The following is a 57,112-nucleotide window of genomic DNA, read 5'->3' on the forward strand; positions in this document are numbered from 1 at the left end:
TGAAGGGCATCGCGGAGGGCTGTGTGCTCGCCGGATGCGCCCTGGTGGGCGGCGAGACGGCCGAGCACCCCGGCCTGCTGGGCGAGGACGACTTCGACGTCGCCGGCGCCGGTACGGGCGTCGTGGAGGCCGACCGGCTGCTCGGCGCGGATCGTATCCGCACGGGTGACGCGGTGATCGCCATGGCGTCCTCCGGGCTTCACTCCAACGGGTACTCCCTGGTCCGGCACGTCCTGCTGGAGCGCGCCGGCCTCGCCCTGGACACGGAGATCGCCGAGCTGGGCCGCACCCTCGGCGAGGAGCTGCTGGAGCCCACCAAGATCTACTCGCTGGACTGCCTGGCGCTCACCCGCACGGCGGACGTGCACGCGTACAGCCACATCACGGGCGGAGGTCTCGCGGCGAACCTGGCCCGGGTCGTCCCCGACGACCTGCACGCGGTCGTCGACCGCTCCACGTGGACCCCGGGCGCGATCTTCGATCTGGTCGGCAGGACCGGGAACGTCGAGCGCCTGGAACTGGAGAAGACCCTCAACATGGGCGTCGGCATGATGGCGATCGTCCCCGCGGAGTCCACCGAGGTGGCCCTCGCGACCCTGGCGGACCGGGGAGTCGAGGCCTGGGTGGCCGGCGAGATCACCGAGCGCGGCGACAAGGAGACCGGCGCCGAGCTGGTCGGCGACTACGCCGGCTGAACCTGCGGGTAGCACAGAACCCGGTCGGTGGCAGTGCCACCGACCGGGCAGGTGCTGAGTACTAGGTCAAGCGCCGCGACGGTGCTGTGAGGGACCCTCGTCCTCGTCCTCGTCGTCGTCCTCATAGAGGTCGGCGTACCGAGAATAGAGATCGTCGTCGTTCTCATCGTCCTCGAACGGCTCGCCGTTCGGCGGCTGGCTCGACGTCGATGCGCCCAGTTCACTGGCCAGACGTGACAGATCAGTCCCACCGCTGTTGTACTTCAGCTGGCGGGCGACCTTTGTCTGCTTGGCCTTGGCCCGGCCGCGCCCCATGGCTCGACCCCCTCGGTGACGGGGCTCGACGGCCCCAGAGTCTGACACGCGTTCATGATCGGAACGGACCCTCCGTGGAGAGGCCGGTCCGTAGGGCTTCCACGGTACCTGAGCCCGCGCCCATACGGTACGTCGCCCGCAGCACGCGCCTGTGCCCAGGACCTTCGAGGCGCCCCGTCCTCGCTGGTCAGTGGCGATTTTAACCACTTATCGGGGAACGACCCGCCGGTGGAAGTGAGAGTTCTCTCTAAGATCCCACCGGCGGGTACCGGTCAAACGTGCGATCGGCGCCCGGTGCCGGTCACCGGGCCGTGCGGTCGGCGCGGGCGTCGGCCATCCGCTGCTCGGCGATCCGGTCGGCCGCGGCGGCCGGCGGAATCCCGTCTTCCTTCGCACGTGCGAATATGGCCAGCGTGGTGTCGAAGATCTTCGCCGCCTTCACCTTGCACCGGTCGAAGTCGAACCCGTGCAGCTCGTCGGCCACCTGGATGACCCCGCCCGCGTTCACCACGTAGTCCGGCGCGTAGAGGATCCCGCGGTCGGCGAGGTCCTTCTCGACGCCCGGGTGGGCGAGCTGGTTGTTGGCGGCCCCGCAGACCACCTTGGCGGTGAGCACCGGCACGCTGTCGTCGTTCAGCGCACCGCCGAGCGCGCAGGGGGCGTAGATGTCCAGCCCCTCGACCCGGATCAGCTCCTCGGTGTCGGCGACCGCCGTGACCACCTCGGGGTGCTGGTCGAGGATCCGCTGGACGGCGTCCGGGCGGACGTCCGTGATGACGACCTCGGCGCCCTCGTCCCGCAGGTGCCGCACCAGGTGGTGGCCGACCTTGCCGACGCCGGCGATACCGATCTTGCGGCCGCGCAGCACGGGGTCACCCCACAGGTGCTGGGCGGAGGCGCGCATGCCCTGGTAGACACCGAAGGCGGTGAGGACGGAGGAGTCGCCGGCGCCGCCGTTCTCCGGGGAGCGGCCGGTGGTCCAGCGGCACTCGCGGGCCACGACGTCCATGTCGGCGACGTACGTGCCGACGTCGCACGCGGTCACGTAGCGACCACCGAGCGAGGCGACCATGCGACCGTAGGCGAGCAGCAGCTCCTCGGTCTTGTCGCGCTCCGGGTCGCCGATGATCACGGCCTTGCCGCCGCCGTGGTCGAGTCCGGCCATGGCGTTCTTGTACGACATCCCGCGCGCGAGGTTGAGGGCGTCCGCGACGGCCTCGGCCTCGGTGGCGTAGGGGTAGAAGCGGGTGCCGCCGAGAGCGGGGCCCAGGGCGGTGGAGTGGATGGCGATCACGGCCTTCAGGCCGGTCGAGCGGTCCTGACAGAGCACGACCTGCTCATGGCCCCCCTGGTCCGAGTGGAACAGGGTGTGCAGAACATCAGCAGGTGCGCCAATTACCTCGGTCACTGTGGTGACTCCTGTGTAAAGAGCGGCGAGTGGGGCGGAACCCCGTGCGGGTGGCGGGGCGCCGTGGCATGAGCGTAGAGCCTCGGCGCGAACACCATCCGCGCAGTGTTCAGGATCACTCTCCCGAGCCTTCTGTGCACGCATGACCGTGGCACGATTTGCAGTGTTTCGAGCCGGGCCCGATGGGGAGGGAGCAGGCGTGCCGAAGGTGTCCTCCGTGGTCGTCCCCTATGCCGTGTACCTGCGCGTGTACGAGCCGCTGGGTGCCTTCCCGGAGCCGGAGCGCGGCCACTGGGCGCGCTACGCCCGCCGCCCCGACCGCCCCTCCTACCAGGACGAACTGCGCCGCTCCCTGGCCGACTTGCTGCCCACCCCGCCGGTCGCGGTGCCGGTGCACGAGAGCAGTGACGCCTTCGTGCTGGAGGTCGACGGGGTGGTCTGCGTCTGTCCCTGGCGGACCCGGCTGCGCGGCTGGCAGGCGCTCGGCGAGCTGGCCGAGGAGCTGCCGCCGCCGGTACTGGACGCGGTGCTGCCGCCGCTGGTGCGTGACCAGGCCGCCCAGGACTACGAGCGCTGGCTCGCCCGCAACCCCGACGCCCGCCCCTGGATCCGCACGGCGACCTGGCAGGTGCCGCTGAACTGGTTCGTACTCGTCTCCGACGAGGAGCGGCGCTACGAGAAGGGCACCGCCGAGGTCCCCCCGCTGCTGCGCTACCGCACCCCCATGGTCCAGGCCCGGCGCCGGGTGGCGCGGGCGCTGCGCACCCTGAAGGACGCCGTCGAGGACGGTCCCCTGATCGACGGGCTGGTGGATGTCGGCCGCTGGCTGGAGGAGTTCCACCCCCGCTCGCTGGTCGAGCTGGACTACGGCGGCCTGGTGCACGTGCTGCCGGCCGGCGAACTGGAGGGCGACCACTCGGCGGCGGACGTGGCCGCGGGCATCGAGGCGCTGCGCCGCGGTGACGGGGCGGCGGCCGGCGAGGCCTACGGGCGGCTCGTGGAGCGGTGGCGGGCGGTACGGGACCGGCGCTCCGCGAACTGAGTGACGCACGTCACGGTCCAAAAGCCGCTGAAGGACGTACGGTCTACGGCACTTGACCACCTGACGGGACGTTGGTCCCGATCCGGGCTTTTGCCTCAAGGGTGATGGACGGCACTAACACGGCCCTTGCGCCTCTTGCCGCCCCTCGTGCCAAAATAGGACAAGGAGCCCGGGGAGGGTTCCCTCTGCCCAACTGTGCCCCAGCTTGGGTGGAATCTCAGCATTGCACGCTTTGGGGGGTCTGGTGCCTCCTGATCGCCACTGTGACTGATCGTCACAGGGGCGTGACTGTCCGCTATGGCATGGTCCATCGGCTTCCGTCGCTGATGAACACCTGGGAGGGCAATTCCATCGGTTTGGCCGACGTGGCTGGACAGATGGTGTAGTTGTAGTGCCGAGGACAAGCCGTTCGTCCTATAACCGACTCGGCCCGCGTCCGCCATTTCGGGCAACGTGGGTCAAGGTGCAGAATTTAGAGGAAAGAACCGAGAAGGTTCGGTTCTCCCGAGGAGGCCGCTCATGACCGCTCGCACCCCTGATGCCGAGCCGCTGCTGACCCCGGCTGAGGTCGCCACGATGTTCCGCGTGGACCCGAAGACGGTCACGCGGTGGGCGAAGGCCGGCAAGCTCACGTCGATCCGTACGCTCGGCGGGCACCGCCGCTACCGCGAAGCCGAGGTCCGCGCACTGCTTGCGGGCATCCCGCAGCAGCGCAGCGAGGCCTGAACAACTGAATAACCGGGCAAAACGGTCGGTCCCCCAACTGGCCCAAGTGTCCGAACCCCTAGCTCCAAGCGACGCGGGACCTGCCCCAACAGGACCCACGCCCAAGCCGAAGAGAACGTTGTAGGCAGCGACACAGGGTGCGTCGTAGATCGCGCTGGACTCCGCCGGGTCCAGCGCGATCTTTTTGTGCGCTGGTCGGAGGGGACGGGTGCCCCTGTGAGTGGCCTTGTCGGAGTCTGGGGAGGGCTGTCGGAACCGCTGTGCGCACCCCCTGGGGGGGAGTGCAATTGCACATATTAAATTGACCCGTTGTAGGGCGGGGGTAAGTACCGCGGTTTCAAAAACTCATGCGGTGACTCCCGTCACACGCCGGGACGCTTGTCGCCCGTGGCCCCGGTGTATTAGTGGAAGGTCAGGTTCCAGCGTCCCACGCCCGCAAGGGCGTTGGGGCCGACAGGAGTCACGCGCTCCGGGGGCTCTCGTCCTCGACCGCCGCTTCCTCGGTCTCCTGGGGTCGGGGGCCGGCGTCCATGGCGAGGCGCAGCAGGTGGTGGCAGACCGGACAGTGGCGGGTGAGGTGCCGGTACGACGAAGCGGCCGCGAGGTGCGCCCTGAGCAGCGCCCGCGTCTCATGCCTGGCCGATGCCGCCATACGCCACCTCCGCGGGCCGCACAGGGGAACGGGCCCTGCTCCCTGGGTACCGACGGAATGTGACGCCGTCAAGGCCGCGGACGAGGGCGCAGAGCGCCCCAGGGGCCCTTGCGGACGCGGCCCTGTGGCCGACGCCGAGACCGCCTTGATCGCGACGCGGCGCCCCATGCGGGGGTGTGGTGGGGGCGCATCCTTGCGGGGGCGGCCCCTCGCCGGCTGGGTGTGCTGTCTGTGATCGCGGCTGGTGGCCGGGGTATGAGTGAGGCCCGCATCCGGTGCGGATGCGGGCCTCTTCTGCGGTCCTGACGGGATTTGAACCCGCGGCCTCCACCTTGACAGGGTGGCGAGCACTCCAAACTGCTCCACAGGACCAGGTTTCGCGGCGCTCGGCTTGCTGCGTTGCGCTGCGAAAAGAGACTGTACAGGAGGTGGGCCCGCCTGGTCGAACTCACCCTCCGTACATGATCGGTTACGGTGCCGCCGCGTCGATCGCCTTCACGATCCGCTTGTCGGAGACGGGGTACGCCGTCCCCAGCGCGTGGGCGAAGTAGCTGACCCGCAGCTCCTCCAGCATCCAGCGGATGTCCAGGACCGCAGGCGGGACCGGGCGGCCCTGAGGCAGCTGCTCCAGGAGCCAGGCGTACTCGTCCTGCATCTCGTGGACCTTCTCCATGCGGGTGGTGTCCCGCTGGACGCCCGTCGGCATCTGCTGCAGCCGCCGGTCGGCGGCCACCAGGTAGCGCATCAGGTCGGGGAGGCGCCGTATGCCCGCCCAGGTGACGAATCCCGGCTTCACGAGGGCGTCCAGCTGCTTGCGGACGTCCGTCAGGTTTGCCAGCAGGACGGGGCTGCGCACGGCCTTCAGGCGGCGTTCACAGGCCTGCCAGGCGGCCAGCACCTGCTGCACCTGGGCGACCGTGTGCACCGTCGTGTCCACGATCTCCGCGCGCACCTTGTCGTACAGCTTCCGGTACGACTCCTCGTCCCACGCCGGCCCCCCGAAGTCCCCGATCAGCTTGTCCGCCGCCGCCATCGCACAGTCGTCGAACAGGGCCTGGATGGAGCCGTGCGGGTTGGCCGAGAGGCCGAGCTTCTGCTGGTTCGTCAGCTTCTCGGACGCGAACTTCGCCGGGTTCACCGGGATGTTCCGCAGGATCAGCCGCCGGGTGCCCTTCCACATCGCCTCGGCCTGCTCGGCCTCGGTGTCGAAGAGGCGCACCGAGACCGTGTCGCCGTCGTCGACCAGCGCGGGGTAGGCCTTCACCGGCTGGCCGGCCCGGCGGGTCTCGAAGACCCGGGTCAGCGTGCCGATCGACCAGTCGGTCAGGCCCTTGCGTTCCAGGGACTCGCCGCCCTCGCGGGAGGCGGTCGCCGCTGCCGCCTGGGACAGGGCCTTGCGTGCCTTCGGCTTCAGCTGGAGCTTCAGCGCCTCCAGGTCCTTGTCCTCGGCCAGCTTCCGGCGCCGTTCGTCGACGATCCGGAACGTGATCTTCAGATGGTCGGGGATCTTCGCCCAGTCGAAGTCGTCCGCCTCGAAAGGCACACCGACCATCCGCTTCAGCTCACGCGCCATCGTGACCGTCAGCGGCTCCTGCAGGGGCGCCGCCTTCTCCAGGAACGCCTTCGCGTAGTTCGGCGCGGGCACGTAGTGGCGGCGGATCGGCTTCGGCAGCGAGCGGATCAGCTCCGTCACCAACTCCTCGCGCAGACCCGGGATCTGCCAGTCGAAGCCCTCCTCCGTGACCTGGTTGAGGACCTGCAGCGGGATGTGGACGGTCACACCGTCGGCGTCCGCGCCCGGCTCGAACTGGTACGTCACCCGGAACGTGAGCGGCCCCTGCCGCCAGGAGTCGGGATAGTCGGCCTTCGTGACCGCCTCCGCCGACTCCCGGATCAGCATCTCCCGCTCGAAGTCCAGGAAGTCCGGCTGCTCGTGCCGCTTCCGCTTCCACCAGGAGTCGAAGTGGGCCCCCGACACGACGTGTTCGGGCACCCGCTGGTCGTAGAAGTCGAACAGCGTCTCGTCGTCGACCACGATGTTCCGGCGCCGCGCCCGGTGCTCCAGCTCCTCGACCTCGCTGAGGAGCTTGCGGTTGTCGGCGAAGAACTTGTGGTGCGTACGCCAGTCGCCCTCCACGAGCGCGTTGCGGATGAACAGCTCGCGGCTGACCTCGGGGTCGATGCGGCCGTAGTTCACCTTCCGCTGGGCGACGATCGGGACGCCGTACAGGGTGACCTTCTCGTACGCCATCACGGCCGCCTGGTCCTTCTCCCAGTGCGGCTCGCTGTACGTCCGCTTGAGCAGGTGACCGGCGAGCGGTTCGACCCACTCCGGCTCGATCTTGGCGTTGACCCGCGCCCACAGCCGGCTCGTCTCCACCAGCTCGGCCGACATCACGAACTTCGGCTGCTTCTTGAACAGCGCGGAACCCGGGAAGATCGCGAACTTGGCGTTGCGGGCACCCAGGTACTCGTTCTTGGTGCCGTCCTTCACGTCCTTCATCCCGACGTGCGAGAGCAGGCCGGCGAGGAGGGAGACGTGGATGCGGTCGGAAGGGGCGTCCTCCTCGGCGAGGTGGATGCCCATCTGCTTGGCCACCGTACGCAGCTGGGTGTAGATGTCCTGCCACTCCCGGATGCGCAGGAAGTTCAGGTACTCCTGCTTGCACATCCGCCGGAAGGACGACGACCCCCGCTCCTTCTGCTGCTCGCGGACGTACCGCCACAGGTTCAGATAGGCGAGGAAGTCGCTGGTCTCGTCCTTGAAGCGGGCGTGCTGCTGGTCGGCCTGGGTCTGCTTCTCCGCCGGGCGCTCGCGCGGGTCCTGGATGGAGAGGGCCGCCGCGATGACCATGACCTCGCGGACGCAGCCGTTCTTGTCGGCCTCCAGGACCATGCGGGCCAGGCGCGGGTCGACGGGCAGCTGGGCCAGCTTGCGGCCGGTGTCGGTGAGCTGCTTGCGGACGTCCTTCTGCGCCGGGTCCAGCGCGCCCAGTTCCTGGAGCAGCTGGACGCCGTCGCGGATGTTGCGGTGGTCCGGCGGGTCGATGAAGGGGAACTTCTCGATGTCGCCGAGACCGGCCGCGGTCATCTGCAGGATGACGGACGCCAGGTTGGTCCGCAGGATCTCCGCGTCCGTGAACTCCGGGCGGGCGAGGAAGTCGTCCTCGGAGTACAGGCGGATGCAGATGCCGTCGGACGTACGACCACAACGGCCCTTGCGCTGGTTGGCGCTGGCCTGCGAGATCGGCTCGATGGGCAGCCGCTGGACCTTGGTGCGGTGGCTGTAACGGCTGATCCGGGCGAAGCCGGGGTCGATCACGTACTTGATGCCGGGGACGGTCAGGGAGGTCTCGGCGACGTTCGTGGCCAGAACGATCCTGCGCCCGGTGTGCGGCTGGAAGACCCGGTGCTGCTCGGCGTGCGAGAGCCGGGCGTACAGGGGAAGCACCTCGGTGAATCTGTACTTCTTCTTCTCCAGCGCGTCGGCCGTGTCCCGGATCTCCCGCTCACCGGAGAGGAAGACGAGGATGTCGCCCTTGCCCTCCCCCATCAGCTCCTCGACGGCGTCGGTGATGGCGGTGATCTGGTCCCGGTCGGCGTCGTCCGAGTCCTCCTCCAGGAGGGGCCGGTAGCGCACCTCCACCGGGTACGTACGGCCGCTGACCTCGATGATCGGGGCGTCGCCGAAGTGCCGGGAGAAGCGCTCGGGGTCGATGGTCGCCGAGGTGATGACGACCTTCAGGTCCGGACGCTTGGGCAGCAGCTGGGCGAGGTAGCCCAGCAGGAAGTCGATGTTGAGTGACCGCTCGTGGGCCTCGTCGATGATGATCGTGTCGTAGGCGCGCAGCTCGCGGTCGGTCTGGATCTCGGCGAGCAGGATGCCGTCCGTCATCAGCTTGACGAAGGTGGCGTCCGGGTTGACCTGGTCGGTGAACCGCACCTTCCAGCCGACGGCCTCGCCGAGGGGTGTCCTCAGCTCGTCGGCGACCCGCTCGGCGACGGTACGGGCGGCGATACGGCGGGGCTGGGTGTGCCCGATCATGCCCCGGACACCGCGACCGAGCTCCATGCAGATCTTGGGGATCTGGGTCGTCTTGCCGGAGCCGGTCTCACCGGCGACGATGACGACCTGGTGATCGCGGATGGCTGCCGCGATCTCGTCCTTCTTCTGGCTGACGGGCAGCTGCTCGGGATACGTGACCGCGGGCACGCGGACGCGCCGCTCGGCCATGCGGGCCTCGGCCTTGCCGACCTCGGCCTCGATCTCGGCGAGGACGGCGGCGCGGGCCTCCGGCTTACGGATCTTGCGCGCGCCCTCGAGCCGCCTGCCGAGCCGGTGCGCGTCGCGCAGCGACAGCTCGGTCAGACGGGGGGCGAGGGTGCCGAGGGCGGGGGCGGGATGCGTAGACATACGCGGTCCAGGATCTCACCCCGCCCGAAAAACACGCGAACGATTTGACCGCCGACGCATCCGGCACCCGGCGATCAACGGGCACCCCCCACATCGAGGTGCCAAAGTGATCGTTATGTCCGAATCGAGCTGGGCGACGTTCAAGGCCTCCCCCTTTCTCCCCGCCTCGGTCCTGATGCTGCTCATCGCCGCGGCAGCGGGCCTCTTCGCCGGTTCGTACACCTACGCCATGGCCAACCCGACCCCGCACACCATTCCCACGGCCGTGACCGCGTCCAACGACGTGCCGGCGGCTCGGCGGTTCATCGACGGCATGGAGCAGGCCCTGAACGCCTCCCTGGTGCTGCACCCGTACGACAGCCGGGCCGCCGCCGTGCGCGCGGTGGACGAGCAGAAGGTGTTCGCGGTGGTGGAGGCGCCCGCCGGCGGCCGGACGATCACGCTGGACGTGTCCTCCGCGTCCGGGGCCACGGTCGCCCAGGTGCTCGGCGAGGCGGCCGTGAAGGTGGGCGAGGCCTCCGGCACCACCGTGGTGCTCCGCGACCTGAAGCCGCTGCAGAAGGGCGACCCCAGAGGACTCGCGATCTTCTACATCTCACTCGCCGCCGTGATCATCGGGTTCGTCGGCGCCATCCAGCTCAGCGTGCACGCGCGGGCCCTGAACCCCATGGAGCGCATCGCCTTCACCGTCGCGTACGCCCTGCTCGGCGGGCTCACCATCGCCGCGGTGGTCGACTGGTGGCTGGGGGCGGTGAAGCTGCCGTTCGTGGAGTCCTGGATGATCCTCGCCCTGACCATGTTCACCTCGGGCATGGTCTTCACGATGTTCAACACCCTGGTCGGACGCTGGGCCATGCTGCCGACCTGGGGCCTGATGGTGCTGCTCGGCAACCCCTCGTCCGGCGGTGCCGTCTCCTGGCCCCTGCTGCCGTCCCCGCTCGGCACGGTCGGCCGCTGGCTGCCGCCCGGTGCCTCGGTGAACGCCCAGCACACGGCGGTGTACTTCCGTGGGTACCAGCACGCCTTTCCGTTCCTGGTACTGGCGGGCTGGCTGGTCCTGTCCTGCGCGGTCTTCGTGATCTGGCGGCACCGGCACCCGGGCGGCCGGGAGGCCGACCCGTCCGGCAGGGACTAGGGAGTGCGCTGGGCGGGTGGCGGGGTCGCCGCGGTGCCCTGTTGCGGGGGCCGGCCGCCGTCCCGCAGCGCGAACGACTTCGCGGTGTTGGAGACGGCCTTGATGCCCAGGTAGGCGGTGGTCATGCTGCTCACGGCCGTGAACGCGGCGGTGAGGATCCCGACGATCACGCTCTTGTCCCCGTCGAACCGCCACACCCCGAAGACCGCGACCCCGGCGATCGCGAGATTGCTGACGATCACCGCGAGCAAGCCGTACCGCGCCCGGTACTTCTCCACGTCGGTATCCACTGCTGCCCCCCAGCCCGAGACGACGACGGCCCCGTTCGCTGAACGGGGCCTTCTTCTCTGGCTGGGGCCGGGGTCTAACCGGCGACCTTCCGCCTTTCAGGCCGCGTCCTGGAGGGGCGTCGCCTGATCATAGGGGGCGGGGGTGTCGGACGACAGGTGTTGCTGTGTGCGGCTGCCGGCGTACGGGTTGGCGTACGGCATGAGGCATCTGACCTGACACGTAGTCACCTTGCTCTTCCCGCGACTGTGCTGACCTGTCTCACGCTGCCCCTTGCTGCCGGCTGAGCGGGCCCGGCGCTGGTCAGGTCCCGGCTCGCGTGGATTTCGACCCCTCGGCCACTGGCAGCGGCTGGTGCGACAATGCCGCGATACGGGCGCTGGTCGTGGGGTTGGGAAAGGAACGGCATTGATCTTTCGGGGCGTGCTCGCGCTGCTCGTGGGCAGTGCTTTCCTGACGGTGGCATGCGGATACCGCGGTGTCGACGTGTGGGTGTGGGACTGGGCGCCCGTGGTGACGAGCCAACGGAGCCGGTACGGAACGCCCTGGCGGAGCCTTACCAGCATGCGGATCCAGTTCGGGATCTTGGGGCTCGTCTTTCTGGGGTACGGGCTGCACGCCGTGGTGCGCTGACAGCCGGTTGGCGCAGGCGACACGAAAGAGCCCCTCTCCATTGACGCTGGAGAGGGGCTCATGCCCTGGTGAGGGCTGCGGTGGCTGGGGCCGGGGTCGAACCGGCGACCTTCCGCTTTTCAGGCGGACGCTCGTACCAACTGAGCTACCCAGCCATGGTGTTTCACGTGAAACACCAGCGGTCCTGACGGGATTTGAACCCGCGGCCTCCACCTTGACAGGGTGGCGAGCACTCCAAACTGCTCCACAGGACCAAGCGTGTGTGCAACAGTGTCGCACACGATCTTGCGTGCCCCCAACGGGATTCGAACCCGTGCTACCGCCTTGAAAGGGCGGCGTCCTAGGCCGCTAGACGATGAGGGCTATCGGCCCGCCTGGGCGCTTCTCAGCGCGTCGGGGACGTGAGAAGCATATGGGATGCCGGGGAGTATCGCCAAAACGGTTTACGGCGAGGCCGCGGACGAGGTGCCGGGGGAGGGGGACGAGGTGCTCGGGGCCGGTGTGGCACCGGGCCGGTTCTCGTCCGCCAGATGGCGGCTGACCTCGGCTGTCGTCTGGCCCAGGCCTCCCAGCTTGATCGCGTCCCAGGCCTGCAGGCGGTGGCTGTCGCGGTCGAAGTAGAGGACCGAGGCCTCGATGGGGGCGGGGTACTTGTGCTCCACCGCCCGCAGCCCGCTCCCGCCCGTGGAGCCCTCCATGCGCAGCCGGGTGCCGTACGGCAGCATCTCGTCCCCCTCGTGGTGCAGATGGCCGCAGAGCACCAGCGGCACTTCGCCGTCGGTCTCGCGGGCCGCGGACGGCTCGTGGGCGATCGCCACGTCCACGGGGGTGCCGGCCGCCCGCTGGTCGCGCAGGGCGCTGGCCAGCCGGTCCCCCGCCAGCCGCTCGGAGGCGTCGCCACCGGGCACCACCGAGCGGTCGGGCGTGTACTGCGGGTCGCCGGTCCCGGCGAAACGCAGGCCGGCGACCGTCTGTGCGTGTCCGTCGTCCAGGACGCGCACGTTCTTCATGCGTCCCAGGTAGCGCTGCGTGATCCGGGAGTCGTGGTTGCCGCGCACCCAGACGTACGGCACGCCCAGATCCTTCACCGGGTCCAGGAAGCCGTTCTCCGCGGCCGTGCCGTGGTCCATCGTGTCGCCGGAGTCGACGATCACGTCGACCTTGTACTGCTCCACGAGCGAGGCGATGATCTTCCAGCTCGCCGGGTTGAGGTGGATGTCCGACACGTGCAGGACCCGGATGGTGGAGGGGTCCGGCTGGTAGGCCGGGAGCGTGGACGCGACGTCGTAGAGCTTGGTCACGTTCGTCACCAGACGGGCCAGCTCCTGCTGGTAGACGTCGAACTCGGTGACGATGCTGCGCGCGTTGCCGACGACGGACGGAGCGGAGGTCAGCAGCCCGGAGAACTTCGGCTCCAGGATCGACTTCGGGTTCCAGGTGGCGTACGCCGACGCGCCCGAGGCGGCCAGCAGGGTCAGGGCGAGTCCGCCGGCCGCGAAGGCCCGGCCCGGGCGCCGGTAGACCGCGAGACCGAGGGCGGTGGCGCCGGCGACCACGGCCACGCAGGAGCGCACGGCGAGGTCCAGCGTTCCGTGCTCGACGTCGTGGGCGACCTCGTCCTGCAGTCCGGAGATCCGCTCCGGATGGTCGACCAGGGCCTGGGCGCGGAGCGGGTCGAGCTGGTCGACGTTCACGTCCAGGCGGACCGGGGCCACATGGCTGTCCAGGGTGAGCGCGCCCAGGGGAGAGATGTTGATCTTCGTGCCGCCGGTGAGGGAGGGCCGGAGCGCCATCGTCGTGTTCATCGGCCCGACCGGCGCCCGTACGTTGCCGACGATCAGCAGGCCCAGCCAGGCACCGACGAGCACGACGGCCATGAGGCCGAGGGCCTGGAGCCAGGGTCGCGGCCGGTCGCCGAGTTCGAGGTCGGGCAGCCGGTGGGTGCCTTCGCCGGCGCGGCGGAGACGGGCGACACCGGGGATGCGGAGGGCGCCGGGGATGCGGCGGACGCCGCCGATACGGGGTACGCGGTGCGAGGTCCGGTTCAGCATGCTGCTCAGCGCGGCGACGGGGACGCGGGCCATTGGTCCCGTATGCCCATGTCCCGCCGCGGATATGCGACGGTTCGGCACTCTCGTACGGGCCCGTCGTGCCCGACAATGACCGTGTGCTGGAGATGACGCGCGAGGAGTTCGAGGAACTGGTCGCCGAGGCGCTCGACCGGATCCCGCCGGAGCTGACGCGGCTCATGGACAACGTGGCGGTGTTCGTGGAGGACGAACCGCCCGCCGACGACCCCGAGCTGCTCGGACTGTACGAGGGCACCCCGCTCACCGACCGGGGCGAGTGGTACGCCGGTGTCCTGCCGGACCGGATCACCGTCTACCGGGGGCCGACGCTCAGGATCTGCGAGAGCCGGGAGGACGTCGTCGCGGAGACCGAGGTGACCGTGGTCCACGAGATCGCCCATCACTTCGGTATCGACGACACCCGGCTGCACACCCTCGGCTACGGCTGAGCGCCGATGCGGGCGGGCCGCGTGTCCTCTTGCGGGCGGCGGGAGTTGGGCAGGTTGACTTCTTTCCTTGCCTCGGAGGTGGCCGCCGTGCGCCCCTTGAACGTACCCGTCCGTCTCGCCGTCACGGTGCTGGCCGTCACCGCCGCCGCCGGCTGTGTGAACGTGGGTGACGACGCGGGCCGGGCCACCAGGCCCTCGCACTCGGCGGGGCAGCGCGGGGGTGAGGCACCCGACGGCGGCCCGGTGCAAGGTGCGGGGGGCCTCGGGCGCGAGGGTGCGGGCGGCGACGGCAGGCACCGTGGCGGCAAGGCCAGGCCGGGGGAGTCGGCCTCGGCGTCGGCCAGCCCGTCCGGCCGGCGGGGCAGCGCGTCGGCGGCCCCCGGGAAGCCGGGGAAGCCCGGGGCGACCGTCGAGCCCGGAGACCCGGCGCCGACCCAGGACCAGCCGACGCCCCCGCCCACCTCCGCCCCGTCCGAGCCCCCGGACACCACACCGCCTCCGCCACCGTCCGATCCCCCGTCGGCGGAACCGTCCTCCTCGGCCCATGAGGGCACCTCGCCCCAGTTGGTGCAGCGCGAGCCGGCTCCCGAGGCGGGGGTTCCGGTGTGAGAGGCATGGCCGAGCCGCATGGCGGCGGTGACGGTCGGCCGGTGCCCGGCACCCCCGTTCACCTGCGGCGGAGAGATCAGTTTGCCTTGAGGGGTGGTAGGTGCGTATGGTGGTAGATCGTTTGATCCCATTTGCCCGGCGCCATCACCAGAGCGCGCCGTGTGGCGCGTACTCTCCTTTGCCGTGGCGGACCGCATCGAGGCGGTCGTGAGCGAATCACGGAGTTGACGGGCGCGTGCCGAAGAGACTCCGGAAGGTTTCGCATTCGCATGTCCGTGTCCAGTACTGATCTGATCGTCGTGTCCGAAAACGAGCTCGACAGCGAACTCGTCGACGTGACGACCGAGGTCACCGAGGCCCCCGAGGCCACCGACACCACCCCCCAGACCACCTTCGCCGACCTCGGACTCCCCGAGGGCATCGTGCGCAAGCTCGCACAGAACGGCGTGACCACCCCCTTCCCGATCCAGGCCGCGACCATCCCGGACGCCCTGACCGGCAAGGACATCCTCGGCCGTGGCCGCACCGGCTCCGGCAAGACCCTCTCCTTCGGTCTGCCGACCCTGGCCACGCTGGCCGGCGGGCACACCGAGAAGAAGAAGCCCCGCGCGGTCATCCTCACCCCCACCCGCGAGCTGGCGATGCAGGTCGCCGACGCCCTCCAGCCGTACGGCGACGTCCTCGGCCTGAAGATGAAGGTCGTCTGCGGCGGCACCTCCATGGGCAACCAGATCTACGCCCTGGAGCGCGGCGTCGACATCCTCGTCGCCACCCCCGGACGCCTGCGCGACATCATCAACCGTGGCGCCTGCTCCCTGGAGGACGTGCAGATCACCGTCCTCGACGAGGCCGACCAGATGTCCGACCTGGGCTTCCTGCCCGAGGTCACCGAGCTGCTCGACCAGGTCCCGGCCGGCGGTCAGCGCATGCTCTTCTCCGCCACGATGGAGAACGAGATCCAGACCCTCGTCGACCGCTACCTCGACAGCCCCGTCTCCCACGAGGTGGACGCGGCCCAGGGCGCGGTGACGACCATGTCGCACCACATCCTCATCGTGAAGCCCAAGGACAAGGCGCCGGTCACCGCCGCGATCGCCTCCCGCAAGGGCCGCACGATCATCTTCGTCCGCACCCAGCTGGGCGCGGACCGCGTCGCCGAGCAGCTGCGCGAGGCCGGCGTGAAGGCCGACGCGCTGCACGGCGGCATGACCCAGGGCGCCCGCACCCGCACCCTGGCCGACTTCAAGGACGGGTACGTCAACGTCCTGGTCGCCACCGACGTCGCCGCCCGCGGCATCCACGTCGACGGCATCGACCTGGTCCTGAACGTGGACCCGGCCGGCGACCACAAGGACTACCTGCACCGCGCGGGCCGCACCGCGCGTGCGGGCCGTACCGGCACCGTGGTCTCCCTCTCCCTGCCGCACCAGCGGCGTCAGATCTTCCGCCTGATGGAGGACGCCGGCGTCGACGCGGCCCGCCACATCATCCAGGGCGGCGCCGCCTTCGACCCGGAGGTCGCCGAGATCACCGGCGCCCGCTCCATGACCGAGGTCCAGGCCGAGTCCGCGGGCAACGCCGCGCAGCAGGCCGAGCGTGAGGTCGCCCAGCTCACCAAGCAGCTGGAGCGCGCCCAGCGCCGTGCCGCCGAACTGCGCGAGGAGGCCGACCGGCTGGTCGCCCGGGTCGCCCGCGAGCGCGGCGAGGACCCGGAGGCGGCGGTGGCCGAGGCCCAGGCGACGGCTGCCGAGGAGCTGGCCGTGGCCGAGCAGTCGGTGGAGCGCGAGGCCGAGCGCGAGGAGCGCCCGGCGGCTTCCGCGCCGTACGAGCGCAGGGAGCGGCGGAGCTTCGACCGGGACCGTGGCGAGCGTCGCCCGTTCGACCGTGACCGGGACCGTGGCGAGCGGGGCTTCGAGCGCCGTGACGACCGTGGTGGCCGTTCCTTCGAGCGTCGTGACGACCGCCGTGACGACCGTGGCGGCCGCAGCTTCGAGCGTCGTGACGAGCGTCGCCCGTTCGACCGTGACCGGGACCGTGGCGAGCGGGGCTTCGAGCGCCGTGACGACCGTGGTGGCCGTTCCTTCGAGCGTCGTGACGACCGCCGTGACGACCGTGGTGGCCGCAGCTTCGACCGGGACCGTGGCGAGCGCCGTCCGTTCGACCGTGACCGGGACCGTGGCGAGCGGGGCTTCGAGCGCCGTGACGACCGTGGTGGCCGTTCCTTCGAGCGTCGTGACGACCGTCCCGGCTTCCGCCGGGACGAGCGCGGTGGGCACCGGGGCAGCGACCGCCCGTTCAACCGGGACCGCCGTGACGACCGTCCGGGCTTCCGCTCCGGCGGCCACGAGCGCCCCTACGGCCGTCGTGACGACCACCGCGGCACCGGCTTCGGCCGTCGCGAGGACAAGCCGCGCTGGAAGCGCAACGGCTGACCTGACGCGCCGGCGCGCGTGATCTGAGAAGGGCCCGTACGACTTCGGTCGTGCGGGCCCTTTTTCGGCCAACGCGTGACGCATGTCACGCGCTTGCCGAGGGAATTGCTGGGGGCATGACAGATGACGTCAGAGCGAGTGGGCCGTCGGACGAGGAACGGCTGGCCCAGCTCGGATACACCCAGGTCCTCGCCCGTCGCATGTCGGCGTTCTCGAACTACGCCGTCTCCTTCACGATCATCTCGGTCCTGTCCGGCTGTCTGACCCTCTACCTCTTCGGCATGATCACCGGCGGTCCCGCGGTGATCACCTGGGGCTGGGTGGCGGTGGGGCTGATGACGCTGTTCGTGGGCCTGTCGATGGCCGAGATCTGCTCCGCCTACCCGACGTCCGCGGGCCTGTACTTCTGGGCGCACCGCCTCGCGCCCCCGCGGTCGGCGGCCGCCTGGGCCTGGTTCACGGGCTGGTTCAACGTGCTGGGCCAGGTGGCGGTGACCGCGGGCATCGACTTCGGCGCGGCCTCCTTCCTCGGCGCCTGGCTGAACCTGCAGTTCGGCTTCGAGGTGACTCCCGGCCGCACGGTGCTGCTCTTCGCGGCGATCCTGCTGCTCCACGGCCTGCTGAACACCTTCGGGGTGCGCATCGTCGCCTTCCTGAACAGCGTGAGCGTGTGGTGGCACGTGCTCGGCGTCGCGGTCATCGTCGCCGCGCTCGCCTTCGTCCCCGACCACCACCGGTCGACGTCCTTCGTGTTCACGCACTTCGTCAACGAGACCGGCTGGGGCAGCGGCCCGTACGTCGTCCTGCTCGGCCTGCTGATGGCGCAGTACACCTTCACCGGCTACGACGCCTCCGCCCACATGACGGAGGAGACCCACGACGCGGCCACGGCCGGCCCGAAGGGCATCGTCCGCTCGATCTGGACGTCCTGGATCGCCGGCTTCGTCCTGCTCCTCGGCTTCACCTACGCGATCCAGTCGTACGACAAGGAACTGGCCTCGCCCACCGGCGCGCCCCCCGCCCAGATCCTCCTGGACGCCCTGGGCGCCACCACCGGCAAGCTCCTCCTCCTGGTCGTGATCGGTGCCCAGCTGTTCTGCGGGATGGCGTCCGTGACGGCCAACAGCCGGATGATCTACGCCTTTTCCCGGGACGGCGCGCTGCCGTTCTCCCGCGTCTGGCACACGGTCAGCCCGCGCACCCGCACTCCCGTGGCGGCGGTCTGGCTGGCCGCGCTCGCCGCACTCGCCCTGGGCCTGCCGTACCTGATCAACTCGACGGCCTACGCGGCGGTGACGTCGATCGCGGTGATCGGCCTCTACATCGCGTACGTCGTGCCGACCTTCCTCCGGCTCCGCAAGGGCGCCGGCTTCGAGCGCGGCCCCTGGCACCTGGGCCGCTGGTCGGGGCCGATCGGCGTCGTCTCGGTGCTGTGGGTGGGCGCGATCACGATCCTCTTCATGCTGCCGCAGGTCTCCCCGGTCACCTGGAAGACCTTCAACTACGCGCCCGTCGCCGTCCTGGTCGTCGTCGGCTTCGCGGCCACCTGGTGGGTCGCCTCGGCCCGCCACTGGTTCCTCAGACCGGCCTCCGCGACGGCCCCCGACCTGGTTCAAAAGTGACCATCTCACCGCTCTCTGCCCGCCCGACGCGGCCGGGTCGCCGATACCCCGTCGGAGACACGGCCTCGTCCGGCTATGCTCGGACAGGCAACATCGCCTGGGCCCTTAGCTCAATTGGCAGAGCAGTGGACTTTTAATCCATTGGTTGTGGGTTCGAGTCCCACAGGGCCTACGGTCCGGCAGGAGGGCAGCGCGCCCTCTGACCTGCTGCGCGGCGCCCGAGCCGGCTTCGGCCGACGCGGGCGCCGCGATGTTTTCCACGGTGCGCCGCCGACCGCCCACGGGGACGCGGCGGACCGGTCAGGAGCCGGCGGCCGCGGAGACCGCGACCGCCGCCGCGACGGACGCGCTGATCGCCGCGGTGGCCTTGGCGACCTCCCGGGAGACCGCCCGCGACGCCCAGTCCCCCTCCGCGAGCGCCCGCAGAGTCTTGCGCGCGTCCGCGCCGTCACGGCCGCCGTAGAGCCGGCGGGCGAGTCCCGCCGCGTGGACCAGTGAGCCCAGCGCCGCCGTACGGGCGTCGGGCTCGGTCTGCCGGGTGGCGACCGCGTCGAGCCTCGCCCGGACGCCGGCCTTCACCGAGGTGTCGGCCGCGGGATACCGGTGCGTGGTGAGGACCCCGAAGGCCCTGCTCCGCTGATGGGTCACCAGCCCGGTTTCGGTCAGGCGCGTTCCGTACGCCGCCACCATGCCCTTGCGCCGGGACGACAGCCAGGCGGAGGGCTTGACCGGCTTGCGGGCCAGCTCGGTGAGCACCGCGTCGAGCAGCGGGTCGCCGGTGCGGCCGTCGGCCTGCGCGTGCAGCCTGCCGTCGCGCAGCACCAGGTGGCCGCCGAGAGCGAGTTCGGCGAGCTCGGCGCCCGCGAGGCCGAGGTCGAGCGGGCCGGAGGGGGCGGTGCCGGACTCGTCGTCGAGCGCCAGCAGCAGAAGGTCTTCCGGGAGTGAGGTCAAGGCGTTCGCCTCCGTCGTGATCGTGGTGTGGGGGAAGAGGAGTTCTGTGGGAGGGGACGGCGAGCCGGTCCCGGTCATCCCAGCCGGCATGCTTCGAGGAGCTGGCACGCGTAGGCGGCGAGGCCGGCCTGGAGGCGCGTCTCCACCCCCGTCTTCTCCAGGATCTTTCCGATGTGGGCCTTCGCCGTGCGCACGGTGACCCCCATCTCCTTCGCTATCTGTTCATTGGACCGGCCCTCGCCCAGCAGGTAGAACGCCTGCCGTTCGCGGGGGGTGAGGGTGGACGCGATGTCCCGTGGCTCCCACCGTTCGATCAGCCCCTGGATCCTGGTGATCCGCAGAGTGTCCGGTGCCGACACGCCCATGAATCTCTCCCAGCTCGAAAGAAAACCATCCGCTGCCGTGACAGGACGTCAGCGAGCCTCGCCCTGGTCCCAGCGGAACGCCCACAGGGCGACACCCAGCAGGACCGCGGCCGAGCCGCCGATGACGGCCAGGTCCGACCAGACGGGGTGCAGGGCCTTCGCCCCGGTGGCCAGACTCTTCGCCAGATCCCCGAACCTGCTGGTCGGCAGGGACTCCAGCACCGTCCGGGCACCCGCCGGGACGGCGTCCAGCGGCATCGTCAGACCGCTGAGGAACAGCAGCACGACGAGGGCCAGCGAGAGGATCTGGCCGGCCACCTCGGACGAGGGCAGCAGCCCGCCGGCCAGCAGTCCGAGCGCACCGAGCAGCACGAACCCCGCGAGGCAGGAGACGACCAGCATCGGTACGGAGTTCCCGTCCACGCGGTGCGTGGCGACGCCGAAGGCCAGCACCACCGCGATCTGCACGGCCGCCATCGCCAGCCGGGCGGGGACCAGCGACAGCAGGACCGTCCAGCGCGGCACGGGGGTGGTGCCCAGCAGCCGCAGGGTTCCCCGTTCCCGCATGGTCACGAGGGGGACTCCGGTGCCGAAGAAGGCGACGCTCCCGAGCGCCATGAACAGCGCGACGGGTATCACCGCGTTGCGTTCGGTGGCGTTGTCCGCACCGGCCGAGGACAGTGATCCCACGGCGAGGTAGATCCCGGCGACGAAGAACGGGGTGACGAAGGACAGGAAGAAGGTCTTCTTGTTCCGGCTCAGTTCACGGATGTTGGCCAGCGAGAGCTCGCGCAGGGCCGCTGTGTTCATGAGGGGACAGCCTTTGCAGTAGAGGGGTCGGGCGCGGCGTGCCGAGCGCGTCAGGCGGCGCTCTCGTACTGGCGGCCGGTCAGCTTGCGGAAGACGCCGTCGAGGCCGGGTGAGCGGGTGGCCAGGTCGCGGGCGTTCGGTACCCGGTCCAGCACCCCGCGCAGCGTGGCGTCGGGATCACCCGTCTGCAGCCGGATGCGCACGCGGTCCTCGTCCGCCTCGGTCTCCACGCCGTTGACGGCGGGCAGGGCGCGCAGGTCGGGGACGGTCTGGGAGGCGGCCACGGTGAAGGTGACGTCGTGGGCGGCGCAGTGCCGGCGCACCAGGCTCTCCGGGGTTCCACAGGCGATGACCCGTCCGTGGTCGACGATGGCCACGCGGTCGCAGAGCGATTCCGCTTCCTCCATCGAGTGCGTCGACATCAGGACCGTGCGGTCGGCGGCGCGGTGGTCCCGGATCGCCTGCCAGAGTTCCTGCCGGGCATTGGGGTCGAGTCCGGTCGCGGGTTCGTCCAGGACGAGCAGCCGGGGCCGGGAGATGAGGCTCGCCGCCACCAGGACGCGCTGGCGCTGGCCGCCGGAGAGCCGGCCGACGCGGACGGTCCGGCATTCCTGGAGGCCCAGTCGGGCGATGACCTCCTCGGTGTCAGCACCCTCCCGGTGGAAGGAACGCCACAACCGGAGGGTCTCGACGACGGTCAAGTGGTCGAAGACCGCGGCTTGCTGGGGCTGGATGCCGACGTGGCGGCGCAGTTCGGCCCGGTCGACGACCGGGTCGAGGCCCAGCACCTCGACCTTGCCGGCGGTGGCGACACGCAGGCCGACGATGGTTTCGATGGTCGTCGTCTTGCCCGCTCCGTTGGGCCCGAGCAGGCCGAAGACCTCGCCCTGGGCGACCTGGAGGCTGAGGCCGTCGACGGCCGTCTTGTCGCCGTAGCGCTTCACCAGGCCGGTCACCTGGACGGCGTGGGGGGACGGATGGTTCACGGGAACCCTTTCGGTAACAGCTTGTTCATGGCAGCGCCTCTCCCGACATGCCCGCGGCGATGGCGCGCAGGGCGGCGCAGTGCTCCGTGAAGGCGGCTCGCCCCTCCTCGCTGATCGACAGCCAGGTTCTGGGCCGCTTGCCCACGTAGCCCTTGGTGACCTCCACGTAGCCGGCGGCCTCGAGCTGGCTGACCTGCTTCGACAGCGTGGAGTCGCTGACTTCGACGGTTTCGCGGACGAAGGCGAACTCCGCCTTGTCGCACGACGCCAGGGTGGCCATGATCGAGAACCGCACCGGCGCGTGGATGACGTCGTTCAGCTGATGACGGGGGTGGCTCATGCACGGCTCTCCACGACGGCCCCGACCGCGGCCGGGGCGGCGGTCGCGACGGCGCCGAGCAGCCACCACAGCAGGCTTGCGTGGTGCTGCTCGCTGCCCAGGCAGATGACGACCGCGTAGACGGCTCCCCAGGCGGTGATCACCACCCGCTGGCGGCGGCCGTAACCCTCCCGGTGCACCTTCTGGCGAGCGGCCCACAGCGAGATGCCGACCGTGAAGGCCGCCCAGAGCACGGAGGCCACGGCGATGGCCGGACCGCGCAGCATGCCGACGACGAAGGTGAACACGAAGCTGGCCACCGCGTAGAGCGCCAGATAGCGAACGCCCCAGCGCGACTCGCGCCGCACGGCGGCGTCCAGCTTCCGGACGCGGGCGAGGGCTTCCTCCGCCTGCATGGATCGGTCCTCGGTCATCGGCTCCTCCTGCACGAGCGCACCACGCCACATGGACGATTGCCACTATGGCATCCACTTTCCATGGTGGCAAGTGCTTGTCGCGGTGTCAGGTGTACCTGATCGGGGCCGAGTTGAGCCATTGGTCCAAGGTCCAATACCGTGATCACCTCGCATGTGCGAACATGCGTCACGCGGCCTTCACGGCCGCAACAACATGCAGTTCCGGCAGCGCTTGACCAGCACAGAGCCGGATCTGCTCACGGGGGAAGTGGTAGTGTTGTTGAGCAGACTTCAGCCTGCGCGCGACACGAATGTTGCGAATCTCGACTCTTCGTTGCATTCCGTGTTCCGTTGCATAGAGAAGCATTTCCGTCGCGAGGAACCTCGCGCCCATGCGCTGGCGTATCTCCAGCGACTTCTGAAGCATTCAGGCCGTCGGCCCCGGTACGCCGGCACGCCGGACGGATTCCAGCGGCTGCTGTCGACGGCCCGCTGGGACGAGGACGACGTACGCGACAGCGTCCGCGCGTTCGTCACCGGCAACCTCGGCCGCCGGCCGGGCGTACTGGCCCTCGCCGATCTCGGCTTCCCCAAGAAGGGGCGTTGTTCGGCGGGCGTGGAGCGGCAGTTGTGTCCCCCTCTCGACCGCGTGACCAACTGCCAGGTCGGTGTCTTCCTGTTGTACAGCGACGCCTCGGGGACCGCCGCCCCGATAGACCGCGAGTTGTACCTGCCTCCCACCTGGCAGGACGAACAGCGGCGGCGAGCGGCCGACATACCGCCTGACCTGGTACCACGCGAACGGGACGACATCGCGCGCGCTCTGGTCGAGCGGAGCCTGGACCCCGCCGTGCCGACCCGGGGGGTCGTCGCCCCCGCCCCGTACGGCGATGGGCCGCACCTGCGCCGGACGCTGGAGGAACGACGGGTTCCGTACCTTCTCGGACTGACCCCCGGCTCTCTTCCGCTGCTCGGCCCCGCGGTACCGGGTTTCGAGCGCCGTGTCGTGGTGAGCGGGGTGCCGAACTCACCGGGCGGCAGGGACATGTACGTGTGCTTCGCACCGGCCGGGTCCCTCCGGGCGACCGTCGACGAATTCGTCCGGCACCGGAACAGCGTCACCGCGGCACTTGGCTTCGCGTGCGCCCAGGCGGGCCTCGACCAATATGAAGTACGTAAATGGCGTGCCTGGTACCGCCATATGACACTGGCCATGGCCGCCCACGCCTGCCTGGTGGTCCATCAGCGCGCGCCACTGCCGGTCGCGGCCTAGCGCCAGGTCCCTTCCGTTCGTCGACTTCCGCATTTCTTTTGTTGTGTGATCCGGGGAATCCCTACCTTCGAGTTCGGGGCACGGCTCCGTGTTCCGACTCTTTCCTCGCTCCATGCAAATGAAAGGAATTGCCGTGACGAACGTGAACATCGCCGAAATCGCCGAGGACGACCAGGAGTTCTCCATCGAGGAGCTCAACGAGGTCAGCGGAGCCGGCACCGCCGGAACCCTCGGCACGGCGACCTGCCCGTCGACCGCCGGCACCTTCGGCAGCAACTGATGAGCCGGGGCGTCGGCTCCTCCGTCCCCCGGGAGCAGCCGACGCCCCACCCCACGCCCCACTCGCCACGAACCTCACGGGAAGCAACGCATGACCGGTCTGAAGCAAGCCGCATGGACGTACCTGAGCGACCCCCGGGCGCGGGCCGTCGACAACAGTGCGCTGTTCGGCAGGCTGGCGGCGGACGCACCGGTACTGCACTTCGGCCCGGTGTGGCTGGTCGCCGGATACGACGAGGTGACCCGGCTCGCCGGGGACCCGCGCTGCACCCTCGCGCTCCCGCCGACCTGGGACGAGCAGTGCGCACGGGTCAACCCCGCTTTCGGCGAGGTGTTCAAGAGCTTCATGACCGTCCAGCCCGACGAGTCCCACCGCCGGCTGCGCCGCCTGGTGGCCAGGGGATTCAGCGCGCGGACCATTCAGGCGCTGCGCCCCCGGGTCGAGCAGGTCGTGGACCGGCTCTTCGAGGAGCCGATCCGCCGAGGACACTGCGAATTCGTCGCGGAGATCGGCATCCCGCTGCCCGTCATGACCACCGCCGCCCTGCTCGGACTGCCGGAGGGGGACTGGCGTCACGTGCTGCGGTGGGCCCACTCCCTCACGGCCGACCTCAGCGAGATGACCGCCGCCTTCCAGGCGGCCGGGGACCAGGAGCTCGTCCCCTCGCGCGAGGAGCGCGAGCGGACCCTGCGTGAGGTCATGGACTACATCGAGGAACTCGTCCGGCGGCGCTCGGCGCAGCCCGGCGAGGACCTGGTGTCCCACCTGGCCCGGCAGAGCGGCGAGGACGGCCGGCTCAGCCACGACGAACTCGTCTCCATGGTGTTGCTGATCTTCATGACCGGCCTGGAGACGATGACCGCGGCACTGGCCAACACCCTGCTGTGCCTGGCGCGGAACCCGGACGCCTGGCAGCGGGTGGTCGCCGACCCGTCCCTCGCCGCGACCGCCTTCGCGGAAGGGATCCGCACCGTCACCCCGGTGCCCATGGGAAGCCGCGTGGCGCAGGCCGAGGTGGAACTGGGCCCGCACCTCATCCAGCCGGGCCAGACCGTGCTGCTGATGTGGGGCGCGGCCAACCAGGACCCCCGGCAGTTCTCCGAGCCGAGCCGCTACGACCTCGACCGCCCGGGCATCGGACAGCTCGCCTTCGGCCACGGACCGTACTTCTGCCTCGGGGCCGCGCTCTCCCAGCTTCAGGGCGAGAGCGTCGTACGCAAGCTCACCACGTGCAGTCCGCGCATCGCGCTCGCCGCCGACGAACTTCAGTGGCGGGACGACCTCGCCTTCCACAGCGTGCGGGAGCTTCCGCTGGACCTGGGCGGGAGCGCCGCACCGCGCCCCATACTCGCCGCGAGCGGCCGATGAGCACGGATCCGCACCGGCGCCCTCGCCGCCGACTGGTCCGGGTCCCTTTCCGTCAGCAGCTGGAGGAGGCGGACTGCGGGGCGGCCTGCCTGGCCATGGTGCTGGCCGCCCACGGCCGGCACGTGCCGCTGCCCGAACTCCGCCGGACCTGCGGGGTCAGCCGGGACGGCCTGACCGCGGCCGCCCTCGTACGGGGGGCGCGCCAGTACCGACTCCTCGGCCGGGGCCGCCGACTGACCCTGTCCGAGCACGGCGCCGCCGATGCCGTCAGCGCCCTGGACCTGCCCGCCGTGGCGTACATGCGCGGGGCGCACTTCGTCGTGCTGGAGGGAGCCACCCGCTCCGGCCGCATCGTGTTCAGCGACCCGGCCGCCGGCCGCACCGCGGTGTCGCCGCGCGATTTCGTCTCGTCGTTCGCGGGCGTGGTGCTGACCTTCACCCCGGCCGACGACTTCACCCGGTCGGGACGGCCCACCGGGCTGCGTCACGTGCTGCCGGTGTGGTTCCGGGGCAACCGGCTCCTCGTCCTGCTCGCCGCCGCCGCGGGACTGGTCTGCACCGTCCTGTCCGTCCTCGGTGTCTTTCGCGTCCGGGCCGCGCTGTCCGGCGCCGCCACGGCCGCTTCGGCACACACCGTGTGGCACGACGCCCTGGGTCTGCTGGCGCTCGCCGCGGGTGCCGGGCTGTTCGCGTGGATACGCCACCGCCTGCTGTCCCACGTGCTGTGGCGGATGTCCCTGCAGCGCTCCCGGGACTTCGTGGCCTCCATGCTGTCCCTGCCCGGCCTCTTCTTCCAGCGGCGGTTCACCGCCGGACTGGCGGTCCGCGCACAGCTCAGCGACGCCGTCGCCATGCAGCTCACCCGCGGGCTGCTCGCGGCGGCCCTGGACACGGCCGGCGCCTGCGCCTTCGGTGCGGTGATGGTCGGACTCTCCCCCGCGCTGGCCGCGACGGCCGTCGCCGGGTCGCTGGTCTCCTGGTGCCTGATGCGCTGGGCCGCCCGCAGGATCGCGCCGCTGGAACACCGCCTGATGGCGGAACGGCAGAGCCGCGACGGCATCACGCTCACGGCCCTGACCATGCTGGAGAACCTGAAGGCCGAGGGCACCTCCGGGCGTGCCTTCGGCGACTGGGCCTCCTCGCAGGCCCAGGGTGTGGATCTGCAGCACCGCGTCGACGCGCTCGCCGCCCGCTTCCGCGCGGCGGCCACCACCGTCGAGTCGCTCGCCCAACTGGCCATGGTCACCACCGGAGTCGCCTGGGTGGCCGACGGCCGCCTGGCCTTCACGGACTTCATGGCGCTGATCGCCGTAGTGGGCGCCTTCCTGGCGTCCGCCGGCGGCGTCACCCGGGCCGGTCTCGACCTGTCCCGGTTGCGCAGCTCCCTGGCACTGCTGGAGGACGTGCTCGGCGCCGAACCCGCGCGCCCCGAGGCACCGGCCGCGCAGACCGTTCCCGCCCCCGTGAGCCCGCAGGCGCAGACCGCGCAGACCGCGCAGACCGTCGCCGTCCCCGGCGTGAGCCCGCAGGCACCGGCTGTGCGGACCGCCCCGGCCCACCCGCCGTACCGGGCCGCGCCGGCCGGTGCTCTCGAGTTGCGGGACGTCACCTTCGGATACGACGTCAACCGGACCCCGCTCATCGAGGGGGCCAGCATGCGGATCGAGGCCGGTCGGCGCATCGCCGTCGTCGGCTCCACCGGAAGCGGCAAGTCCACGCTCGCCCGCCTGCTCATCGGCGCGCTCCGGCCGTGGAGCGGGCAGGTGCTCCTCGACGGCCGGGACATCGCGGGCCTCGACCGTGAGGAGCTGACCCGGTCCCTGGCCTACGTCAGCCAGCACCCCTGGCTGTTCGAGGGCAGCGTCACCGAGAACATCACCCTGGGCGATCCCCGGATCAGCCCGCAGGACGTCGACCGGGCCCTGCGCGAGGCGTGCCTGGACACCGTCGTCGCCCGCCGCGGCGGCCCCGACGCCGCACAGGTCCGGCAGGACGGCCGCAACTTCAGCGGAGGCGAGCGGCAGCGTCTCGTCCTGGCCCGAGCCCTGGCACGCCGCCCCGCGATCCTGGTCCTGGACGAGGCCACCAGCGCCATGGAGGCGCAGCTGGAGCAGGAGGTCGACGCGCGGCTGCGGCAGCGCGGCTCCACCGTCGTGGTGATCGCGCACCGGCTCAGCACCATCCGTGCGGCGGACCTGGTGCTCGTCATGGACGGCGGCCACGTCGCCCAGGTGGGCTCGCACGACGAGCTCGTCACCCTGTCCGGGCCCTACCGGCGACTGCTGCGGGAGGTGGCGGCCTGATGGCGTCCACGTCACGCCACCGCGCACCGCATCCGGGGCGGCCGGGCCGCCCGCGCAGCAGCCCGAGACACGCCAAGCCGTCGTGGGCACGGCGCTGGGCGGCCGGAACACGGCCCGTCCTGCGGAGCGTGCCCACCGTCCCCCCGTCCGCGCCGCCGGCCCCTCCGGCGGCGGCCTGGCCGGCGTACCGCGCTGCCCTGAGCCGCCTGGGCCGCCACTTCGGCGTTCCCGTCGACCTGCCGACGCACGCCCCCTCCCATCCCGACCCGGTGGCCGCGGCCGTCGGCCGGTACCTGCGGGTGCGGCGGGTGGCGGTGAGCGACCATCTGAGCCGCCGTCCGCGCCGTCCCCTGCTCGCCGCCGGCGTCGGCGACGGCATGCCCGTCGTCGTCCTGCCGAGCCGGTCCGGGTGGCGGACCGACACCGCAGCCCCGGCCGGCGACGGGGGCAGCACCTCCGTCGCCGCGCAGCTGGGGGAGCAGGGCTGGGCCTTCCATCTGCGGCTGCCGCACCGCACGCCGACCGGCCTGCGTCTGCTGGGCCTGCTGGGCCGCGGCAACCGCGGTGTGCTCGGACTGCTGCTGATCGCCGGAACGGTGACCGCGCTGCTCGGCTTCGCGGTGCCCGTCGGGGCGTTCTTCATGGTGAAGGCGGCCGCGCACCAGGACTCCTCGGCGATGTACACGACGGCTGCCGCGGTGGCCGGTGCCGTCCTCGCCTCCGCGGTCCTCCTGCTCGTCCGCGACAAAGCCTCCGCCACCCTGCAGAGCCGCGTGCAGGACACCGTCGAGACAGCGGTGTGGGACCGGTTGCTCAGCCTGGAAGTACCGTTCCTGCGGGGTCGGTCCACCGGACAGCTGGCGGCATGCGCCGGCGCGGTGAGCCGGCTGCGGAGCATGTTCGGGGCGGGCACCCTGGAGGCGCTGCTCGGCGCGCTGTTCACCTGCGCCGCCGTGTCGGCACTCGCCACCGCCGACCGGTGGCTGGGGCTGGCCGGGCTGGGCCTGTCCGCGGTGTTCGCCGGCACCCTCACCGCGCTGGCATGGCGGCAGCAGGTGCACGACCGCGAGGTCTTCGACGGCGTCGAGGGCGCCCAGTCCGTCCTGTACCCCGCGCTCGCCGGGATCGAGGAAGTGCAGCTGTACGGCGCCGAGGGATTCGTCCACCAGCGCTGGTGGCGGATGTTCGAAGGCCAGAAGCGGGCCGACGCCGCCGGGCTGCGTCCGGCGGCGGTGTCGGCCGCCGTGCTGAGCGCGGCCCAGCCGCTGACACTGGCGGTGCTGCTGCCGCTGGCCCTCAGCCACGGGACCGGATTCCCCGGCGCGGTCATGGTGGGTTTCGCCGCCATCCAGCTGACCTTGGCGCTCGGCCACATCCAGCACGTCCTGGAACAGCTCTTCGCGGCCGGCCCCGTCTACCAGCGGCTGAGGGCCGTTCTCGACGCCACCCCGGAGACGGCGCCCGACGCCCGGCTCCCGGACCGGCTCAGCGGTGAGCTCGCGCTGGAGAACGTCACCTTCGCCTACGACGACCACGCCCCCCAGCTCGACGGTGTGTCGCTCCACGTCTCCGCCGGCGAGTTCGTGGCCGTCGTCGGGCCGTCCGGGGCCGGCAAGACCTCCCTGCTGCGGCTGTGCCTGGGGCTGGAGAGCCCGCGGTCGGGGTGCGTCCGCTACGACGGACACGACCTCGCCGGCCTCGACCTCGACGCCCTGCGCGGCATGGTCGGCTACGTGCCGCAGGACACCCGGATCCTGCGGGGCAGCCTGCGGGACGTCGTCCTGGGCAGCGCCGCGACCGACGACGAGGACACCGCCTGGGCGGCCCTGGCCGCCGCGGGACTCGCCGACGACGTCCGCGCGCTGCCCCTCGGGCTCGACACCCGGCTGTCCGACGGGCAGACCGGCTTCTCCGGAGGCCAGCAACAACGTCTGCTGCTGGCCCGGGCGTTGGCGAAACAACCGCGCGTCCTGCTGCTGGACGAGGCCACGAGTGCGCTGGACAACGCGACCCAGCGGGATGTGAGCGCCCGCGTCGCCGCGCTGGACGTGACCCGGATCGTGGTGGCCCACCGGCTCAGCACGATCCGGCACGCCGACCGCATCGTCGTCCTCGAATCCGGCCGCATCGCCGAGACCGGCCGCTACGACGAACTGCTCGCCTCGGGCGGGGCCTTCGCCCGGCTCGTCGGAGGCCAGCTCGGCTCGCCTCCCGTCGCCGTCTGAGGCAGCGGGACGGCCCGCGCCCCGACGCGGCACCCACGACTTTCACCGAAACACTGCACGCAAGAGGAGAACCATGCGCACGGTCACCCGATTCAAGCGCTCCGTCCACGCCGAGGTGGTGCCCGGCGACGGCGTCTATCTCATCTCCGAACGGCCCGGTCAGACACGGCTGCACGGACCGCTCATGGAGCGCCTGGCGCCGCTGCTCACCGGCTCCCGCACCCACGCCGAGATCGTGGCGGACCTCGCCGACGCCTACCCCGCCGACCGCGTGGAACGGGCGCTGACGAAGCTCCGGGACGCCGGGCACGTCATCGAGGCGGACGCCGAGGAGGACCCGCGCGCGGCCGGCTTCTGGGACCTGGCCGGTCTCGACGGCGACGGCGCCCAGCGGCAGCTCCGCGCGAAGACCGTCGAGGTGCTGGGCCTCGGAGACGTACGCACCGACCTCTTCGCCGACAGCGTGCGCGACCTCGGGATGCGGGTCGTCACCGGGGACGCCGATCTGCGCGTCGTGCTGGCCGACGACTACCTGCACCCCGAGCTGGCGCGGATCAACCAGGAGGCGCTCGCCGACAAGCGGCCCTGGCTGCTGGTGAAGCCGACGGGAACCCTGCTGTGGATCGGTCCGCTCTTCGCCCCCGGGGACACGGGCTGCTGGCGGTGCATGAGCCACCGCCTGAGCGGCAACCGCATGGTGCTGTCCTACCTGAAGCAGAGCAACCGGCTCGACCGCCACCCCGTCACCTCCCTCACCGGTCTCGCCGCGACGGAGACCGTCGCGGCGCAGCTGGCCGCGCTCCAGACCGCCAAGTGGCTGACCGGCTTCTTCCAGCTGCCCGCCGCGCGGGGCCTGCCGTCCCACCCGGCGCCCGGCCACGGCGAGGTCTTCACCCTGGACACGCTCACCATGGAGACGCAGCGGCACCGCCTCGCTCACCGGCCCCAGTGCGCCGACTGCGGCGACCCGGGCATCATGGCCGAACGCCAGCTGCAGCCGGTGGTTCTGGAGAGCCGCCGCAAGCGGGTCACCTCCGACGGGGGGCACCGGGCCAAGGACCCCGACCAGTTCCTCGCCGCCCACGAGCACCTCGTCAGTCCGGTCACCGGCCCCGTCACCGGCCTGATCAAGATGACCTCGGGCTCCGACGAGCTGCACAGCTACACCGCGGGCCAGAACTTCGCCGTCAACATGTCCAGCGTCGCCGACCTGCGCGCCGGTCTGCGCAGCATGAGCGCCGGCAAGGGAATGAGCGACTCGCAGGCCAAGGCCAGCGCGCTCGCCGAGGCCATCGAGCGGTACAGCGGGCTGCACCAGGGCGACGAGGCCCGGATCACGGCGTCGTACGAGGAGCTGGGCTCCAGGGCGATCGCGCCGAACGACCTCCACCTCTACAGCGAGCGCCAGTTCGCCGAGCGCGCCGAGTGGAACAAGCGGGACTCCCACTTCCACCGGGTGTGCGACCCGTTCGACCCCACGGCCCGGATCGAGTGGACGCCCGTGTGGTCGCTGACCCGCCAGGAGCACCGCTACCTGCCCACGGGCACGCTGTTCTACGGCTACCCGTTCCGCCCCGGCCAGGTCTTCAGCTCCGCCGACTCCAACGGCAACGCGGCCGGCACCTGCCTGGAGGACGCGGCCCTCCAGGGCTTCATGGAACTCGTCGAACGGGACGCGGTGGCCATCTGGTGGTACAACCGGCTCCGCTTCCCCGGCATCGACCTCGACAGCTTCGGCGAGCCCTACTTCACCCGCTGGCAGCAGCGCTACCGCGAGCACCACCGCGAGACCTGGGTGCTCGACATCACCAGCGACCTCGGCATCCCCACCGCGGTGGCCGTCTCGCGGCGGACCGACAAGCCCGTCGAGGACATCCTGATCTCCTTCGGCTCCCACTTCGACATGAAGATCGCGATCTCGCGGGCGCTCACCGAGATGAACCAGTTCCTGCCGGCCGTCCTGCCGATCAAGTCGGACGGCACCGGCGCCTACGCCTTCCCCGACCCCGACCAGCACCGCTGGTGGCGCACGGCCACCGTCGAGAACCAGCCCTACCTGGTTCCGGCCGCCGTCGCCCTGCGCACCGCCGCCGACTACCACGACCCGAGCGGAACCGACCTGCGCGAGGACCTGCTGCTGGCGCAGCGCACCGTCGAGGCGCACGGCATGGAGATGCACGTCCTCGACCAGACCCGGCCCGACATCGGTCTGCCGGTGGTGAAGGTCGTCGTGCCCGGCATGCGGCACTTCTGGCCGCGGTACGGGGCGGGCCGCCTCTACGACGTCCCGGTCCGCACCGGCATGCTCGCCGCCCCGACCCCCGAGTCCGACCTCAATCCGATCGGAATGTTCCTGTGACCCCCACCGAGCCGGTGCAGCCGCCCGCCGCGCACTCCGCCCTCGACGCCCTCACCGACGTCTCGCTGAACTTCCGCGACGGCGTGACCGTCCAGGCCACGTCCGACACCCTGACGATCACCAGCCCCTACGGCGGTTTCACGGTCCGGGGCGCCGCCCCAAGGACCACCGCTGCGCTTCAGCGGCTGACCGGCGCTCCGGTCCCCCTGGCCGAACTGCTGGGCGACCAGCCGCCGGGGACGGACACCGCCCTCGAACGGCTGGTGGTCCGCTTCGCGCACCTGCTCAGCCGCACCCTCACGGACGGGGAGCGCCCGCTGGCGCGGATCGAGGCCCTCACCCGCACCACCTCCTACACCCCGAGCGCGCTCCGAGACGACGCCACCGTCCGCCAGTCGCCCTTCGCCCTGCTGCGCACGCGCGCCGGTGAACTGGTCATGGAATCGCCCCTCACCGCACACCGGGTGGTCCTCACCGACCCCGCGGCGCGAGCTCTGGTGACGGAGCTGAGCCGACCGGTGGCGCCCCGGGAGCTCACCGGTCACGGACTGTCCGCCGAGGCGGTCCACACGCTCCTCGCCCACCTCGCCGGAGCCGGCTTCGTCGACGTCGGCCACTGGGACGGACGTGAGGCCCGCTTCGCCGCCGACGAGGACGACGTGCTGCGGCAGTGGGACTTCCACGATCTGCTCTTCCACTCCCGAAGCCGCCTCGGCCGCCACGACGAGCCGTTCGGCGGGATCTTCCCCTACGTGGGGCAGATCCCGCCGCAGCCCGCTGTCAAGCCCGTCCCGGCCGGCCCCGCGATCGAGCTGCCCCGCCCCTCCTGGGACGACGTGGTCGCCGCCGACCCGACCTTCAGCGTGGCGCTGGAGGGCAGGCGCTCCGTGCGGCAGTACGGCGCGGCGCCCATGACGCTCACCCAGCTCGGCGAGTTCCTGTACCGCACGGCGCGGGTCCGCTCGGCCCAGGACCCGCTGCCGGAACAGGGCATGCCGTACGAGGCGACGTCCCGCCCGTACCCGTGCGGCGGTTCTTCCTACGAACTCGAGCTGTACCTGACCGTGCGGCGGTGCGAGGGCCTGGCCGAGGGCGTGTACTACTACGACCCCGCCGGCCACCGCCTCGTCCTCATCAACGACGACGCCGAGGACCGGCAGGCACTGCTGTACATGGCCTCGCTGGCCGCCGCCCGGGTGACCGTCCCCGACGTGCTGATCACCATGTGCTCACGCTTCCAGCGCCTGTCCTGGAAGTACCGGGGCATCGCCTACGCCGTCTCGCTCAAGCACGCCGGCGCGCTCTACCAGACCATGTACCTGGTCGCCACCGCCATGGGGCTGGCGCCGTGCGGGCTGGGCAGCGGGGACGCCGACCTGTCGGGCCGGGTCCTGGGGCTGGACTACCTGCGCGAGTCCGCGGTCGGGGAGTTCATGCTCGGGAGCCTGCCGGAGGACGCCGCCGCGCCGCGGGAGAGCGACGCGACCCGGACACCGGTCAACGACCACGCGTGGGCGGCCGCCGCGTGGGCGGGCCTGCGCGGCCCCCAGCCGTCATGAACGGCCGCTGCAGCAACCCTCCCGCACGAGAACCGGCATCATGACCCACCCACACATTCCCGACCTCGGCACGCTGCCGCCCGGCCGCGCCGCCACCGCCGTCGCACCGGTGGCGGGGGTGCGCGCGGCCGGGCTGCCGGTGTCCGTCCTGCGCGACGTCGCCACCGGTCGGCTCACCGCTGCCGTCGCACACGCGTGTGACCGGCGCGAGGCCGCCGACGCACTGGCGCCGCAACTCGGCGACGACCTGTACCGCCTCGTCCCGAAGCTCGGTGACCGTGCCGTACGGCGGGCCGCGGTCCGGTTGCGCCGGGACATCCACAACACGCGGCGTACGCCGAAGACACAGGCGCACGCGGACGCGTTGACTCCGCACCTGGACGAGACGGTGCGCGAGCGCCTCGCGCGCTGGCTCCGGGCCATGGCCGAAGCCGACGCGGCCCTCGCCACCGCACGGCGGGCCACCGAGCCGGAGCTGCGCCGGGCCGGTGACGCCCTGCTGGGCCACCTCCGTGCCCCGCAGACGGCGCTCGGCCTGGCGCTGGCGAGCCCGGACTTCACCGAGGAGCTGCTGCTCGACCGCGACACCGCCGCCCCGCCCGAGTCGCGGCGCATGCGCAGCGCGGCGGCCTACCTGGCCCGGATCGCGGTCAAACCGAGCCCGTTCAGCACGCTCACCACGCTCGGTACGGCCCGGTTCGACGGACCTGCGGGCCCCGCGGCGGACGGTGCGGGACGCGAAGCACGCGCGCTGAGCTCGTCCAGGGGCGTGGCGGTGTCGCTGCTCCGCTCCTTCGTCGCCGCCGGGCCGCCCGGCGCCGCGGTCCCGGTCGTGGCCAACACCGGCCTGCACACCGGCGACGACGGCACGCGGTGCACCCTCGTGTCGTACGCCGCTTCCCCCGCGGGCTTCTTCTTCCGTCAGGACGAGGTCGTGCCCTGCGACCGCTACCGGCCCGTTCTCGACGCGGCGGGCACCGAACCCCGCACCCTGGACGACGTGCTGCGGCGCGCACCGGGCGGCGACGCGGCGGCGCTGCGGCGCATGACGGAGACCGGACTTCTCCAGCCGCTCGTTCCCTGGTCGTCGGCGGCCGGGCTGCACTTCGGCGCGCTGGCCACGGCGGTCGACGGACCGGACGGCGACGGACCGGCGGCCGGCGGGGAGGGAGCCGTCCGGGCCGTCCGCGAGCTGGCCGCGCTGGAGACGACCGTGGAGACGACCCGCGACCCGCTCCGGCGGGCGCGGGCGGTGGTCCGTACCCGGCAGGCCGCGCACGAGGCGTTCACCGCGCTCGGCCGTCCCGCCCCGTCCTGGCTGGCCACGGCGCCGCTGTATCACGAGGCCGTGGCCGGACAGCCGCAGCGGACCCGGCAGTTGCCGTCCCACCTCGCCGACGACCTCGCCGAGGCGGCTCGTTGGATCGCCCCGGCGGTCTCGCTCTCCCCGCTCTACCGGCGGCTCGTGGACGGCTTCGTACGACGCCACGGCCACGGCGCGGGCGGCGTGGACCTGCTGGACTTCCTCTACGCCTTCCACGTCGCGACGGACGGCTTTCCCGCGCCGCGCGGCGCGGCTGCCGCCGCCGGGGAGGGCGACCGGGTCGTCGGCCATGGCACGGTGGCGCGGCCCAGTCACGCGGTGTTCTTCCAGGTCGCGGCGGCGGACGAGGCTGCGGTCGCCGCGGGCGACTACGAGATCGCCGTGAACCTGGTGCAGGACGGCGGCGCGGGCCTGCTCGGCCGTTGGGCATGCGTCCCCGAGCTGCACGACGCGACGGCCCTCCCCCTCCGGGACTGGGTGCAGTCGCTGCATCCCGGGTGCCGGGTCCACCAGGTGTCCGCCTACCCGGACTGGGCGGAGCTGCAGCGGATGCCGATGCGCTCGCTGCCCCGGCTGCGGGCCCCCGGCGATCTGCCGGACAGCGACGGCGACACGGTCGACCTGACCGGCTGGACCCTGGCCCACGATCCGGAGACCGGGACCCTCCAGGCACGCGACGGCGACGGCCACCCGGCGGCCGTGACGTACATGGGCGTCGTCCCGGTCCATCTGCTGGCCGGACCGCTGAAGCTGCTGTGCCTGCTCTCCGATCCCTGGCAGACCACGGCACGCGTCGACCGGGAGTTCCGCCCGTACGACAGGATGCGGCCCGTCGAGACCCTCACCTACCGGCCCCGGATCCAACACGGGCGGCTGGTGTGGGCCCGTGCCCGCTGGAGCGTCCCGCCCGCCGAGGTCCCCAGGCCGGACCCCGGCGCCCCGACCGTCGACTTCCTCACCGACGTCGAACGGTGGCGCCGGCGCAACGGAATTCCGCGGGAGGCCTTCATCGCCCAGGCCGTCCGGGACCGGCGGGGAATCACCAAGTCGAAACCGCAGTGGATCCAGTTCGACAGCCCGCATCTCGTCTGGTCCGCGCTGCGCCGGATACACCCGGACGCGGTGGCCGTCGATTTCGTCGAGGCGTTTCCCGGGAGCGGACAGCAGCCGTGGCACGACGCCCAGGGGAGGCCGGTCGTCACGGAATTCATGGGGCTGGTGCGGCATGGCTGAGCGCGACGCGTACACCGAGCCGACGGAAGACTGGCTCTACTACCGGCTCTACGTACGGGAACCGGAAGACCTGGAGCGTCTTCTCAGGGACCACATGAGGCCCTTGCTCCAGCGGCTGTCATCGGCCGTCACGGACGCGCGATGGTTCTTCCTGAATTACGCGGACGGCTTCGGTCCCCATGTCCGGCTGCGCGTCCGCGCCTTCACGGAGGAGCTCACGCTCGCCGAGCAGGTCATCGACGCAGCGCTTCCGTCGATTCCCCTGGTCCGGGACGCGCAGAAGGCCGTATACACGCCCGAGACGTGGAAATTCGGCACCGGGGCCGCGATGGCGGCGGCGGAGGAGGTGTTCTGGCGTGGCAGCGAAGCCGCGCTGTTGTGTGCCGAGAGCCATGCCGGAAATCTGCGCATCGTGCACGGGGCGGCCCACACCCGTGTCATGGCGGGACTGCTGCCCCGCCCGCTGCGCCTCGCCTTCCTGCACCACTACGCCTGGTACTGGAGCGGAGGACACCTGGGCATGGCCCAGCCGTCGTCATGGCGGCGGGACGCGGTACCCGACGCCCAGCGGACGGCCAAGGCGGAGGCGATGCTCGCCCGTGTCACGGCCACCCTCCGCACCACGGCGGGCCGGGCACTCACCGGCTACGCGGAGCAGGCGTCCACGCTGCTGACGTCTGCGCGCCCCCGACCGCTCGTCCTCTTCCACCATGTCCACCTCACCAACAACCGGCTCGGGCTGACCGGAGGCGAGGAGGCCCAGATCGCCCGGCTGCTCTGGCTGGCGGAGCACCGCCGGCGCATCGCGTGACGACCCGGCCCCGGCACGGTCTACTCCGTGCCGGGGCCTTCGGCCTCGCGCGCGACGACGGCGCACACAAAGGCGCGAAAAGTACACGCAATGATGAGCGCAATGATGAGCGCAGACAGGAACGGGGGCGGGAACCGAATTGGTTCCCGCCCCCGCCCGGCTGTTACGCCGGCTGTTTTACCAGCAGGCCGCCGTACCGATGCTGGCCGGGCAGGACGCGGTACCGGCGGTACCGGCGCAACCCGCGCCGCTCACCTCGTCCATCTCCTCGATGGAGATGTCCTCTTCGATGATGTGCTCGTTGTCCATGGAGAATCCCTCCGTTATGTGAAACCGGTTTACGACTTCAGGAGCCGAACGATCAGCTGTGGCTACCGAAGGTGCTGGCCGAGCTGCCCGGGCAGGCCAGGGAGCTGGCGGTGCCGACGCTGCCCGCGCCGCTGACCTCGTCGAGCTCCTCGACGGCGATGTCCTCTTCGATGACCTGGACCTGGTTCTCCATGGGAATTCCTATCCTGATGCTTGGTTACATACGGCTCCAGGAGGACTGGGCATCCTCTCAGCAGAGCCAAGAGAATCATGCTGCGCAGACTCCGGAACTCCCAAGAAAAGTGCGGAAGAAGACGATGGTGAAGGACGGTGCTAATTCAGCGTGCGTTTGTCATCACGCTTTGCGTCCGACGCCGGCCGGGCCGGTGTCCGGGACCACCCCGCGCGGCGCGCCCGGGTCCGGCGGCGGGCAAACCTCCGCACGAGTGCCACATGGGCTCCACACAGCCTTTCGAAAGGCTCGTTAGCGTGACTGGTCGCTCGATCCCCCGCGCGAGCGTGACCAGGCCGTGGTCAAGGTGGGCCGACGGCGCAGTCAACCCAGGAAGACCGCAGATGGACTATTGCTCCTCGTGCCGGCGACATCTCAACGGCGCCCTGGTGTGTCCCGGGTGCGGCGCCTACGCCCCGGACATCGCCCCGCCCGGCACCACGACCGCAAGGACCGCGACGACCGCGACGGCCGTCATGGCCGCGCCCGGCTCGACGGCCGGCGGGCCGCCGACGGCCTCCGGCGCGTGGCACGACGGACCGCCCGCCGACGACACGGCACACGCGGCCGATGTGAGCGCGAGCCCCGCCGCCGATGCGGAGGGCGTGTGGACGCGGCCCGGACGGGCGGCGCGGCGGCGCCAGTTGGCCCGCTGGAAGAAGACGCAGCGCCGCGCCGTGGTGGCGACGGCCGTCGCGCTCGTCGGAGGCGGTCTCACCATCGCCACGATGGACCGGCACACCGCCGACCGGGCGCAGGCGGCCTCCGCGCCGGACAACAGGAGCGTGGGCGACACCAGGGAGCAGTCGGGGGAGCCGACGGCGGTGCCGGCCTCCGAGGCTCCCGCGTCGACGCCGTCCACCGGTCACCGAACGGCCCCCGGCACGCCCCAGGCACAGTCGCCGGCCACCGCCCCGCACCGGCAGTCCCTCGCGACCACCCCGCACACCGCGCCGCAGATCACCCGGCCGGACTCCGCGACGCCTCCCCACCCGGTGACGGTCTCGTCCCCGCAACAGCAGGCCCCGGCACACTCCTCGACCCAGACGGTCCCCGCCCACACGGGTACGGCGGCACAGCCGACGCCCGCCGCACCCGCCGGCGGCACGGACTCGGGCACGTCGAACACGTCGGGCACGTCGAACTCCTCGGGCACGTCCGGGGCCGACTCCGGTCCGGCGTCGACGTCGCCGACACAGGTCTGCCTGCTGGTGCTCTGCCTCGGCTGACGCACCCGTCCTACGGACCGACCCGGCCGGCCGGCGGGGTGACCTCGGTGTCACGCCCGCCGGCCGGCCCGCTTCACCACCCGGAAGCCTGGCCGGCTCCTCGGTCGGGCCGGCCCATGTCGTGTCCCGGCAGCAGTTGCGCCGCCTGGTACTGCGTGCGTTCCGCGGCCGTCCGGGCCTCCGCCACCGCGTCACCGCGTTCGCGGACCAGATCCTCGTAGATCGGCGCTTCGTCGTTTCGGATGGGCATACGTGTCACTGTTCCGGTCCCTCGATCTTCACGCCCGGTTGACCCGGAGCGCGACGCCATGGCCTATGACCAAATACAGAACGGCCGGCAGGCCGTAATTGAGGGCGACACGTAGACCTTCTGTGTCCATCACGAAAATGTCCTGTGCCCAGCCGGACAGCCAGTCCGCCATTCCGTGAACGAATTGCACGAACGCGTTTCCCCGGTTGGCGTCGAGCAGGTAGAGCACGATCCACAGGCCCAGCAGCCCGGCCGCGATGTCGGCGATCGTGCAGATGGCCAGCGCTGTTCGCCGCGCCGTGGCCTGGTGGTCCCTAGGTCGCTCGGGTCGTGGTGGCTGGTCGTGGACCGGGTATCCGGAAACCGGGTCGATGTTGCTCACGAGAAATCCGATCTGACGCTGACGTATTTCTCCTCCTACTGCGTCCCCTCGGCGCGGCCCCGTTACACCCCGGCCTGCAACGGCCGATATATGGCCGCCAATTCAGTAACTTCCCTAAATCGCCCCGTACGCCCGCAGGAATGCCCCCACCCCGGCCTTGATCAGCCGGTCGGTCTCCTTGGCGGGCAGGGGGAGGACGCCGTAGTGGGTGGACTGGACGATCGTGTGGGACGTCAGGGCCATGAAGTGGCCCGCGGCCAGCGGGGCGTCGTCGTGCAGGGTGAGCAGGCCGGCCTCCGCGAGGTGGGTCAGCGCGTCGGCGAGGGCGCGGCCGACGGGTTCCGGGCCCGCCGCGTGCCAGGCCTCGAGGACCTCCGGGGGTACGTGGTCGGCCTCGGCGTTGATGTGGCGGACGAGGGCGAAGTGGTTCGGGTACTCGGCCATCAGCCCGACGAACCCACGGGCCAGGGCGACCAGGTCGCGCTCCAGGTCGTCGGGGCGCGGCGGCCGCTCGGGGTCCAGGACCGCCTGCAGCCGGGCCAGTTGGGCGTCGCGCACGTCGCTCGAGGTCCAGGTGACCACCGTCCGGAAGAGCTGGGCCTTGCCGCCGGGAAAGTGGTTGTACAGCGTGCGCGTGGAGACGCCGGCCTCCGCCGCGAGCGCGTCGACCGAGGCGCGGGCGTAGCCCTCACGGCCGAACACCGCGCAGGCCGCGCCCGCGATGGCCATCTGCTTCTGCAGCTTGCGCGGTGAGACCTCGCTCCGCGCCTGCTCCAGCCGGGACTCGTTCGTTTCGCCCACAGTCACCCTCCTCAGCCCGCCCTACTCTACTCGAATTACAACGAGCGTTGTAATTTCTACAACGACCGTTGTAACTTGCTGGAGAGCCGATCGCGCCGAGCGACCGGCCGACCACCAGATGGGGGATCTCCATGCCTGTCACCAGCAACGAAGCCCATGAGGCCCGCGAAGCCCGTGAAGCACAGGAAGCGCCGCTTCGCGTCGCCGTCATCGTCGGCAGCGTGCGCGAGGGCCGGCAGGGGCGGGCCGTCGCCGACTGGTTCCTCCGCACCGCCGACGGCGACCCGGGGCTCGACCTCGACCTCATCGACCTCGCCGACGTGCGGCTGCCGCTGGCGCTGCCCGGCTGGGGCGGCACACCGGACCCCGGGACCGCCGCCGTCCTGCGCGACCTGACGCCCCGGCTCGCCGCCGCCGACGCCTTCGTGGTCGTCACGCCCGAGTACAACCACAGCTTCCCGGCCTCCCTGAAGAACGTCATCGACTGGCACCACGCCCCATGGCAGGCCAAGCCGGTCGGCTTCGTCTCGTACGGCGGTCTCGGCGGCGGTCTGCGCGCGGTCGAGCAGCTCCGGCTGGTCTTCGCCGAGCTGCACGCGGTGACCGTGCGGGACTCGGTCAGCCTGCACGGGCCCTGGTCCGGGCTGGGCGAGGACGGCGTACCGCGCGACAGCGAGGTCTGCACCGGCGCCGCCAAGGGCATGCTCGGTCAACTCGCCTGGTGGGGACGGGCACTGCGCGCCGCCCGGGCCGAACGTCCGTACGCGGGCTGAGGGGGCGGGGGGACATGAGCAGCACACGGGCCGCCGAGACCCCGGCCGGTGAGCGGACACCGACACCGCGCGCCTCGGCCACCGTTCTGCGGCGCACGCTCGCCGTCACCGTGATCGGTTCGGTGACGGCGGTGCTCGACATGACCATCGTCAACGTGGCGATGCGCGCGCTCTCCACGTCGTTCGGCGCCCCGCTGGCGACCATCCAGTGGACCGCCACCGCCTACACGCTCGCGCTCGCCGCCGTCATCCCGGTCGCGGCCTGGGCGATGGCCCGGATCGGCGCGAAGCGCACCTACGCGACCGCACTCGTCCTCTTCACCCTCGGCTCCCTGCTCGCCGCCTGCGCCTGGGACGTCACCAGTCTCATCGCCTTCCGTGCGGTGCAGGGGCTCGGCGGCGGACTGCTGCAGCCGGTCGGGATGACGATGGTGATGCGCGCCGCCGACCGGCGCCGGCTCGGCCGGGTGATGGCCGTGGGCGGACTGCCCGTCCTGGTCGGCCCGGTCGTCGGCCCGGTGCTGGGCGGCTGGCTGGTCGACGCCGCCTCCTGGCACTGGATCTTCCTGGTCAACCTGCCCGTGGGTCTGCTCGCCCTGGCGCTCACGGCACGCCTGCTGCCGTACGACGCGCCGGACCCGCAGACGCGGCGCACCGCCCGCCTGGACGTCCCGGGCCTGCTGATGCTCTCGCCGGGCCTCGCCCTGCTGCTCTACGGCCTGGCCCGGGGCGGCGAACGCGGCGACTTCACCGCCCCCGGCGCCCTCCTGCCCACCCTCGCCGGTGCCGCCCTGACAGCCGCCTTCGTCCGCCGGGCGCTGACCGTCCGCGACCCGCTGCTGGACCTACGGCTCCTGCGCGACCGTACCTTCGCCGCCGGCGTCACCACGCTCGCCCTGTTCACCTGCGGTTACTTCGGGTCGATGCTGCTCGGTCCGCTGTACTGGCAGCAGGAGCGGGGCCTGAGCGCGACGGCGGCCGGTCTGCTGGGCGCCCCGACCGGTCTCGTCGTCGGTACGGCGATGCAGTTCGCGGCGCGATGGGTCGACCGGGTCTCACCGCGACGGCTGATCCCGGCCGGAATCGCGCTCGCCGCCCTCGGGATGGCGCTGCTGGCGTGGCAGACCGGAGTCCCCGGGGTCGCGCCCTGGCGGGTCGTCAGCTCGGCCATGGTGATGGGCGCCGGTATCGGCGTGGTGCTGATGCCGACGATGACGACCGCGACCCGGGACCTGCCCGCGGACCGGCTGCCCGGCGCGAGCACCGCGCTGAGCATCAACTCCCAGCTGGCGGCGTCGGTGGGAACCGCGGCGCTCTCGGTGCTCCTGGCCGCGGTGGGCCAGCACCCGCCCGGCTTCCGCCTCACCTACGCGGTCGCGGCGACGTTCCTGACCCTCTCCACCCTCCCGTCGCTCCGCCTCCCGGACCGCCGGACACCCTGATCGCCCCCTGATCAGACCGCTGCTCGACGGCCCCTGCTCGCTGATCGCAGATCGGTGATGGGTGATCGGTGATCGGTGATCGGCAGATTCGTTCCAGGTGCAGAGGGTGAAAGTGCAGGTCGGTCGGTCGAGCGGTGGGGAGAGGGTGGAACGAACCTGCCAATCGCCCCCCTCAGCCCGCGTTCAGCTCGGCCAGTGGCAGGGTGTGCTGGGTCTGGAGGACCTTCGCGCGGAGGTAGCGGACGTTGTGGGGCGTGGTGAAGACGCCGGTCGGGACCCGGTCCCGGACGGCGACGCCCAGGGAGCGCAACTGCTCCGCCTTGTCGGGGTTGTTGGAGAGGAGGTCCAGCTCGCCGATGCCGAGGGCGGAGAGCATCTGCGCGGCGGCGGTGTAGTCGCGGGCGTCCTCCGGGAGGCCGAGGGCGGCGTTCGCCTCGTAGGTGTCGAGGCCCTGGTCCTGGAGGGCGTAGGCGTCGAGCTTGTTGTAGAGGCCGATGCCGCGGCCCTCCTGGCGGAGGTAGAGCAGGACACCGCCGCGCTCGGCGATGCGCTCCACCGCCTCGCGCAGCTGGGGTCCGCAGTCGCAGCGGGCCGAGCCGAGGACGTCGCCGGTCAGGCACTCGGAGTGCAGGCGGACCAGTGGGACGGTGCCGGGTGCGGGGTCGCCGAGGACGACGGCGATGTGCTCCCGGCCGTCGGTGAGGCCGTGGAAGGTGACGAGGTCGGCGTCGACGCCGTAGCCGTCGTGGAAGCGCAGCGGTACCCGGACGCGAGCGCGCGGGGTGGCGGCGGGGGTGTCGGGCATGCGGGTCCCTCCCGAGGGTGTTGCTTCAGATTTGAAGCAGCGAATCACGGGGACCCTACCTCATGCTTAAAAATTAAAGCAATCATCCTCGGGTGGCCGTCCCGGGTTCGGAGTGACTCAGGAGTCTTCCGGGGGCGGCCCCGAACACGACGAGCGGCGCCGCCAGGGCACGTCGTCCGTCCCGGGCTTGGCGTCCTCGTCCTGCAGCCCGTGCGCGACTCCCGTGCAGATCTCCTCCAGCTGCCCCACCTGCTCCGGGGTGAGCCGGTCGAAGAGGGTGGCGCGTACCGTTTCGACATGACCGGGCGCCGTACGCTCCAGCACGGCCATGCCGTCATCCGTCAGTACGGCGAGACTGCTGCGTTTGTCCGTGGGGCAGTCCTCGCGGCGCACCAGTCCGTCCCGCTCTAGCCGGGTCACCGCGTACGTCAGCCTGCTGCGTGTGATCTTCAGCGTCTCGGCGAGATCGGTCATGCGCAGTCGCCGGCCGGCCGCCTCGGAGAGGTTGGCCAGCACGGAGTAGAACAGATGCGGCATGCCGGCCGCCTGCTGGAGGTTCCGGTCGATCGCGTCGTCCAGCAGCCGGGCGGCGGCCAGGTAGGCGCGCCAGGCGCGCTGCTCCTCGGGAGTGAGCCAGCGGGTCGTCATGCTGCCAGTGTAGGTTTGTTTCAAACTTGAACCAAGGGCCCGGTGCCGGGCCCGCGAGGGAGTGCGCCGATGCCGTACCCGTACGTCCTGCTGTCCGCCGCCGTCTCCCTCGACGGCTACCTGGACGACACCGGCCCGGAGCGCCTGCTGCTGTCCAGTCCGGCGGACTTCGACCGGGTCGACGCGGTACGGGCCTCCGTCGACGCCATCCTGATCGGCGCCGGCACCATACGCGCCGACAACCCGCGCCTGCTGGTCAACTCCGCCGAGCGCCGCGCGGCCCGCACCGAGGAGGGCAGGCCGGAGTACCCGCTGAAAGTCACCGTCACCGCCTCCGGCGACCTCGACCCGGCCGCGAACTTCTGGCACACCGGCGGCGAGAAGGTCGTGTACACCACCGACCGGGGCGCCGAACGGGCCTCCCGCCTCGTCGGCGCCAGCGCCGACGTCGTCCCGCTCGGCCCCGGCCTCGACTGGCGGGCCCTGCTCGCCCACCTGCACGACGTGCGCGGGGTGGAGCGCCTGATGGTCGAGGGCGGTGGGCAGGTCCACACCCAGCTCCTGCAGCAGGGCCTCGCGGACGAACTGCAGCTGGTGCTCGCCCCGCTCTTCGTCGGCGATCCGGCGGCCCCGCGCCTGTTCGGCCCCGGGGCGTACCAGGGCGGCCGGCTGCGCCTGACGGAGACCCGCCGAATCGAGGACGTCGTGCTCATGCGCTACGAGCCCACCGCCCCCGGCACCGGTTCCGTGCCCACCGCGGCCGACCGCCGCTGGCTGCGCACCGCCTGCGAGCTCGCCGCGCTCTGCCCGCCCTCGCGGACGGCGTTCAGCGTGGGCGCGGTCGTGGTCGCCGCCGACGGCACCGAGCTGGCCCGCGGCCACTCCAGGGAGGGCGACGACCCCGTGGTGCACGCGGAGGAGGCCGCCCTGGCCAAGCTGGACCCGGCCGACCCGCGCCTGCCCGGTGCCACCGTCTACAGCAGCCTGGAGCCCTGCGCCCGTCGCGCCTCGCGTCCCGCGCCCTGCGCCGAGCTGATCCTGCGGGCGGGCGTGCGCCGGGTGGTCACGGCCTGGCGGGAGCCGGACACGTTCGTCGCGGCGGCCGACGGGACGGGGGTGCTGGTCGGCGGGGGTGCGCAGGTGGTCGTCCTGCCGGAGCTGGAGGGGCTCGCCAAGGCGCCGAACACGCACCTGACGGGCTGACGGTCGCCGCCCCTCCGGGGGCGGCACAAACCTGTGGTGCGCAAAACACTCAGGGCCGGAAACCATTGCTGGCTTCCGGCCCTGAGTTTCAGTAGCGGGGACAGGATTTGAACCTGCGACCTCTGGGTTATGAGCCCAGCGAGCTACCGAGCTGCTCCACCCCGCGTCGTTGTGTCTCAAGAGTACCCCATGCGCAGGTCGGAACGCACATCCGTGGTCCGCGGGCCCGTCGGCAGGGCCGGAGGGACGGATCATCCGGTCGGCCCACAGCGCTCGCCGCACGCTGTCCCGCCCGCAAATCTGGACGTACGTCGGACAGTGGGAGACAAGCGGTGCGCCCTGGAGAGGTGGAGGAGAACGCGTACGCCAGGGCCGGTGGCCGGCTGCCCGGCGACCCCGTGCCCGCTCCGGGCCTCGTCGACGAGCCCCCGCCCCCGCGACGCCCACGCCGCCCGGGTCCCCGCGCCCTGGCCCGCGCCCTGCCCGCCCTGCTGATCGTGAGCGGTGTCCTGTACGGCCTGCTCACCCCGAACGAGTTCACCGCCGTCCCGTTCTTCTCCGCCGCCCCGCTGATCGCCGCGCCCCTGTCGTCGCTGCGCACCACCGTGCTCACCGGCCTCGCGGCCCTCGCCGCCGGCTACGCGGTGCACGCAGGCTCGGGTGCCCACCCCGCCGTCGCCGCCGTCACCGACGTGGTCACCATCGCCACGGTCGCCCTGCTCGCCCTCGCCATCAACCGGGTGGTCCGGCTCGGCGACCGGCGGCTCGCCTCCGCCCGGGAGGTCGCCGAGGCCGCCCAGCGGGCCGTGCTGCCGGAGCCCGCCGCGCGGATCGGCGGCTTCGAGATCGCCGCCCGCTACGAGGCGGCACGGCAGGACGCGTTCATCGGCGGCGACCTGTACGCGGTGCAGGACAGCCCGTACGGCGTCCGGCTGGTCGTCGGGGACGTACGCGGCAAGGGCATGGGCGCGGTCGCCGCGATCGCCGTGGTGATCGGGGCGTTCCGGGAGGCGGCCGAGCACGAGGCCACCCTGGAGGAGGTGGCCGAGCGGCTGGAGCGGGCGCTGGCCCGGGAGGGAACGCGGCGGGAGGGCATCGACGCCTTCGAGGGGTTCACCACCGCCGTCCTCGCCGAACTCCCGCACGGCGACGGTGTCGTACGGCTCGTCAACCGGGGCCATCCACCGCCGCTGCTGCTGTACGCCGACGGCACCGTGCGCGTCCTGACCGGGCCCGAGCCCGCGCTGCCACTGGGCATGGCGGACCTCGGCAGGTGGCCCGACCGGACCCTGCAGGCGGGCTTTCCGAGCGGGGCCACGCTGCTGCTGTACACCGACGGACTGTCCGAGGCCCGGGACGGCCACGGCCGGTTCTACGACCTGGAACGTCGGCTCGACGGGCGGCCCTTCGCCGACCCTCGCGCGCTCCTCGACCGGCTCGCCACCGAGGTGCGGCGGCACTCCGGCGGCGGGATGACGGACGACATGGCGCTCCTCGCCGTGCGGCGGCCCTGAGCCGTGAGGCGACGGCGGGGATACGCCGGGAAGTGACGGCCTGTGACCGTGTGACCGCCGTGCGCATAACATCTGAGTCACCATCAAAAACACCGAGACTGCTGAACCGTGGCCAACTCGCCCGATTTGGAGGCTTCCTGACCGGTAAGTCCGCGGCCGAAAACGTTAATGATCAAGCCGAACGGCTTGGAAAGTGCCTGGCACGTCTATTAACGTTCGATAACGCAGCGCGGTCGTCCCAGCCGTCACAAGAGGCGGCTCCGTGCGCACGCGCCGAATCCTGCAAGGGAACCGGGGAACCACCACTTTGGGGTGAATCACGCGAACACCGCCGTGAACTGCTTAGAGTCCACGGCCGGTATACGCGCGTAGGAGACCTTCCTGCTCCGAACCCGTCAGCTAACCCGGTAGGCGGAGGAAGGAAAGGAGTACGCCCGCGTGGCGTCCAACCGGCCTGCCCCAGAAGCCCCGTTCGTGCCTGCGCAGCGCGAGTCCGAAACGTTCGGCTACGGCGCCTACCGCGCCGACGAGGGCCCCTGGGAGGAGTGGAACCCCACCGAGGACTCCGTCGCCCCGGTCCGCGGCCGGCACCGTGTCGCCAAGCAGCGCGGCGGCTTCGCGCGCAGCTCCACCGTCCTCGGCGTCGGCGTGATGGCCGCGGTCGGCGCGGGCGGCATGGCCAGCGCCAACACCGGCAAGCCGCCGGTCTCCATATCCCTGCCGGACCTGCCCTCCTCCGTCGACCACCTCTTCGGCAGCGACACCGCCGGCTCCTCCGACGACACGCACCAGGCCACCGCCACCGCGCTCAGCGGCGTCGGCACCACCGCCGACAGCGACAGCAGCACCGGCGCCGGCGAGGCCCTGCGCAACCGGATCATGGCCCAGGCCGAGCAGCAGCAGAGCAAGGCCGACAGCAAGGCCACCGCCGCCGCGCTCGCCGCTTCCGAGAAGCAGACCGCCGACGCCGCCGCCAAGGCGGAGAAGGAGGCCGCCGCCAAGGCCGCCTCCGCCAAGGAGAAGGCCGAGGCCGACGCCAAGAAGGCCGCCGAGGCCGAGCGGCTGGCCGAGCTGGCCAAGCAGTACACGCTGCCGGTCGTCTCGTACACGCTCACCGGCACCTTCGGCCAGCCCGGCTCCATGTGGTCCTCCGGCTACCACACCGGCCTCGACTTCGCCGCCCCCACCGGCACCCTCATCAAGGCCATCCACAGCGGCACGGTCACCCAGGCCGGCTGGGCCGGCGCCTACGGTTACCGCACGGTCCTCACCCTGGACGACGGCACCGAGCTGTGGTTCTGCCACCAGTCCTCGATCAACGTCTCGGTCGGCCAGAAGGTCTCCACCGGCGACGTCATCGGCCGGGTCGGCGCCACCGGCAACGTCACCGGCCCGCACCTGCACCTCGAGGTGCACCCGAACGGCCAGGCCACCGCCGTCGACCCGGCGCCCTGGCTGCGGTCCAAGGGCCTCACCCCCTGAGCGTGTCGTCCTCGTGAACAGGCGCCTGCGGCGGAATGCGATCATCCACCGCCGGCGTTGACATCGAGCATGACTTCTCTGCGCACACTCGGCTCCTCCGACCTCGAGGTCTTCCCGCTCTCCCTCGGCGGCAACGTCTTCGGCTGGACCGCCGACGAGGAGACCTCCTTCGCCGTCCTGGACGCCTACACGGCCGCCGGCGGCAACTTCATCGACACCGCCGACGCCTACTCCGCCTGGGTCGAGGGCAACAAGGGCGGCGAGTCCGAGACGATCATCGGCAAGTGGGTCAAGGCCCGGGGCAACCGCGACGACGTCGTCATCGCCACCAAGGTCAGCCAGCACCCCGAGTACCAGGGCCTGTCCGCCGCCAACATCAAGGCGGCCGCCGACGCCTCCCTGCGCCGCCTGGACACCGACCACATCGACCTCTACTACACCCACTTCGACAAGCCCGAGGTGCCGGTCGAGGAGATCATCGGTGCCCTGGACGAACTGGTGAAGGCGGGCAAGGTCCGGCACATCGCCGCCTCCAACATCAGCGCCGAGCGTCTGCGGGCCTCGCTGGAATTCTCCGACCGTGAGGGTCTGGCCCGCTATGTCGCGCTCCAGCCCCACTACAACCTGGTGTCCCGCGACACCTACGAGGGCCCGCTGCAGGACCTGGCCGCCAAGGAGGGCCTGTCCGCGGTGCCGTACTTCTCGCTCGCCTCGGGCTTCCTGACCGGCAAGTACCGCCCGGGTGCGACGGTCGACAGCGCCCGCGCCGAAGGGGCGGCCAAGCACCTTCGGTCCGAGCGCGGCCAGAAGGTCCTCACGGCCCTGGACGAGATCGCCGCCGCCCACGAGGCCCCGGTCGCCACGGTCGCCCTCGCCTGGCTGGCCGCCCAGCCGACGATCACGGCCCCCATCGCCTCGGCCCGCACGGTCGACCAGCTCCCGGCGCTGCTGGGGGTCGCCGACCTGAAGCTGACGGACGAGGAAGTGGACCGCCTGACGCAGGCCTCGGCCTGAACCTCCGTCGCCGCCCCTGCGCTACGGGCGGCGACCTTCATCCGCCGTGCTCGTCGGACGGGGGGGGGGGGGGGGGGGGGGGCCCCCCCCGCGCGCCCCCCGCCCCCCCCCCCCCCCCCCCCCCCCCCCCCCCCCCCCCCCCCCCCCCCCCCCCACCCCTCCCGCGTCCCGGACGCTACGGCCGATACGGGTTGTGCACGGGATACGCGGGTCGGGCGGGATACGGAACCGCCGGATACCCAGCGGGAGAAGGCACCGCCGGATACCCGTACGCGGCGGTCCCGTACGCCGGATACCCGTACACCGCGTTCCCGTACGCCGGGTACCCGTAGGGCGGCCAGGGCGCCGCAGGCATCCGTGCCGGAGCGGCAGCCCTCGCCGCGTACTCCAGGGCCGGCCCGGAGACGTCCTTCCGCTTCCACAGCTCGTCCAGCAGCTCCCGCTCCCGTACGACGAAGTCGGCGCCCGCCTTCCCCTCCCGCCCCCGCCGCCGCAGGAGCGCGAGCGAGGTGGCGTGGGCCTCGTACCGCGCCACCGCCCGTGCCGCCGGACGCCCGAGGTGGTGGCGGGCGTAGTCCCGGGCCATCCGCCGCGCCCGCATCGAGCCGAGCGCGTACGGCTCGCCCGGCCCCAGCCACCCCGCGGGCACATACGACGGCAGCTCCTCCCGCACGGTCCGCAGCTCGCGCTGGCGCGTGAAGATCGCCAGCCAGGTCAGCAGGCCGAACGCGGGCACCATGAACGCGCCGTAGATGGCGAAGAAGCCGAACTCGCCGAAGGTGGAGGAGCCGTTCCAGGTGGCGTGCATGCTCATGGCGAGCAGCAGCCCGCACATCGGCAGCAGCACCCGCCGGACGCGGTGGCGCTCCGCGGACAGCGCGGCGATGCCGAAGCCGATGCCGGTGAACACGGTGAACAGGGGGTGCGCGAACGGGGACATCACGATGCGCACGAAGAAGGTGGCGGCGGTGACGGAGGCGATGCCGCGGCCGCCGGTGAGCTGGTCGGTCCCGAAGGCCGTGCCGAGGTAGAGGATGTTCTCGGTGAACGCGAACCCGGTGGCGGTGGTCCCGGCTATCACCACCCCGTCCACGATCCCGGTGAAGTCACGTCTGCGGAAGAGGAAGACCAGCAGCACGGCCGCGGCCTTCGCGGACTCCTCGACGATCGGCGCTATCACGGTGGCGCCCAGGGTGTCCGCACCGGCCGGGTCGGCGGTGGCGGTGGCTATCCACTTCGTGGCGAAGCTGTTGGCCACGATGGCGATCAGCGCCGCCGCACACGCCCCCCAGGCGAAAGCGAAGACAAGGTTCCGCCAGGGGCCCGGGGCCACCCGGTCCAGCCACCGGAAGGCGCTGACCAGCCAGGGCACGGGCAGCACGGCCAGCCCCAGCCCGACGAGGAACCCCTCGGTGCCGGTCTGCCGCCGCACCAGCGCGAGGATCACCAGCCCGGACAACGTCAGCAGGGTGATCAGTGCGCCGTACCGTACCCAGCTGCGCTGCCACCAGTGCGGGTGGCGGAGGACGAGGCCCTCGGGGCTCGGGGGGTACGTCGGATACGGAGGACTGGTGGCCACGGCATCGACCCTAACGGTGTCGGGGCGAGGGGCTGGAGCGGTTTGTCGGTCCCGATCGGCCCGCTACCGGCCCTGGTGAGGTACGCGCCGGAACAGCAGATCGTTCACCACATGTCCCTTGTCCAGCCCCTGGCCCTCGAAACGGGTCAGCGGCCGGAACCCGGGACGGGGCGCGAAACCGCCGTCCGCCTGCGTGTTCTCGAAGTCCGGGTGTGCGGTGAGCACCTCGAGCATCTGCTCGGCGTACGGCTCCCAGTCGGTCGCGCAGTGCACGATCGCGCCGGGCCTCAGCCGGGTGGCGGCGAGCGTCAGGAACTCGGGCTGGATCAGCCGCCGCTTGTGGTGCCGCTTCTTGGGCCAGGGGTCCGGGAAGTACACGCGCAGCCCGTCGAGCGCGTCGGGGGCGAGCATCTCCCGGAGCAGGATGATCGCGTCGCCGTTGCCCACCCGGATGTTGGACAGCCCGCTCTGGTCGGCCAGGTTGAGCAGGTTGCCCTGGCCCGGGGTGTGCACGTCGACGGCGAGGATGTCGGTGTCCGGGTCGGCGGCGGCCATCTGCGCGGTGGCCTCGCCCATCCCGAAGCCGATCTCCAGCACGACCGGATTGTCGTTGCCGAACAACTCCGCGAGGTCGATCACTCGCTGCCCGTCGATGTCGAGCCCCCACTTGGGCCACAGCCGCTGCAGCGCGTCGGCCTGCCCGGCGGTCACCCGGCTGCGGCGGGGCTGGAAACTCCGGATCCGCCGCTCGAAGTGCGACCCGGCGGGATCGGCCTTGGGCCCGTCCGGAAAGCGCGGCTCTCCCTTGGCCCGGGTGTGCCGGACGGAGACACCGGGGATGTGGGGGGTCGGCGCGGGGGCTTCGGGGGCGTTGAGGAAGTCAGACACAGTAGGACAGATTTTACGGCGCGGCACCGGCGAACGGACCAGCGCCCGGGAGGGCACCTACAGCGCTCCGAGCAGCGACAGCGCCCGGCGACCGACCTCCCGCCCGATGGGCAGCGAAGCCGTGGCCGCGGGGGACGGCGCGTTGAGCACATGCACGGCCCGCGCCCCCTCCCGGATGAGGAAGTCGTCCACCAGCGTCCCGTCCCGCAACACCGCCTGCGCCCGCACGCCGGCCGGGGCCCGCACCAGATCCCCGGCCTCCACCGCGGGCAGGAGTCTTCGCACCGCCTGTAGGAACGCCGCCTTGGAGACCGACCGCCGCAGCTCCCCGGCCCCGTAGCGCCAGTGCCGCCGGGCGATCACCCACGACCCCGGCCACGCCACCGTCCCGGCCAGTTCCCCGGGCCGTACGGTTCCCCAGCCGTACCCCTCCCGGGCCAGCGCCGGCACCGCGTTCGGCCCGATGTGCACGCCCCCGTCGATCCCCCGGGTCAGATGCACCCCGAGGAACGGGAAGGCCGGGTCGGGCACCGGATACACCAGCCCCCGCACCAGCTCGGGCCGCGCCAGTTCGTAGTACTCCCCGCGGAACGGGACGATCCGCACCTCGGGCTCGTCCCCGGTCAGCCGTGCCACCTCGTCGCAGTACAGCCCGGCGCAGTTCACCAGCACGCGCCCGCGTACGACGTCACCGGCGGAGGTCCGCACGGCCACGCCCCGGTCCGCCCGCCGGTCCACCCGCACGACCCGGGCCCCGTACCGGATCTCGGCCCCCGACGCCTGGGCGAGCTGCCGGGCGACCCCGACGAAGTCGCACACGCCGGTGGTGCCGACCTGTATGGCGGCCAGCCCCCGCACCTCCGGCTCGTACTCGGTGATCTGCGCGGGGCCCAGCTCACGCACCGGGATCCCGTTCTCCCGGCCGCGCTGCACCAGCGCGTGCAGCCGGGGCAGCTCCTCCCGCTCGGTGGCGACGATCAGCTTGCCGGTGACGGCGTGCGCGATGCCGTACTCGGCGCAGAACTTCACCATCTCGGCGGCGCCCCGCACCGCGTACCGCGCCTTGAGCGAACCCGGGCGGTAGTAGATACCGCTGTGGATGACCCCGCTGTTGCGCCCCGTCTGGTGCCGGGCCGGGCCCGGCTCCTTCTCCAGTACGGTCACCCGCGTCCCCGGCGCGGCCCGCGTGATCGCATACGCCGTCGACAGCCCGACGATCCCGCCCCCGACCACGAGCACGTCACAGTCGTACGCCCCGACCGGCACCTGCACCACCTCCCACCTCGATAGTGCACTGCGCCACTGACAACGGCTTCAAACGCCGCAGCTGCCGGGTGCTCGTGTCGGCGGTGGGACCCTCGGGGTCAGGCCGGCGCCATCAACAGCGGCCGGGCCCGCTCCCGCAGCTCCACCACGCGCGGCTCGTCCCCGTACGGCTCCAGCCGGTGCAGCAGATCCCTCACGTACTCGGTCGTCCGCGCCGAGGAGATCCGCCCGGCCACCTCGACCGCCCGCACCCCCTGCTCGCACGCCGCGTCCAGGTTCCCCGACTCCAGCTCGGCCACCGCCGACACCACCAGCCGCAGCCCGTGCGACCGTACGAACTCCTCCGTCGGCTTCGACAGCGCCTGCTCGGTGAACCGCCGCACCTGCCGCGGCGCCTTCAGATCGCGGTAGCACTCGGCCGCATCGGCGGCAAACCGGTCATATCCGTAAAAGCCAAGCCAAGATGGGTCGTTGTCACCTTCCCTGGACCGCTCGAGCCACCCCTCCGCCGCCTTCAGCGCCGCGCCCGCCGCCTGCGCATCACCCGCACGCGCGTGTGCCCGCGCCTCCACCAGCCGGAAGAAACTCATCGTGCGCGCGGTCGCCAGCCCCCGGTTCCGCTCCAGCGCGGCCTGCGCCAGGTCGACCCCCTCGTCACCGAAGCCCCGGTAGGTCGCCTGCAAGGACATGGAGGCGAGCACGTACCCCCCGAGCGGCACGTCCGCCGCCGCGCGTGCGAGCCGCAGCGCCTGGATGTAGTACCGCTGGGCCGCCTCCTGCTGTCCGGTGTCGAAGGCCATCCACCCCGCGAGCCGGGTGAGTTCCGCGCTGGCCCCGAACAGGGCGCGGCCCACCTCGTCGGAGTAGGAGCCGAGCAGCAGCGGCGCCGCCTCCACCCGCAGGCACTCCGGGACCATCGACGAACGCCAGTCCCCGCCTCCGTACTTGGAGTCCCACCGCCGGGCGTCCTCGGCGGCCTCCCGCAGCTTCTGCACATCGCTGTGGCCGACTTTGATCGGTGCGCCGGACTCCTCGGCGGAGCCCGCCTCCCGCGCGACCGAGCTGTCGGCGGGGGTTATCAGCCATCGTGAGGCGGGCGTTGCGTATGCGCTCACTGCGAACGATCCGGCGAGCGACTGCCAGATGCCGCCGGAGCCGGCCCGGCGGCCGGCCAGGTCGAGGCGGTACAGCTCCGTCGCCGACGTGACCGCCTGCCCCACGTCTCTGGGGAAGGCGAGGCCCACTTCGGGCGCGGGATCCGCGTCCGCCAGGCCGATCTCGTGGAGCGGCACCGGGCGGCCGAGCTTCTGCCCGATGGCGGCGGCGATGAGGTGCGGTGCCGCGCCCTGGGGCACCATGCCCTTCGACACCCAGCGCGCCACGGACGTCTTGTCGTAGCGAAGAGTCAACCCGCGTTGCGCGCCGAGGTCGTTGACGCGTCGCGCGAGTCCTGCGTTGCTGATTCCCGCGAGGGCGAGAACGGCGCCGAGCTTTTCGTTCGGCCCGCGTTGCTCCCTGGACATGCGCCACCCCTCGACACAGACGGCTGCCGCGCTGGCATAACCATGCGGCATTCGTAAACCCAGCGTAGTTCGCCGCATCCCAAGCGTTAAGGGGCATTGTTCCGGATGGCGGGATTGTGGTCCGTACGGAAGTGCGGTCCTGTACGCACCGTGCACGGCCCGTCGCCTCGTGCCCCCGCGCGTGTGGCCGTGCGCCCGTCCGTGCGCTCTTCTCCGGCCATCGGGGGAGCGGTTCCATGGCTCTTGCGTGGGTCGGCCCGCTGTACTGGATCCAGTGGGCTGGGGGACACCGCCACCTTCATCCCCGCGGGTGGCGGACCGGTCCGGGAGGCGATGCCCGCCTCCCGGACTGTGCGCGTGCTCGTGCCGCCACGCGCTCCGCAGGCCTGTACGGAGCGTACTCAAACCCTGTGCAGCTCAACATATTTGGCTGAAAATAGCCCCCGTACGACGCGGTTGATTTCCGCCCCGACCACGCAAGTTGAGGGCGTGAAAGGCGTTTTAGGGGAGCGCGCAGGGGGCGCATTCGCGCCGCACCGATCATGGTCGGCCGGTGGCCGTCCCGCACCGCGCGCGTGAACACCCGCCAGGATTCCCTCGATCGAAGCCGGTGCCGTCGCCCCTCCACAGCGCGTCCTTCATGGCAGCATGGGGAACCGTTCGTACGGTGCACTGGTTGTCCACAGCCTGTGGAGGCGTCGATGCGGTGGTTGGTGGGTTGGAGCAGCACCGCCGCGGGCGCCGCCGGGACCGGCACCGCGGGCGCTCTCGGGTACGAGGGCGAGACCCTGCACCCGGTCGGCTCCCAACTCCTGTGGGGCGACCCGGATCCGCTGTGGGCGGTCGGTGACTGGCGCCCCGACGAGGTGCGCGTGGTGAGCGCCGACCCGCAGAACCGGATCGCCGTCCTCGGCATCTGCGGCGCCTCCGACGAGGAGTTGCGCCGCGCCCTGTTCACCGCGCGCGGGGGCGCACTGCGCCACCTGACCACCTGGCCCGGCAGCTACACGGCCGTCGTGCAGGTGGGCCGGCGCATCACCGTCTGCGGTGACCTGGCCGGCGCGCGCCCGGTCTTCCACACCCCGTGGGCCGGCGGCACCGCCTACGCCACCGCCGCCCTGCCCCTCGCCGACCTCATCGAGGCCAACCTCGACTTCGGTCATCTGGCCGCCCTGCTCGCCGCCCCCGACGTCCCGGCCGCGCTGCGCGACACCACCCCGTACGAGGGCGTACGGCGCGTGCCGCCGGGGCATGCGCTGGTGCTGCGCGCCGGATCGCGCGAGATCGCCGGGTACGAGCCGGTCGCCTCGCTCGCGGTGGCCGCGCCCCCGGCCGACCCCGACCGCGCCGTGGACGCCGTACGGGACGCCCTCGTGGAGGCGGTCCGCGCCCGGCTGGCGGCTCCCCGGCACGTGCCCGGCCTCGATCCCGGTCCGGTGCCCGGCATGGGCCCCGCCGAGCGGCGCGCCGCGCGCGGGATGCCGGTGCCGGGCATCGGCGCCGACCTGTCCGGCGGGCCGGCCTCCGGCACGCTGGCCCTGCTGGCCGCGGGGCTCCCGGGCAGACCGGGCACCCTTCTGGGCCACGGCACGGGCGCCGGTGAGCGGCTCGTCGCGGTCACCTTCAACGACCTCGCCGTCGGCGGGCGCGAGGCCGAGCTCGAGCGGGCGGGCACCCTCGCGGCCAACCCGCGCCTGCACCACGTGGTGGTCACCGGTGGCGAGGAGACCCTGCCCTACGCCGACCTCGACGGCCCGCTCACCGACGAGCCCGGCCCCTCCCTGGTCACGGCCGCCCGGCACCGCGCCCGCCTCGCCGCCGGCAGCGCCGACCACTTCACCGGCCACGGCGCCCGCCAGGTCCTGGACGCCCACCCCGCCCGCCTCGCCGACCTCCTCATGGACCGCAAACGCCGCCATCTGGTCCGGCCGGTGGCCGCGCTGGCCAAGGCCGACGGCTCGGTACTGGTCCCCGCGCGCGTGTACGGCGCGGCCCGCCGCCTGGCCCGTACCCCCTACCGGGCGGGTCTGGAGGAGTTGTCCGAGCGGCTGATGGGGCGCCGCTTCGAGGAGCCCAAGGGGGCGGTCGGCGCGTCCCTCGCGGCACTGGGCTGGGCGAGACCCGGGCCGGCGGCCCGCTGGCTGACGGGCGAGGCGCTGGCTGAAGTATCGGTTCTGCTGCAGGCCGAGGCGGACCGGTCCGCATCGGCCGGCGACCGGCGCCCCGGCGACCACCGCGCGCGTGCCGCCCTCGCCCGCTATGCCGCCGACCTGCGCGTCCTGGAACAGGCCGCCGAGATCCGCTCGCAGCGCCTGCACGCGCCCTTCCTCGACAACCAGGTCGTCCGCGCCTGCCGCGCCCTCCCCGAGGCCCTGCGCGTCCAGCCCGGCGCCCGCGCGGCCATCCTCCGCAGGGTCCTGGAGGGCGCCGGCGTCGCCGACCTCCCGGCCGGCTGGGGCGCCCCCTCCCACGCCTCGTCCGCGGCTGCCGCGCGCGCGGGGCTGAGGGGGGCAGCCGACCCCCTGCTGGACCTTTTTTCCACCCCCCTGCTGGCCGACGCGGGCCTGGTCGAGGCCCGTGTCGTCCGCAAGGCCCTCCGCGCGGCCGCCGCCGGCTCCCCCCTTCCCCTGGACGGTCTGGCCGACCTGATCTCCCTGGAACTCTGGCTCCGCCGCCTCCTCGCGCGCCGAGGCACCTGCTG

The 57,112-nt window shown here is 71.8% G+C and carries 49 protein-coding genes, 6 tRNA genes and 1 riboswitch (2 of these 56 cut by a window edge); of the genes, 27 read left to right on the forward strand and 28 right to left on the reverse strand.

The features are described from left to right. Nucleotides 1-695: the 3' portion of a phosphoribosylformylglycinamidine cyclo-ligase gene (gene purM / locus ACIHEJ_RS36950; protein ID WP_400142111.1), read on the forward strand. The gene continues 373 nt to the left of window position 1, outside the view; 695 of the gene's 1,068 nt are visible here — the last part of the coding sequence; the start codon falls outside the window, past its left edge; it ends in the stop codon at nt 693-695. Between the two features lie 66 nt (nt 696-761). Here the strand turns inward: purM and ACIHEJ_RS36955 are convergent, their stop codons facing one another. Both ACIHEJ_RS36955 and ACIHEJ_RS36960 read right to left on the reverse strand, forming a co-directional pair. After that, nucleotides 762-1,010: a DUF3073 domain-containing protein gene (locus ACIHEJ_RS36955; RefSeq protein WP_361256657.1), complete on the reverse strand. Its 249-nt coding sequence runs from the start codon at nt 1,008-1,010 to the stop codon at nt 762-764. 301 nt (nt 1,011-1,311) lie between these two features. Then, nucleotides 1,312-2,418, reverse strand: coding sequence for a Leu/Phe/Val dehydrogenase (locus ACIHEJ_RS36960; RefSeq protein WP_400142113.1), 1,107 nt, complete (start codon nt 2,416-2,418; stop codon nt 1,312-1,314). Between the two features lie 199 nt (nt 2,419-2,617). Between ACIHEJ_RS36960 and ACIHEJ_RS36965 the strand changes: the two genes are divergently transcribed. Both ACIHEJ_RS36965 and bldC read left to right on the forward strand, forming a co-directional pair. Then, nucleotides 2,618-3,460, forward strand: a complete 843-nt coding sequence (locus tag ACIHEJ_RS36965) for a hypothetical protein (RefSeq protein WP_400142115.1) — start codon at nt 2,618-2,620, stop codon at nt 3,458-3,460. 519 nt (nt 3,461-3,979) lie between these two features. Then, complete coding sequence (gene bldC, locus ACIHEJ_RS36970; protein WP_003949541.1) at nt 3,980-4,186, forward strand: developmental transcriptional regulator BldC; 207 nt, start codon at nt 3,980-3,982, stop codon at nt 4,184-4,186. A gap of 460 nt (nt 4,187-4,646) precedes the next feature. On the opposite strand, the gene ACIHEJ_RS36975 is transcribed toward bldC, so the two are convergent. The 3 genes from ACIHEJ_RS36975 to hrpA form a co-directional block, all read right to left on the reverse strand. Next, nucleotides 4,647-4,838 carry a DUF6274 family protein gene (locus ACIHEJ_RS36975; RefSeq protein WP_400142117.1) on the reverse strand — a complete coding sequence of 64 codons (192 nt, stop codon included), beginning with the start codon at nt 4,836-4,838 and terminating at the stop codon, nt 4,647-4,649. A 297-nt stretch (nt 4,839-5,135) separates the two neighbouring features. Then, nucleotides 5,136-5,210, reverse strand: a tRNA-Asp gene (locus ACIHEJ_RS36980). Nucleotides 5,211-5,307: 97 nt separating this feature from the next. Then, entirely contained in the window at nt 5,308-9,252 is a 3,945-nt protein-coding gene (gene hrpA / locus ACIHEJ_RS36985; protein ID WP_400142119.1) for an ATP-dependent RNA helicase HrpA, read from the reverse strand. A 115-nt stretch (nt 9,253-9,367) separates the two neighbouring features. Here hrpA and ACIHEJ_RS36990 point away from each other — a divergent pair, with 115 nt between their 5' ends. After that, nucleotides 9,368-10,387 carry an ABC transporter permease gene (locus ACIHEJ_RS36990; RefSeq protein ID WP_400142121.1) on the forward strand — a complete coding sequence of 340 codons (1,020 nt, stop codon included), beginning with the start codon at nt 9,368-9,370 and terminating at the stop codon, nt 10,385-10,387. On the opposite strand, the gene ACIHEJ_RS36995 is transcribed toward ACIHEJ_RS36990, so the two are convergent. Next, on the reverse strand, nt 10,384-10,677 hold the full coding sequence (locus ACIHEJ_RS36995) for a hypothetical protein (protein ID WP_400142123.1): 294 nt from the start codon (nt 10,675-10,677) through the stop codon (nt 10,384-10,386). The two genes, ACIHEJ_RS36990 and ACIHEJ_RS36995, sit on opposite strands and share 4 nt — an antisense overlap. 421 nt (nt 10,678-11,098) lie before the next feature. Between ACIHEJ_RS36995 and ACIHEJ_RS37000 the strand changes: the two genes are divergently transcribed. Then, on the forward strand, nt 11,099-11,308 hold the full coding sequence (locus ACIHEJ_RS37000) for a hypothetical protein (protein ID WP_400142125.1): 210 nt from the start codon (nt 11,099-11,101) through the stop codon (nt 11,306-11,308). An 81-nt stretch (nt 11,309-11,389) separates the two neighbouring features. Here ACIHEJ_RS37000 and ACIHEJ_RS37005 read toward each other — a convergent pair. From ACIHEJ_RS37005 to ACIHEJ_RS37020, 4 genes are all read right to left on the reverse strand, one after another. Continuing rightward, nucleotides 11,390-11,463: transfer RNA gene (locus ACIHEJ_RS37005), tRNA-Phe, on the reverse strand. Nucleotides 11,464-11,487: 24 nt separating this feature from the next. Then, nucleotides 11,488-11,562, reverse strand: a tRNA-Asp gene (locus ACIHEJ_RS37010). Between the two features lie 36 nt (nt 11,563-11,598). Then, nucleotides 11,599-11,671: transfer RNA gene (locus ACIHEJ_RS37015), tRNA-Glu, on the reverse strand. A gap of 80 nt (nt 11,672-11,751) precedes the next feature. Further along, nucleotides 11,752-13,392: a metallophosphoesterase gene (locus tag ACIHEJ_RS37020; protein ID WP_400142127.1), complete on the reverse strand. Its 1,641-nt coding sequence runs from the start codon at nt 13,390-13,392 to the stop codon at nt 11,752-11,754. An 83-nt stretch (nt 13,393-13,475) separates the two neighbouring features. Here ACIHEJ_RS37020 and ACIHEJ_RS37025 point away from each other — a divergent pair, with 83 nt between their 5' ends. From ACIHEJ_RS37025 to ACIHEJ_RS37045, 5 genes are all read left to right on the forward strand, one after another. Then, a complete protein-coding gene (locus tag ACIHEJ_RS37025; RefSeq protein WP_400142222.1) occupies nt 13,476-13,826 on the forward strand; it encodes a metallopeptidase family protein in 351 nt (116 codons plus the stop codon). Between the two features lie 87 nt (nt 13,827-13,913). Then, entirely contained in the window at nt 13,914-14,435 is a 522-nt protein-coding gene (locus tag ACIHEJ_RS37030; RefSeq protein ID WP_400142129.1) for a hypothetical protein, read from the forward strand. A gap of 269 nt (nt 14,436-14,704) precedes the next feature. Beyond that, the gene (locus ACIHEJ_RS37035; RefSeq protein WP_400142131.1) at nt 14,705-16,867 is read left to right on the forward strand and encodes a DEAD/DEAH box helicase; all 2,163 of its coding nucleotides are present in this window, start codon (nt 14,705-14,707) and stop codon (nt 16,865-16,867) included. A gap of 116 nt (nt 16,868-16,983) precedes the next feature. After that, nucleotides 16,984-18,489, forward strand: a complete 1,506-nt coding sequence (locus tag ACIHEJ_RS37040; RefSeq protein WP_400142133.1) for an amino acid permease — start codon at nt 16,984-16,986, stop codon at nt 18,487-18,489. A gap of 99 nt (nt 18,490-18,588) precedes the next feature. After that, nucleotides 18,589-18,661, forward strand: a tRNA-Lys gene (locus ACIHEJ_RS37045). Nucleotides 18,662-18,789: 128 nt separating this feature from the next. Here the strand turns inward: ACIHEJ_RS37045 and ACIHEJ_RS37050 are convergent. From ACIHEJ_RS37050 to ACIHEJ_RS37075, 6 genes are all read right to left on the reverse strand, one after another. Further along, a complete protein-coding gene (locus ACIHEJ_RS37050; protein ID WP_400142135.1) occupies nt 18,790-19,440 on the reverse strand; it encodes a GPP34 family phosphoprotein in 651 nt (216 codons plus the stop codon). Nucleotides 19,441-19,514: 74 nt separating this feature from the next. Continuing rightward, nucleotides 19,515-19,805 carry a response regulator transcription factor gene (locus ACIHEJ_RS37055; protein ID WP_400142137.1) on the reverse strand — a complete coding sequence of 97 codons (291 nt, stop codon included), beginning with the start codon at nt 19,803-19,805 and terminating at the stop codon, nt 19,515-19,517. 48 nt (nt 19,806-19,853) lie between these two features. Continuing rightward, nucleotides 19,854-20,615: an ABC transporter permease gene (locus tag ACIHEJ_RS37060; RefSeq protein WP_400142139.1), complete on the reverse strand. Its 762-nt coding sequence runs from the start codon at nt 20,613-20,615 to the stop codon at nt 19,854-19,856. Between the two features lie 50 nt (nt 20,616-20,665). After that, nucleotides 20,666-21,601 carry an ABC transporter ATP-binding protein gene (locus ACIHEJ_RS37065; protein ID WP_400142141.1) on the reverse strand — a complete coding sequence of 312 codons (936 nt, stop codon included), beginning with the start codon at nt 21,599-21,601 and terminating at the stop codon, nt 20,666-20,668. A 25-nt stretch (nt 21,602-21,626) separates the two neighbouring features. Next, a complete protein-coding gene (locus ACIHEJ_RS37070; RefSeq protein ID WP_400142143.1) occupies nt 21,627-21,941 on the reverse strand; it encodes a winged helix-turn-helix domain-containing protein in 315 nt (104 codons plus the stop codon). Continuing rightward, entirely contained in the window at nt 21,938-22,354 is a 417-nt protein-coding gene (locus tag ACIHEJ_RS37075) for a hypothetical protein (RefSeq protein WP_400142145.1), read from the reverse strand. Before ACIHEJ_RS37075 ends, ACIHEJ_RS37070 begins: the two co-directional genes overlap by 4 nt. 325 nt (nt 22,355-22,679) lie before the next feature. On the opposite strand from ACIHEJ_RS37075, the gene ACIHEJ_RS37080 reads away from it, so the two are divergent. The 9 genes from ACIHEJ_RS37080 (at nt 22,680) to ACIHEJ_RS37120 (ending at nt 37,071) form a co-directional block, all read left to right on the forward strand. Next, complete coding sequence (locus tag ACIHEJ_RS37080) at nt 22,680-23,609, forward strand: IS701 family transposase (RefSeq protein ID WP_400142147.1); 930 nt, start codon at nt 22,680-22,682, stop codon at nt 23,607-23,609. Between the two features lie 133 nt (nt 23,610-23,742). Next, the gene (locus ACIHEJ_RS37085) at nt 23,743-23,889 is read left to right on the forward strand and encodes a thiocillin family RiPP (RefSeq protein WP_400142149.1); all 147 of its coding nucleotides are present in this window, start codon (nt 23,743-23,745) and stop codon (nt 23,887-23,889) included. 90 nt (nt 23,890-23,979) lie between these two features. Beyond that, nucleotides 23,980-25,257 (forward strand): cytochrome P450, encoded by a 1,278-nt coding sequence (locus tag ACIHEJ_RS37090; protein WP_400142151.1) that lies wholly within the window; start codon nt 23,980-23,982, stop codon nt 25,255-25,257. Continuing rightward, nucleotides 25,254-27,560 (forward strand): ATP-binding cassette domain-containing protein, encoded by a 2,307-nt coding sequence (locus tag ACIHEJ_RS37095; RefSeq protein ID WP_400142153.1) that lies wholly within the window; start codon nt 25,254-25,256, stop codon nt 27,558-27,560. Before ACIHEJ_RS37090 ends, ACIHEJ_RS37095 begins: the two co-directional genes overlap by 4 nt. Nucleotides 27,561-27,688: 128 nt before the next feature. Next, the gene (locus tag ACIHEJ_RS37100; RefSeq protein WP_400142155.1) at nt 27,689-29,785 is read left to right on the forward strand and encodes an ATP-binding cassette domain-containing protein; all 2,097 of its coding nucleotides are present in this window, start codon (nt 27,689-27,691) and stop codon (nt 29,783-29,785) included. A gap of 73 nt (nt 29,786-29,858) precedes the next feature. After that, nucleotides 29,859-32,144: a TOMM precursor leader peptide-binding protein gene (locus tag ACIHEJ_RS37105; protein ID WP_400142157.1), complete on the forward strand. Its 2,286-nt coding sequence runs from the start codon at nt 29,859-29,861 to the stop codon at nt 32,142-32,144. Next, nucleotides 32,141-33,703 (forward strand): SagB family peptide dehydrogenase, encoded by a 1,563-nt coding sequence (locus tag ACIHEJ_RS37110; RefSeq protein ID WP_400142159.1) that lies wholly within the window; start codon nt 32,141-32,143, stop codon nt 33,701-33,703. The genes ACIHEJ_RS37105 and ACIHEJ_RS37110 overlap by 4 nt, the downstream gene beginning before the upstream one ends. Nucleotides 33,704-33,743: 40 nt before the next feature. Continuing rightward, nucleotides 33,744-36,260 carry a lantibiotic dehydratase gene (locus tag ACIHEJ_RS37115; RefSeq protein WP_400142161.1) on the forward strand — a complete coding sequence of 839 codons (2,517 nt, stop codon included), beginning with the start codon at nt 33,744-33,746 and terminating at the stop codon, nt 36,258-36,260. Continuing rightward, nucleotides 36,253-37,071 (forward strand): thiopeptide-type bacteriocin biosynthesis protein, encoded by an 819-nt coding sequence (locus ACIHEJ_RS37120; RefSeq protein WP_400142163.1) that lies wholly within the window; start codon nt 36,253-36,255, stop codon nt 37,069-37,071. Before ACIHEJ_RS37115 ends, ACIHEJ_RS37120 begins: the two co-directional genes overlap by 8 nt. 177 nt (nt 37,072-37,248) lie before the next feature. Here ACIHEJ_RS37120 and ACIHEJ_RS37125 read toward each other — a convergent pair whose 3' ends face one another. Continuing rightward, nucleotides 37,249-37,380 (reverse strand): thiocillin family RiPP, encoded by a 132-nt coding sequence (locus ACIHEJ_RS37125; protein WP_400142165.1) that lies wholly within the window; start codon nt 37,378-37,380, stop codon nt 37,249-37,251. A gap of 52 nt (nt 37,381-37,432) precedes the next feature. Then, nucleotides 37,433-37,573 carry a thiocillin family RiPP gene (locus ACIHEJ_RS37130; protein WP_400142167.1) on the reverse strand — a complete coding sequence of 47 codons (141 nt, stop codon included), beginning with the start codon at nt 37,571-37,573 and terminating at the stop codon, nt 37,433-37,435. A gap of 383 nt (nt 37,574-37,956) precedes the next feature. Here ACIHEJ_RS37130 and ACIHEJ_RS37135 point away from each other — a divergent pair, with 383 nt between their 5' ends. Then, the gene (locus tag ACIHEJ_RS37135; RefSeq protein WP_400142169.1) at nt 37,957-38,841 is read left to right on the forward strand and encodes a hypothetical protein; all 885 of its coding nucleotides are present in this window, start codon (nt 37,957-37,959) and stop codon (nt 38,839-38,841) included. 73 nt (nt 38,842-38,914) lie between these two features. Here the strand turns inward: ACIHEJ_RS37135 and ACIHEJ_RS37140 are convergent, their stop codons facing one another. The 3 genes from ACIHEJ_RS37140 to ACIHEJ_RS37150 form a co-directional block, all read right to left on the reverse strand. Continuing rightward, on the reverse strand, nt 38,915-39,091 hold the full coding sequence (locus ACIHEJ_RS37140) for a hypothetical protein (protein WP_400142170.1): 177 nt from the start codon (nt 39,089-39,091) through the stop codon (nt 38,915-38,917). Between the two features lie 28 nt (nt 39,092-39,119). Further along, entirely contained in the window at nt 39,120-39,473 is a 354-nt protein-coding gene (locus ACIHEJ_RS37145; RefSeq protein ID WP_400142172.1) for a hypothetical protein, read from the reverse strand. 114 nt (nt 39,474-39,587) lie between these two features. Then, a complete protein-coding gene (locus ACIHEJ_RS37150; RefSeq protein ID WP_400142174.1) occupies nt 39,588-40,274 on the reverse strand; it encodes a TetR/AcrR family transcriptional regulator in 687 nt (228 codons plus the stop codon). A gap of 131 nt (nt 40,275-40,405) precedes the next feature. Between ACIHEJ_RS37150 and ACIHEJ_RS37155 the strand changes: the two genes are divergently transcribed. Beyond that, a complete protein-coding gene (locus tag ACIHEJ_RS37155) occupies nt 40,406-41,047 on the forward strand; it encodes an NADPH-dependent FMN reductase (protein WP_400142176.1) in 642 nt (213 codons plus the stop codon). Nucleotides 41,048-41,061: 14 nt separating this feature from the next. Then, on the forward strand, nt 41,062-42,489 hold the full coding sequence (locus ACIHEJ_RS37160) for a DHA2 family efflux MFS transporter permease subunit (protein ID WP_400142178.1): 1,428 nt from the start codon (nt 41,062-41,064) through the stop codon (nt 42,487-42,489). Between the two features lie 172 nt (nt 42,490-42,661). Here ACIHEJ_RS37160 and ribA read toward each other — a convergent pair whose 3' ends face one another. Both ribA and ACIHEJ_RS37170 read right to left on the reverse strand, forming a co-directional pair. Next, nucleotides 42,662-43,294: a GTP cyclohydrolase II gene (ribA, locus tag ACIHEJ_RS37165; protein ID WP_400142180.1), complete on the reverse strand. Its 633-nt coding sequence runs from the start codon at nt 43,292-43,294 to the stop codon at nt 42,662-42,664. A 117-nt stretch (nt 43,295-43,411) separates the two neighbouring features. Further along, nucleotides 43,412-43,942, reverse strand: coding sequence for a MarR family winged helix-turn-helix transcriptional regulator (locus ACIHEJ_RS37170; protein WP_400142182.1), 531 nt, complete (start codon nt 43,940-43,942; stop codon nt 43,412-43,414). Nucleotides 43,943-44,011: 69 nt separating this feature from the next. Between ACIHEJ_RS37170 and ACIHEJ_RS37175 the strand changes: the two genes are divergently transcribed. Further along, a complete protein-coding gene (locus ACIHEJ_RS37175) occupies nt 44,012-45,145 on the forward strand; it encodes a dihydrofolate reductase family protein (protein ID WP_400142184.1) in 1,134 nt (377 codons plus the stop codon). A 92-nt stretch (nt 45,146-45,237) separates the two neighbouring features. On the opposite strand, the gene ACIHEJ_RS37180 is transcribed toward ACIHEJ_RS37175, so the two are convergent. Next, a tRNA-Met gene (locus tag ACIHEJ_RS37180) sits at nt 45,238-45,311 on the reverse strand. 166 nt (nt 45,312-45,477) lie between these two features. Between ACIHEJ_RS37180 and ACIHEJ_RS37185 the strand changes: the two genes are divergently transcribed. From ACIHEJ_RS37185 to ACIHEJ_RS37195, 3 genes are all read left to right on the forward strand, one after another. After that, nucleotides 45,478-46,659: a PP2C family protein-serine/threonine phosphatase gene (locus tag ACIHEJ_RS37185; protein ID WP_400142186.1), complete on the forward strand. Its 1,182-nt coding sequence runs from the start codon at nt 45,478-45,480 to the stop codon at nt 46,657-46,659. Between the two features lie 261 nt (nt 46,660-46,920). Next, nucleotides 46,921-47,090, forward strand: a riboswitch (cyclic di-AMP (ydaO/yuaA leader). A gap of 7 nt (nt 47,091-47,097) precedes the next feature. Next, a complete protein-coding gene (locus ACIHEJ_RS37190) occupies nt 47,098-48,141 on the forward strand; it encodes a M23 family metallopeptidase (RefSeq protein ID WP_400142188.1) in 1,044 nt (347 codons plus the stop codon). A 69-nt stretch (nt 48,142-48,210) separates the two neighbouring features. Further along, a complete protein-coding gene (locus tag ACIHEJ_RS37195) occupies nt 48,211-49,155 on the forward strand; it encodes an aldo/keto reductase (protein WP_400142190.1) in 945 nt (314 codons plus the stop codon). 175 nt (nt 49,156-49,330) lie between these two features. Here the strand turns inward: ACIHEJ_RS37195 and ACIHEJ_RS37200 are convergent, their stop codons facing one another. From ACIHEJ_RS37200 to ACIHEJ_RS37215, 4 genes are all read right to left on the reverse strand, one after another. After that, nucleotides 49,331-50,734, reverse strand: coding sequence for a PrsW family glutamic-type intramembrane protease (locus ACIHEJ_RS37200; protein ID WP_400142192.1), 1,404 nt, complete (start codon nt 50,732-50,734; stop codon nt 49,331-49,333). 63 nt (nt 50,735-50,797) lie between these two features. Beyond that, on the reverse strand, nt 50,798-51,622 hold the full coding sequence (gene trmB, locus ACIHEJ_RS37205) for a tRNA (guanosine(46)-N7)-methyltransferase TrmB (RefSeq protein WP_400142194.1): 825 nt from the start codon (nt 51,620-51,622) through the stop codon (nt 50,798-50,800). A gap of 57 nt (nt 51,623-51,679) precedes the next feature. Next, a complete protein-coding gene (lhgO, locus tag ACIHEJ_RS37210) occupies nt 51,680-52,897 on the reverse strand; it encodes an L-2-hydroxyglutarate oxidase (protein WP_400142196.1) in 1,218 nt (405 codons plus the stop codon). 89 nt (nt 52,898-52,986) lie between these two features. After that, nucleotides 52,987-54,411 (reverse strand): MFS transporter, encoded by a 1,425-nt coding sequence (locus ACIHEJ_RS37215; RefSeq protein ID WP_400142198.1) that lies wholly within the window; start codon nt 54,409-54,411, stop codon nt 52,987-52,989. 701 nt (nt 54,412-55,112) lie between these two features. Between ACIHEJ_RS37215 and ACIHEJ_RS37220 the strand changes: the two genes are divergently transcribed. Continuing rightward, a protein-coding gene (locus ACIHEJ_RS37220) for an asparagine synthase-related protein (protein ID WP_400142200.1) crosses the window boundary here: on the forward strand, nt 55,113-57,112 show its 5' portion. It continues 79 nt past the right edge of the window; 2,000 of the gene's 2,079 nt are visible here — the first part of the coding sequence; it begins with the start codon at nt 55,113-55,115; its stop codon lies beyond the right edge, outside the window.

Origin of the sequence: Streptomyces sp. NPDC052301, assembly GCF_044593395.1 — a bacterium.
GTDB lineage: Bacteria > Actinomycetota > Actinomycetes > Streptomycetales > Streptomycetaceae > Streptomyces.

Bases quoted from the DNA above. Each gene is read 5' to 3' on its own strand.
- ACIHEJ_RS36955 (WP_361256657.1), bottom strand. From the start codon at position 1,010: ATGGGGCGCGGCCGGGCCAAGGCCAAGCAGACAAAGGTCGCCCGCCAG.
- bldC (WP_003949541.1), top strand. From the start codon at position 3,980: ATGACCGCTCGCACCCCTGATGCCGAGCCGCTGCTGACCCCGGCTGAG.
- ACIHEJ_RS36975 (WP_400142117.1), bottom strand. From the start codon at position 4,838: ATGGCGGCATCGGCCAGGCATGAGACGCGGGCGCTGCTCAGGGCGCAC.
- hrpA (WP_400142119.1), bottom strand. From the start codon at position 9,252: ATGTCTACGCATCCCGCCCCCGCCCTCGGCACCCTCGCCCCCCGTCTG.
- ACIHEJ_RS36990 (WP_400142121.1), top strand. From the start codon at position 9,368: ATGTCCGAATCGAGCTGGGCGACGTTCAAGGCCTCCCCCTTTCTCCCC.
- ACIHEJ_RS37020 (WP_400142127.1), bottom strand. From the start codon at position 13,392: ATGGCCCGCGTCCCCGTCGCCGCGCTGAGCAGCATGCTGAACCGGACC.
- ACIHEJ_RS37035 (WP_400142131.1), top strand. From the start codon at position 14,705: ATGTCCGTGTCCAGTACTGATCTGATCGTCGTGTCCGAAAACGAGCTC.
- ACIHEJ_RS37040 (WP_400142133.1), top strand. From the start codon at position 16,984: ATGACAGATGACGTCAGAGCGAGTGGGCCGTCGGACGAGGAACGGCTG.
- ACIHEJ_RS37055 (WP_400142137.1), bottom strand. From the start codon at position 19,805: ATGGGCGTGTCGGCACCGGACACTCTGCGGATCACCAGGATCCAGGGG.
- ACIHEJ_RS37060 (WP_400142139.1), bottom strand. From the start codon at position 20,615: ATGAACACAGCGGCCCTGCGCGAGCTCTCGCTGGCCAACATCCGTGAA.
- ACIHEJ_RS37070 (WP_400142143.1), bottom strand. From the start codon at position 21,941: ATGAGCCACCCCCGTCATCAGCTGAACGACGTCATCCACGCGCCGGTG.
- ACIHEJ_RS37075 (WP_400142145.1), bottom strand. From the start codon at position 22,354: ATGACCGAGGACCGATCCATGCAGGCGGAGGAAGCCCTCGCCCGCGTC.
- ACIHEJ_RS37090 (WP_400142151.1), top strand. From the start codon at position 23,980: ATGACCGGTCTGAAGCAAGCCGCATGGACGTACCTGAGCGACCCCCGG.
- ACIHEJ_RS37095 (WP_400142153.1), top strand. From the start codon at position 25,254: ATGAGCACGGATCCGCACCGGCGCCCTCGCCGCCGACTGGTCCGGGTC.
- ACIHEJ_RS37105 (WP_400142157.1), top strand. From the start codon at position 29,859: ATGCGCACGGTCACCCGATTCAAGCGCTCCGTCCACGCCGAGGTGGTG.
- ACIHEJ_RS37115 (WP_400142161.1), top strand. From the start codon at position 33,744: ATGACCCACCCACACATTCCCGACCTCGGCACGCTGCCGCCCGGCCGC.
- ACIHEJ_RS37120 (WP_400142163.1), top strand. From the start codon at position 36,253: ATGGCTGAGCGCGACGCGTACACCGAGCCGACGGAAGACTGGCTCTAC.
- ACIHEJ_RS37125 (WP_400142165.1), bottom strand. From the start codon at position 37,380: ATGGACAACGAGCACATCATCGAAGAGGACATCTCCATCGAGGAGATG.
- ACIHEJ_RS37130 (WP_400142167.1), bottom strand. From the start codon at position 37,573: ATGGAGAACCAGGTCCAGGTCATCGAAGAGGACATCGCCGTCGAGGAG.
- ACIHEJ_RS37135 (WP_400142169.1), top strand. From the start codon at position 37,957: ATGGACTATTGCTCCTCGTGCCGGCGACATCTCAACGGCGCCCTGGTG.
- ACIHEJ_RS37140 (WP_400142170.1), bottom strand. From the start codon at position 39,091: ATGCCCATCCGAAACGACGAAGCGCCGATCTACGAGGATCTGGTCCGC.
- ACIHEJ_RS37155 (WP_400142176.1), top strand. From the start codon at position 40,406: ATGCCTGTCACCAGCAACGAAGCCCATGAGGCCCGCGAAGCCCGTGAA.
- ACIHEJ_RS37160 (WP_400142178.1), top strand. From the start codon at position 41,062: ATGAGCAGCACACGGGCCGCCGAGACCCCGGCCGGTGAGCGGACACCG.
- ribA (WP_400142180.1), bottom strand. From the start codon at position 43,294: ATGCCCGACACCCCCGCCGCCACCCCGCGCGCTCGCGTCCGGGTACCG.
- ACIHEJ_RS37170 (WP_400142182.1), bottom strand. From the start codon at position 43,942: ATGACGACCCGCTGGCTCACTCCCGAGGAGCAGCGCGCCTGGCGCGCC.
- ACIHEJ_RS37175 (WP_400142184.1), top strand. From the start codon at position 44,012: ATGCCGTACCCGTACGTCCTGCTGTCCGCCGCCGTCTCCCTCGACGGC.
- ACIHEJ_RS37195 (WP_400142190.1), top strand. From the start codon at position 48,211: ATGACTTCTCTGCGCACACTCGGCTCCTCCGACCTCGAGGTCTTCCCG.
- ACIHEJ_RS37215 (WP_400142198.1), bottom strand. From the start codon at position 54,411: ATGTCCAGGGAGCAACGCGGGCCGAACGAAAAGCTCGGCGCCGTTCTC.